Origin of the sequence: Lonepinella sp. BR2474 (genome assembly GCF_051851555.1) — a bacterium.
Classification (GTDB): domain Bacteria; phylum Pseudomonadota; class Gammaproteobacteria; order Enterobacterales; family Pasteurellaceae; genus Lonepinella.
This window is the reverse complement of sequence record NZ_JBPDVH010000010.1, coordinates 1-50,783: the sequence shown is the minus strand read 5'-3', so window position 1 is coordinate 50,783 and position 50,783 is coordinate 1. Positions and strand designations below refer to the sequence as shown.

Below are 50,783 nucleotides of genomic sequence, written 5' to 3'. Positions count from 1 at the left end.
ACTTGTGATTTTTTTAACATACAGGGTGTAAACAAGCATACGACAAAAGAACTACAACGTTTTGAGAAAAATTAGTTGGTTTGAAATATGATAAAAAAGAGCGTTATGCTCTTTTTTTTATGGGTAGCGAAAAACCACAAACAATGGTATGGTAGTCAAAAATTTTGACGATTTGTATGAATAAGGAAATCTCATGGAAATACAGCAAATTATTAAACAAAACCGCTTAGGGTTGTTATTCCAACAAGGATCTTTTGGCCTTGAAAAAGAAAGCCAACGGGTTTACGCCAATGGATCGGTAGTCACAACAGCACACCCCCAAGCCTTTGGCAATCGTACTTATCACCCTTATATTCAAACGGATTTTGCGGAAAGTCAGCTTGAATTGATTACGCCACCCAATAAAAAATTAGAAGATAGCCTGCGCTGGTTATCCGCCATTCACGAAGTGGTATTACGCACGTTGCCCGAAGAGGAATATCTTTTCCCCATGAGCATGCCTGCGAGATTGCCTCCAGAGGATCTAATTAAAGTGGCGCAATTAGAAAACCCTGAAGATGTGGCTTATCGTGAGCATTTGGTGCAATCTTATGGTAAAAATAAGCAAATGGTCAGCGGTATTCACTATAATTTTCAATTAGATGAAGAATTGGTCAAGGCCTTATTTAATGCGCGACATGAGATAAAAAGTGCGGTGGAATTTCAGAATAATTTGTATCTGAAAATTGCCAAAAATTTTCTGCGTTATCAATGGGTGTTGTTATATTTGTTATCGGCAAGCCCTATGGTGGATGATGACTATTTTAGAGATGGAGTGCCAGAAGATTTAAGTCCGATTGTGCGAAGTCTGCGTTCTAGCCAATATGGTTATGTGAATGATCCCGAAGTCAAGGTGTCTTTTGACAGCTTAAATGATTATGTGGAAAGCCTTGAACATTGGGTGAATACGGGCAAGCTGATTGCGGAAAAGGAATTTTATTCTAATGTACGTTTAAAAGGAGCAAATAAAGCTCGAGATTTCTTGCAAACTGGTGTGCGATATTTGGAGTTTCGTTTGTTTGATTTAAATCCGTTCGAACCTTACGGTATTAGCCTAAATGACGCTAAATTTATCCATTATTTTATTTTACTGATGGCATGGCTAGAGGAAACCGCCGATCAAGAGGATGTGGAACTCGGTAAGGAACGTTTATTTGAAGTGGCGTTGGAAGATCCGTTTTCAGTGACCGCTTATGCTGAGGAGGGAGAATTATTACTGATTGCCTTGCTAGAGATGTTAAAAGAGATTGAGGCAGAGCAAACTGCGGTGCAAATTGTGCAAGAAAAATTAACCTTATTTGCACAACCGCATAAAACGCTTTGTGCCAACATGGTGAACGAAATTATTAAAGCGGGTGGCTACCAACAATTGGGGGCGAAACTTGCCCAACAATATAAAGCCCAAGCCTTTGAGCGTTTTTATGCCTTGTCAGCCTTTGATAATATGGAATTATCCACTCAAGCCTTGTTATTTGATTTAATTCAAAAAGGCATTAAAACCGAGATTTTAGACGAAAACGATCAATTTTTATGTTTGCAACACGGCGAGCATATTGAATATGTGAAAAACGGCAACATGACTAGCCACGACAGCTATATTTCGCCATTGATTATGGAAAATAAAGTGGTGACGAAAAAAGTGTTAGCCAAAGCAGGTTTTAATGTACCACAAAGCCTAGAATTTACCAGTGTAGAGCAGGCTGTCGCTAGTTATCCCTTATTTGAAAATCGAGCCGTGGTGATTAAACCGAAATCCACCAACTACGGCTTAGGCATTACCATTTTCCAACAAGGCGTACAGGATCGGGACGACTTTGCGAAAGCCATAGAAATAGCATTTCGTGAAGATAAAGAAGTCATGGTGGAAGATTACCTAAAAGGTACAGAATACCGTTTCTTTGTGTTGGGTGAAGAAACCTTGGCGGTGTTGTTGCGTGTGCCGGCTAATGTGGTTGGTGACGGCGAACGCACCATTGCGGAATTGGTCGCTCATAAAAATAATCATCCATTACGTGGTGATGGCAGCCGTACGCCGTTGAAACGTATTGTTTTGGGTGAAATTGAACAGTTGCAACTGAAAGAGCAAGGCATGGATATTTTAAGCACGCCCGCTAAAGGGCAAATTGTGCAGTTGCGAGCCAACTCTAATATCAGCACGGGCGGCGATAGCATTGATATGACAGACGAAATGCACCCGAGTTACAAGCAATTAGCAGTAGGCATTGCCAAAGCCATGGGGGCAGCCGTTTGTGGGGTGGATTTGATTATCCCTGATTTAACCAAACCTGCCGAACCGACGTTGCAATCTTGGGGCGTGATTGAAGCGAATTTCAATCCTATGATGATGATGCACATTTTCCCTTATCAAGGAAAATCCAGACGGCTGACGCAGAATGTGATTAAAATGCTGTTTCCTGAAGTTTTATAACTGGGTGGGTAGGGGGTAAATCTTAAATTTTGTGATCTTGATTCCAAAATTAACATTGCAATCTTGGAAAGATAAACAACATTGTTTAGTATTTCTTTATTCGTTAATGTAAATAAGGAAATGAAATGATTACGTTGTTGAATTTATTTAAGCTCCCCCTAGAAACAGATACCTTAGAAGCATGGGTAAAGATTATTGAAGATATTGCAAAGGTTGCCATTTTGGCGTTGCCTGTGGTAATATTCGGGCAAGGTGGAATGGTATTTAAAATCTCCAGTTGTATTGGGCTTGCAATGTTAACCTATTTGTTGTTGCTTGCAGGGAGATTGCTCCGTCAATATAAATTGCGTTTATCGGTTGCATAAGGAGAATTATTATGTGGTTAACAATTGGTATTTGGATTCTCGTTTTTATGGCAATGGGATTATGTGCATTTGCAATTTATGCCCTAAAGTCCTTGCCAGAAAAGAAAGGTTAGTTGATAAAACCCTAGCATTAAGCACTCAATCTTGATAGGATCTAGTTCACTAGATCCTATTTTTATATAAAACCATGACCGAAAAATTAACCCAACAATTCACCCTCGCCCCAACGGATAACGCCCGTTTGCAATCCCTTTGTGGTGCTTTTGATGATCATTTAAAGCTGATTGAAAAAGAATTTAATCTTTCTATTGCTCGCCGTGATTTTGATTTTACCATTCAATCCAATGATCAACAGGCAAAACCGCATCACGCCCATTTATTGCAAAGTGCGGTGCGATTAATTCAACATTTATATGTAGAAACCGCACCGATTAAAGGCAAAATTAAAGAGTTAGATTTGGAAGATGTCCATCTTGCGATTCAAGAAAGCCGAATGTTGGCACAAATTGATCCTGATGAACGTGCGGAAAGCAAGGTATATGCCACTACGATCAAAACCAAACGAGGCTTAATTAAACCGCGTGGTAAAAATCAGATTGAGTATTTGCATCATATTTTGACCCATGATATTAGTTTTGGCATTGGACCCGCAGGTACAGGGAAAACCTTTTTAGCTGTAGCGGCTGCGGTGGAAGCCCTTGAACGACAAGAAATTCGCCGTATTTTACTGACTCGCCCAGCCGTAGAAGCAGGGGAAAAATTGGGCTTTTTACCAGGGGATCTTGGTTCTAAAATTGAACCCTATTTACGTCCACTTTATGATGCCTTATACGAAATGCTTGGCTTTGAGCGAGTAGAAAAACTTATGGAACGCAATGTGATAGAAATTGCACCCTTGGCTTATATGCGTGGTCGCACCTTGAACGACAGTTTTATTATTTTAGACGAAAGCCAAAATACCACCGTTGAGCAAATGAAAATGTTTTTAACCCGTATCGGCTTTAATTCCAAAGCGGTGATTACGGGCGATGTGACCCAAGTGGATTTGCCTCGTTCGCAAAAATCAGGCTTAAAACACGCTATTGAAGTGTTATCAGACGTACCTGAATTGAGTTTTAACTATTTTGATAGTCAAGATATTGTGCGACACCCAGTGGTAGCGAAAGTAGTGCAAGCCTATGAAAAATGGGAAGCGGAAGATGAAATTCGTAAGCAAAAAATAGCGGAACAAAAACGCTTGGAACGTGAACGATTAACAGCGAGTGCAGAAAATGAATAATGTGATTGTTGATTTACAAATTGCCACCGAAAACCAACAAAATTTACCTACATTAACACAATTTAGCCACTGGGCAACGCAAGCAGTGCGAGCCGAAAGCCTTGAGCCAGAAATGACAATTCGTATTGTCGATGAAGCGGAAAGTCACGAGCTAAATTTGCGTTATCGTGGCAAAGATCGTCCGACCAATGTTTTATCCTTTCCTTTTGAATGTCCTGATGAAGTGGAATTGCCGTTATTAGGTGATCTGGTGATTTGTCGTCAAGTGGTGGAAAAAGAAGCTGTTGAGCAAGGCAAACCGTTGATCGCACATTGGGCTCATCTGGTCGTACACGGCAGTTTGCATTTATTAGGTTATGACCATATTGAACAAGATGAAGCCGAGGAAATGGAAAGCCTAGAAACGGAAATTATGCTCGGACTAGGTTTTGAAGATCCTTATTCTTATGATGAAGAATAATGTGTGAACGCCAGTTAATTCCTTATTTTGACAAAGAAGAACCGCTTTTCCTATTCCAAAACCGTAGGGGTGGACAGATGTGTCCGCCCGAAAACGTACCATTAATATTAAACTCACAAAATTTTGCCAAAGCCAAAAATCTGCTCGGACAAGAATTTTCTGCGATTTTATTTGATGCCAGAACAACGCTAAATTTAGATGCACTCGCCATTGCGATTGGTACATTGCGAACAGGGGGTACGCTCGTTTTATGGTTAAATCCCAATCAGCATATTGATTTAGATAGTCGCCGCTGGTCTGGGGTGGCAAATGGTATTTTGACCCCAAATTTTAATCAGCATTTTTATTCTTTATTATCATCATTTTTTATTAACCGTAGGGGCGGATCGATGTATCCGCCCGAAAACTACGCTCCGTTTTCAAAGGGCGGATACATCGATCCGCCCCTACATCAAAAACAAAATTCAACAGCAGAACAACAACGGATCATTCAACAAATTCTACATTCATCCGCCGATATAGCCATTCTCACCGCCAAACGAGGTCGGGGAAAATCTGCGTTATTAGGTATGTTAGCTAATCAACTCAACACTCAGAAATGTTGGCTCACCGCCCCGAATAAAAGTGCGGTGCAAACGTTGCAAGATTTTGTTGAACAACCTATAGATTTTATTGCCCCTGATGAATTAACCCAACAAATTCAACAAGAGCCGACACAATTTAAGCAAGATTGGTTGTTAATTGATGAAGCGGCAATGTTGCCGTTGCCCATATTAAACCAATTTATCCGTACCTTTAAACGTATTGTTATTAGCACCACCATTCATAGCTACGAGGGTACGGGACGGGGATTTTTACTCAAATTCTTAACCAATTTACCCCGCACTTTTCAACAGTTTGAATTAACCGAACCTTTGCGTTGGGCAAAGAACGATAAATTAGAAATTTTTATTGATGAATTATTGTTATTGGAAGCCGAAGACCGCCTTGTGCAACCCGATTACGATCCGCAAACTGCGGTGCAAATTCGTCAAGTTTCACAACAAACCATCGTAGAAAAAATAAATGATTTTTATGCTTTATTGACGTTAGCCCATTATCGCACCAGTCCCCTTGATTTACGCCGTTTATTCGATGCTCCGCAACAACGATTTTATCTTGCAGAAAGTGGTTCGTTTTTATTTGGGGGCGTGTGGTTAATGGAAGAGGGTGGCTTGACATCACTGGATTTAATCGAAAAAATCTGTCGGGGGGAACGCCGTCCACAAGGTAACTTGGTGGCTCAAGCGTTAGCTTTTCAAGGGAATTTACCACAGGCTTGTGCCTTAAAATCTTTGCGGATTTCTCGTATTGCCGTACAACCTAACTGGCAAAACCATGGATTAGGGCAAAAGTTAATCAACACCTTAATTCAACAAGCCGAGGTGGATTTTCTTTCTGTTAGCTTTGGCTATACCGCAGAATTGTATGCGTTTTGGCAAAAGTGCGGTTTTATTTTAGTGCAAATCAGTGAGTATCAAGAAGCCAGCAGCGGTTGTTATTCTGTTATTATGCTCTGCCCAATTTCAATAGCAGGGGAAAAATTGGTGGCACAAGCACAACGCCATTTTCAGCGTAATTTTCCATTTTCTTTTCATCCGCTAAAAGCACAATTTCCCTTTCCGTTAGATTGGCAACTCACTGATGAAGATTTTCAGATTTTGCAAAACTTTGCGTTTTTTCACCGCACTTTATTTGCAAGCATTGGCGCAATTCGGCGTTTAATGGCAAAGTCAGATAGGCAATGTTGCCCATTATTAACGGCCTATTGCCAAGGGAAAAATATTGATAAAACGTTAGTCGGTGGTAAGAAACATTGGTTAACACAATGTCGACTAGAAGTAGCAAGCTCACTTGATCAAATTATGTAATAAAATATTGGCTTTAATGTTAAATTATGGTTAAATTCAGTCATGATTAATTGTGATTTATCTAACAAAGAGGGCTATTTATGCAAAATAACCAATATCAACCAAACGTCGGCAAAGGCAAAATGCAGCGTTTCTTAAAAGGTGTCGAGTGGCTAGGTAATCTATTACCACATCCTGTCATGTTGTTTATGTGGATGTGCGTATTGTTATTGATTTTATCAGCGGTGCTATCTTACTTTGATGTTTCTGTGGTGGATCCTCGACCTGAAGGGGCGAAAGGGCGCAGTGCAGATGGGATGATCTATGTGGTCAATTTGCTAAATGGGGAAGGACTTGCTCGCATTGTTGATAATTTAGTGAAGAATTTTACCAACTTTGTGCCTTTAGGAACGGTATTAGTGGCATTATTAGGGGTCGGCATTGCAGAACGCTCTGGTATGATTTCTGCAGGTTTGCGTGGTTTGGTGATTAACGCACCTCGCAAATTAGTCACCTTAGTGGTGGTATTTGCGGGGATCATGTCAAACACTGCCGCAGAGCTTGGCTATGTTGTCTTAATTCCTTTATCCGCTATGATTTTCCATTCACTAGGTCGTCATCCTTTAGCCGGTCTAGCTGCTGCCTTTGCGGGGGTTTCCGGCGGTTACAGTGCGAATCTATTATTAGGTACCGTCGATCCATTATTATCGGGTATTAGCCAAGAGGCGGCTCGGATTATTTCGCCTGATTATGTGGTTGGGGCAGAGGCAAACTGGTATTTCATGTTTGTGAGTACGTTCTTAATTAGTGGATTAGGTTATCTTATTACGGAAAAAATTGTTGAGCCAAGTTTAGGTAAATATAATCCAAATGATGCGGATGACCCTAGCGTATTAGACTCGAAAATTGAGCCATTAACTGCGATTGAGAAAAAAGGTTTGCTTTGGGCAGGGATTAGCATGTTAATTTTTAGTCTATTGCTTGCTTGGACGATTGTGCCTGAAAGCGGTGTGTTGCGTAATCCTAAAACAGGCGGCGTGGCGGGTTCTCCTTTCTTGCATGGTATTGTGGTCTTTATTTTTGTATTCTTTTCCGTACCAGGTTATGTTTATGGACGTATCACCGGTTCCATGAAAAGTAGCAAAGATGCCATTGATGCCATGAGCAAAGCCATGTCATCGCTTTCTATGTATATCGTGTTGGTTTTCTTTGCGGCACAATTTGTGGCATTTTTTAACTGGACCAATTTAGGATCTGTGACGGCAGTAAAAGGGGCGGAGTTCTTACAACATATCGGATTAACTGGCCCATTATTGTTAGTTGGATTTATTTTAGTTTGTGCGTTTATCAATCTGATGCTTGGTTCCGCCTCCGCACAATGGGCTATCACTGCACCGATTTTTGTCCCAATGTTGATGTTAACCGGTTATGCCCCTGAAATGATTCAAGCCGCATATCGTATTGGAGACAGTACCACCAATATCATTACCCCGATGATGAGTTATTTTGGTTTAATTATGGCAATGGCCATTCGCTATAAGAAAGATACAGGTATCGGTACTTTAATGGCGATGATGTTACCTTATTCGATGATTTTCTTAGTGGGTTGGTCATTGCTCTTTTATATCTGGGTGTTCGTATTTGGCTTGCCAGTGGGGCCAGGTGCAGCCACTTTCTATACCCCTTAATTCGTTATACAATAAAAGGCAGTTTTTTCGAACTGTCTTTTTTCATCAAGGTTTCAAAAATAGAGAAGGGAGTCAAATATGACTGAACAAATCAAACCCAAAAGCTGGTTTCGCAAGGCATTAGAGAAATATGATCGTTTTTGTGATGAATTAGGTGTGAATCAAGGCGCTTGTCGTGGTTGTGTGCCTGTGGTGAAATTCGATCCTGAACCAGAACCCAAAAAGAAAACCAAGGAAAAAGTGTGATCTCTGTCACATTTTTAACTGTTTAATCAGCAAAAATGAAAATGTTCATTTACTTTAGTTTAACAACTGCATAAAATTCGCCTTGATTATGTAATCATTTTTTCTTTATAAAGGGGATTTTTCCTATGATATGGTTCTTTTTCTGTGTTGCGGTTTTAGTAACCGGTTATTTTGTGTATGGCAAGATTATTGAAAAAATCTTTGTTATCAATCCAAAACGTACTACGCCTGCGCTTTCCATGAATGATGGCGTGGATTATATGCCAATGTCAAAAACCAAAATTTGGTTAATTCAATTACTTAACATTGCTGGAACTGGCCCGATTTTTGGCCCGATTCTAGGTGCTTTATATGGGCCTGTTGCGATGCTCTGGATTGTGATTGGCTGTATTTTTGCTGGCGCAGTGCATGATTATTTCTGCGGTATGTTAAGTATTCGCCACGGTGGGGCAACAATGCCTTATTTAGCGGGTAAATTCCTTGGCAAACCGGTGAAATTCTTTATTAATGTGATGGCATTAATTTTGTTATTGTTGGTGGGCGTGGTGTTTGTCGCCAGTCCAGCGCAATTATTAAGCACCATCACCTTTGATTTATTCGGTTCCAGTGCGGTAGCCATGAATTTGGGGAATCCAGAAGAAATTCACCATGCGGTTGAAACCGCAAAAGATTTAACTGTCTGGGGTATGGATAAACCAACGGTCGTGACAGTCTGGACCATGCTGATCTTCGCTTACTATATTTTTGCGACCCTATTACCGATTGATAAAATTATTGGCCGAGTTTACCCATTATTTGGGGCGTTATTATTGTTTATGTCCGTGGGCATGATTTACGGTTTAATTACGTCACATTTCAGTGCCACGGATCCGATTGAGTTCTTCCGTGCGGTCAATACAGACGGTGAAGGTTTAACTTGGGCGAAATTCACCCAAAACTTCCAAGTGAAAGGGGACGTGCCTATTTGGCCATTATTATTCTTAACCATCTCTTGTGGAGCATTATCTGGTTTCCATGCCACCCAAACGCCATTAATGGCACGTTGTGCAGAAAATGAATCGGAAGGTCGTTTTATTTTCTACGGTGCCATGATTACCGAGGGTGTGATTGCCTTAGTTTGGTGTATGGTCGGATTGGCATTCTATGAAAATCCGCAAGCCTTACAAGATGCGATTTCTGCCGGTTCACCGTCTAAAGTGGTGTATGACAGTTCGTTACATTTCTTAGGCTTTATCGGTGGTATTTTTGCGGTGTTAGGCGTAGTGGTGTTGCCAATCACTTCAGGAGATACCGCATTCCGTGCTGCACGTTTACAAATTGCTGAAATTTTCAAATTAGAGCAACATTCATTAAGTAAACGCTTATTGATTGCCGTGCCGTTATTTGCCTTAGGTTTTGTGGTGTCTAAAATGGACTTCAGCGTATTGTGGCGTTATTTCACCTGGGCAAACCAAATGACCGCCATGGTGATGTTATGGACCGCTGCAGGTTATTTATATCGTTACAATAAATTCCACTGGGTGGCGTCCATTCCAGCATGGTTTATTAGTACGGTTTGCTTTACCTACTTAGCCTACAACAAAATCGGTTTTGGTTTAGATTATGAATTATCTTGCTATATCGGTTTAGGTCTAACGGTATTCTGTATTGTCTTATTCTTCGCCTTGCTTAAACCATTAGGTGATGGCGATCCTGAGGCTTTAGTCACCGAATAATCAATAAAAATGCCTTTATTTTACACCGCACTTTGGTTGGAGAGAGCCAAAGTGCGGTGTTTTTTGGGAACATTTTGGGCGTGAAGTTGTACTCATTATCGCATTGTGGTAGGATATGACCTATTAAAAGCATATACACAGAGGTTATGCAATGAAAAAATATCAAACTAAAAAACTGGAATCATCTCAGTTAGAAGCATTGCTCAATTTTGTTGATAAAAATACAGATTATACGGAAGTGACGGGTGAGACAAAAGAAGAATTTTTAACTCATTTCTTTGGTTTTAATCCATTGGATGTAGATACAAAAGAGATGGGTTATGAAGAAAGTTACAAAAAGACTGTATGTATCTAAATTTGTTCGAAATAATAAATTTGAGCAGTTGACGCATTTTTTAGGTTATCCTGATTATATTTTTTCTCAACGTAACGAACTCAATTATCAACTCGCCAAGCTGTTAGGAAAATGGCGTGAAGATGGGTTTATTGAGATCGTTGATTCACAAGCCAAAGGCTTTAGAGCTTTTGGTGTCGCCAAAGATTCCAATAAATATCCCAATCAATATCAAGGCATCTACCATACTCGAATTGGCAACAATGGCGAAGATGTTGATCCTATTTTAATATGCCGATTTGAAAATGATCCTGAGCAATTAGGTGAAGTGGTGGTGAAATTTTTAGCCTTATCAAAACACGATAAAATGTTTGATGTAAAAGACAATGATTTATTAAAAAATTTCATTATTTCGTTGATCGAGAAAAATGAGGAATATAGCGGTTAAAAAGGCAGTATCGCAATATTATTTTTTTAAAGTGTGCTGAAAATGCGAAGATTTTTAAAAACGTAGCACATTTAATCGCCGGTAGCCTTGCCTTTATAGCTAAATGATCTAATTTATACAAAATCGAGCTTTCAGAATCCCTACAGTTTACTTATAATTTTCCTCATTTCAATTTCAACGTGATAATTCTATGAACTGGCAATATATCTGGAACGCCGTTCCCCGTTTTATTGATGCCACTTGGCTAACCTTGCATTTATCCCTTTGGGCGATTGTGCTGTCAGTGTTGGTTGGGTTGCTTTGTGCGGTGGTGCTGACCTATAAAATCCGTGGCTTTCAATGGCTAGTCAAAAGCTATATTGAGCTGTCTCGCAACACGCCATTACTTATTCAAGTGTTTTTCCTGTATTTTGGTTTATCCAAATTAGGCATCAAAATGGATGGCTTTACCTGTGGCATTATCGGACTGGCTTTTCTGGGCGGGAGCTATATGGCGGAAGCCATTCGAGGCGGATTAGAGGCGGTGTCCAAAGGGCAAATTGAAAGTGCCTTAAGCATTGGATTGACGCCTTTGCAAGCCTTTCGCTATGTGATTTTCCCGCAAGCCTTTGCTATTGCTACACCGGCTATCGGGGCAAATTGCTTGTTTTTAATGAAAGAAACCTCGGTGATCAGCGCCATTGCGGTGGCAGAACTGATGTTTTTGGCAAAAGATATTATCGGTATGGATTATAAAACTAACGAGGCTTTATTTTTATTGATGGTGTTCTATTTGATAATTTTATTGCCTGTGTCCTTGTATATCCGCTATCTTGAACGCCGCTTACGTCAAGCAAAATATGGAGCGTAGAAAATGGGATTAGCTATTCTTTCTCAAGGCAGTAACCTCGAACGCTTATTCAGTGGCTTGTGGATCACCGCAGAAATTGCGTTTGTTTCAGTGTTCTTTGCTTGTATTTTAGGCGTGTTGTTCGGCGTACTGATGACCAGTAAAAATAAACTGGTGCAGTTTTTGTGTCAGTTGTATTTAGAAGTGGTGCGTATTATCCCCTTGTTAGTATTACTCTTTTTGGTCTATTTTGGTTTTGCGAAATGGTTTAATATCCACTGGAGCGGGGTTTGGGTATGTATTATTGTGTTTATTTTCTGGGGCGCAGCAGAAATGGGTGACTTAGTGCGTGGCGCTTTGACTTCCATTGAAAAACACCAAACCGAATCCGCTTATGCGTTGGGGTTAAATAAATGGCAAACTTTTTACTATATTTTGTTACCGCAAAGTTTAAAACGTGTGACACCAGGGGCCATTAATTTGTTTACTCGCATGGTAAAAACCAGTTCCCTTGCCATGTTAATTGGCGTGTTAGAAGTGATTAAAGTCGGGCAGCAGATCATTGAAACCTCGCTGTTTACTGACCCCTCAGCGGCATTATGGATTTACGGTGTGATTTTCTTTTTATATTTTGCAATTTGTTACCCGTTATCATTATTTTCCAAATATTTAGAAGCAAAATGGAGCAATTAGGATTGAAATTATGGCATTATTAGCGATTCAACAATTAGTTAAAAATTACGGTGAAGTAACCGCACTGCACGGCATTGATTTAGCCGTTGAAAAAGGCGAAGTAGTGGTGATTCTTGGGCCATCAGGTTGTGGTAAAAGTACTTTATTACGTTGCTTAAATGGCTTAGAAGAAATCAAAAGTGGCAACATTATTTTAGAAAATCTCGGTCTTTTGGGGAAAGATATTTCATGGGTCAAAGCACGCCAAAAAATCGGTATGGTGTTCCAAAGTTATGAATTATTTTCCCACATGTCTGTGATCGACAATATTTTACTCGGCCCTATGAAAGTGCAAAAACGCAAACGGGAAGATGTGGAAAAACAAGCGGATGAATTGTTAAAACGCGTGGGGTTATTTGAGCGTAAAAATGCTTTTCCTCGAGAATTATCTGGTGGACAAAAACAGCGAATCGCCATTGTCCGTTCCCTTTGCATGAATCCTGACATTATGCTATTTGACGAAGTCACCGCCGCCCTTGACCCTGAAATGGTGCGTGAAGTGTTGGATGTGATTTTGGGGTTAGCCAAAGACGGCATGACCATGTTAATCGTCACCCACGAAATGAATTTTGCTAAACAGGTGGCCGACCGCATTATTTTTATGGATAAAGGCGAAATTATCGAACAATCCAAACCTGAATTTTTCTTCTCTAACCCAAGCACAGATCGTGCCAAAGCCTTTTTGAATATTCTCAATTATGAGCCAAAAGGGGTGGATTATGAGGAAAATATTTAATCCTGAATGAGAGAGTGCGGTGTAAAACGCAAGATTTTTACACCGCACTTGTTTATTTTATCCGCCACAATCTCGCCACATTTTCCGCCGTGGAAATCAAATTTTCACGCCCTGAATTTAGCGTGTTTTCAAGACTATCCACTTGGCGAATAATCGGGAACACGGCATCAACACCTTGCTCATAAACAACCGGATAATCTTCTCGCAAACTGCCGACAATGGCAATCACAGGTTTGTTAAATTGCTTGGCGGTTCTGGCCACGCCAATCGGGGTTTTACCATGAATGCTTTGTGCATCCATGCGTCCCTCACCCGTGATTACAAGATCGGCCTGTTGTACGGCGTTGCTTAACTGTACGGCCTCTATCACGATTTGTACGCCAGCTTTGAGTTGCACATTAGGGAGCAATAACAACCCTCCACCCATGCCACCTGCGGCGCCCGCACCGGCTTGATCTCGGATATTTAAACCAAGATCCCGTTGTACGATATAGGAAAAATGTAGCAAGGCTTGATCAAGCGTTTGAACCATTTCCGCCGTGGCACCTTTTTGTGGCCCGAATACCGCAGAGGCGCCTTTTTCACCACATAAAGGATTATCTACATCACAGGCCACTTCAAAGGCTACTTGTGATAATTTGGAATTGAGCCGGCTGATATCAATATGCTGAATCCGAGCTAATTGTTCACCCCCCAAGCCAATTTCGTTGCCTTGTGCATCTAAAAATTTAGCCCCTAGGGCTTGCAACATGCCAACGCCACCGTCATTGGTTGCACTGCCACCAATACCTAAAATCACTTTTTTTACACCGCAGTTTAGGGCGGCATTAATCAATTCACCGGTGCCGTAACTAGTGGTGTTGAGCGGATTGCGTTTATCCATTGGCACTAAATGCAAGCCTGATGCAGCGGCCATTTCAATAAATGCCGTTTGTTTATCGCCTGATAAACCCAAAAATGCGGTAACTTGATTGCCTAGGGGAGCGGTCACCTCTACATGAATGCGTTCGCCCAGTGTGGCATCAACTAAGGATTGCACCGTCCCCTCGCCGCCGTCGGCCATGGGGATTTTGCCATATTCGGCTTGTGGAAATACCTTTTTAAAGCCTGTTTCAATAGCCTCCGCCACTTCAAGGGCGGTGAGGCTTTCTTTAAAACTATCAGGGGCAATGACAATTTTCATTTTTTTCTCCTAGAATAGATGAAACACGCCAAAAATCAGGGTTGACACGATTGTCATGATCAAGCCCACCGCCGTTTCATAAGGAATTAATTTCAAGCGTTCTTTCATCTCCATATTGACACTGCCGCCTGTCGCATGGAAGAACGAACCATGTGGCATATGATCGCCGACGGTAGCGCCGACATGAATCATTGCCGCAGCCGCAAGTCCGCTGACCCCCAATTCCATTAAGGGTTGACTAAATACATTCGCCGCAACCACGGTACCCGCCGTGGTTGAGGAAGTGGCCAGTGACATCAGAATACCAGAAATTGGCGCCAGTAAATAAGAGGGAAGTCCCGAGGAGGACAGGGCCTCAATAAGCACATCTTTTAGCGCAGAATGCGACACAATGCCCGCCAAGGTGCCTGTGCCTAATAACATGATCGCAACGGGCGCCATTTTGCTTAATCCACTGATGGCATATTGATTACTGTGTCGACCTTTTCCCATGGCAATGGCGCCGACGATACCACCAAGGGGTAAGGCAATTAAGGGATCTACAACAATACCGAACAGGGGGCGCAAGGCGAGCAGTAAAATTGCACACAAAGGCGCTGTGATGGCTGCAGTAAAAGAGGGGAGGGCGCTAGAATGCAGAATGACTTCCTGTTCACTGACCTTACTCCCTTTGTGGATCAATTTTTTCGCCAAGAAGTAGGTTATCATTAAACCAAATATTGCCGGAATAACACCCGCTGCCATCAACGACGTTAAGGAAATATGGAACACGTCAGAGGCGGCAATGGCATTCGGGTTCGGTGACATAATATTTCCCGCTTTGCCACCGCCAACCATGGCAATTAAAATCGCCATTTTAGACAGATTGCCTCGTTTGGCTAAGGCAAGTGCAATGGGGGAAACAGTGATGACCGCCACATCAATAAACACGCCAACGGCGGTTAAAATTAGCGTAGCCAACGCTAAGGCTAATAAGGCACGAGTTTCGCCGAGCTTTTTGACAATGGTTTCGGCAATGGTGGCTGCTGCGCCAGATTCAATTAACACACCGGCTAACACCCCCGCCGCTAAAATTCGCATTACAGCGGTTGTAATGCCTTGCGCCCCGCCAATCATTAACTCGACTGTCTCTGTCAGATTGGCACCGCCGATTAATCCGCCAATTAAGGCACCGGTTAACATACCGTAGGCAGGGGAGACTTTTTTTAGAATAAGCAAAATCGCAACCGTGAGAGCCACGATAGCGCCTAATGCCGAGATAGTGGTCATGATAGATTCCTTTATTGTATCAAGGTGAGGAGCATAATATAACATAAATTTGGGTGGGAATGATAACCTTGAATTTTATTCCAAAACGCTATATCAAATAATCTTTAATTCTTTCCTTACTGCGCTCAACTTTTTTATAATCCCTTTCACCAAATCACTCTTATAAAGGATCATCATTATGAAAAACGTTAAAAAAATCACCGCACTTTTAGCCACTTTATTGTTAGCCGTGGGCGTCACTGCTTGCGACAATAACAGTAAAGAAACTGCCAAAGCGGAACCGACCAAAGCCTCTGCTGTTGAACGTATTAAGCAAGCGGACAAAGTGCGCATTGGCGTGTTTGGTGACAAACCGCCATTTGGTTATGTGGATCAAAACGGCAAAAACCAAGGTTTTGATGTGGAAATTGCCAAAGATTTAACCAAAGATTTATTGGGCGATGCGAGCAAAGTGGAATTTGTGGTTGTCGAAGCGGCAAACCGTGTGGAATATTTAACCTCTAATAAAGTAGATATTATTTTAGCCAACTTCACTGTGACGCCAGCTCGTCAAGAAGTGGTGGATTTTGCTAAACCTTATATGCAAGTGGCCTTAGGTGTTGCCTCCAAAGATGGCGCAGTGATTACTGACGTGAAAGATCTTGAGGGCAAAACCTTATTAGTAAACAAAGGCACCACCGCAGACGCTTTCTTTACCAAAAACTACCCACAAATCAAATTGTTAAAATTTGAACAAAATACCGAAACTTTCCAAGCCTTAGTGGATGGACGTGGTGATGCCTTAGCGCATGACAACACTTTATTATTTGCTTGGGCGAAAGAAAATCCAGGGTTCACCGTAGGAATTAAATCTTTAGGCGACCAAGACACCATTGCGGGTGCCGTGCGTAAAGAAGACAAAGATTTGCTTGAATGGTTAAGTGCAGAAACCGAAAAATTATCTAAAGACGGTTCATTAAAACGTGCTTATGAGCAAACATTATTACCGGTTTATGGTGATACCATTAGTGAGAAAGATATTTTAGTGGAATATAAATAAAACCATACAAATTGATGAAAAGTGCGTTCTATTTGGAACGCATTTTTTATGCGTGTTCGATAATAGTTTGTTAATTATGTAGAATAAAAATGTTAATAAAATGTTATATTTAGTTAATTTTTACTAAATTATTTTGAAATAAATCAAGTTATTTGAATTTATCGGCGAAATTGGCTTGATTTTAGTCAAAAATAGTTGAAAGAATCAAATTTTTTGATAAAATTCGTGCATCTTTTAGAAATGACATTATTTAAATAAACAGCCAAATGGAGGCACTTTATGATTAAAGGTATTCAAATTACACAAGCAGCGAATGACAATTTATTAAATTCATTCTGGTTATTAGACAGCGACAAAGGTGAAGCCCGTTGTTTATGTGCAAAAGGCGATTTCGCTGAAGACCAAATCGTTGCGATCAACGAATTAGGTAAAATCGAATATCGTGAATTACCGGTTGACGTTGCGCCAACAGTAAAAGTAGAAGGTGGTCAACACTTAAACGTAAACGTGTTACGTCGTGAAACCTTAGAAGATGCAGTGAAACACCCTGAAAAATACCCACAATTAACCATTCGTGTTTCAGGTTATGCCGTACGTTTCAACTCATTAACCCCAGAACAACAACGTGATGTTATCACTCGTACTTTCACTGAAAGCCTATAATTGCTTTTTTTGAAATCACATTTCGCACCCTGATCTTTGGTCAGGGTGTTTTATTTTATAAAAATCAACGAAAAAAAGACCGCACTTCTAGCTTAGTACCGCTATTTCAGGTACAATTCCTCGATTATCTTTTAGGAACTTATTGTTAACTTATTTTATATGCAAAATATTCGTAACTTTTCTATTATCGCTCATATTGACCACGGAAAATCCACGCTTTCTGATCGTTTGATTCAAACTTGTGGGGGCTTGTCCGATCGTGAAATGGAAGCACAGGTGTTGGATTCCATGGATCTGGAACGTGAGCGTGGCATCACGATTAAAGCACAAAGTGTCACCTTAAACTATAAAGCAAAAAATGGTGAAACTTATCAGCTTAACTTTATCGACACACCGGGGCATGTTGACTTTTCCTATGAAGTGTCTCGTTCCTTAGCCGCTTGCGAGGGGGCATTGTTGGTGGTGGACGCAGGACAAGGGGTGGAGGCCCAAACCTTGGCCAACTGCTACACCGCATTGGACATGAATTTGGAAGTGGTGCCGATTTTAAATAAAATCGATTTGCCTGCCGCAGAACCTGAACGTGTCGCCGAAGAAATTGAAGATATTGTGGGGATTGATGCCATTGAGGCCGTACGTTGTTCTGCCAAAACCGGCGTGGGGATTGAAGATGTATTAGAAGAAATCGTGGCAAAAATTCCTGCTCCAGAGGGTGACCCTAATGCACCGTTGCAAGCCTTAATTATTGACTCTTGGTTTGATAACTATTTGGGCGTGGTGTCGTTGGTTCGAGTAAAAAACGGTTCCATTAAAAAAGGCGATAAAATTAAAGTCATGAGTACTGGACAAGCCTATAATGTAGATCGTTTGGGTATCTTCACGCCAAAACAAGTAGATACCACTGAGCTAAAAACCGGCGAAGTGGGTTGGGTGGTGTGTGCCATTAAAGATATTTTAGGCGCACCGGTAGGGGATACTTTAACCCATCAACATCATTCGGCAACGGAAGTCTTACCGGGTTTTAAAAAAGTTAAGCCACAGGTTTATGCTGGGTTATTCCCAATCAGTTCAGACGATTATGAAGCGTTTCGTGATGCCTTGGGCAAATTAAGTCTAAATGATGCCTCCTTGTTCTATGAACCGGAAAATTCCACCGCACTTGGCTTTGGTTTCCGCTGTGGATTCTTGGGCTTGTTGCACATGGAGATCATTCAAGAACGTTTAGAACGAGAATATGATCTGGATTTAATCACCACCGCACCTACCGTCGTATATGAAGTTGAACTCACTAACGGTGATGTTGTCTATATAGACAGTCCTGCGAAATTACCGCCGTTAAGTAACATTGCGGATATTCGTGAGCCGATTGCAGAATGTAATATGTTGGTGCCACAGGATTATTTAGGCAATGTGATCACCTTGTGTATTGAAAAACGTGGGGTGCAAACCAATATGGTGTATCATGGTAATCAAATCGCCTTGACCTATGAAATTCCAATGGGCGAAGTGGTGCTTGATTTCTTTGACCGCTTAAAATCGACCTCACGAGGCTATGCGTCATTGGATTATGGTTTTAAACGTTTCCAATCGGCCAATATGGCACGGGTGGATATTATGATTAATGGCGATCGTGTGGATGCGTTGGCGTTGATCGTTCACAAAGATAATGCCCCATATCGTGGCCGTGAATTAGTGGAAAAAATGAAAGAATTGATTCCACGTCAGCAATTTGATATTGCCATTCAAGCAGCGATTGGTAACCAAATTATTGCACGTTCCACGGTGAAACAATTACGTAAAAACGTCTTAGCAAAATGTTACGGTGGGGACGTGAGCCGTAAGAAAAAACTGTTGCAGAAACAAAAAGAAGGTAAAAAACGCATGAAACAACTCGGCAATGTCGAAGTGCCACAAGAGGCGTTTTTAGCTATTTTACACGTTGGAAAAGATTAAATAAGGAAGACTATGTCAAAACTTTTTCTCCCCATTTTATTAGTTGTGGGCTTTGCGGTTTGGAAAGTGTTAGATTATCTACAATTACCAAACACATTTTCCATTTTATTGATTTTATTCACCGCACTTTCGGGCGTGTTGTGGTGCTATCATCGTTTTTCCGTGTTGCCACGTCGTCGCCGTCAAATTGCACGTACCGAACAACGCACTGGAAAAACCTTAACCGATGAAGAAAAAGCCGTCATTGAACCCATTGGCGAGGGCGAAGAATTTATTTCTTCCTTGTTCCCTGTGTTGGCGTTCGTATTGATTCTGCGTTCTTTTGTGTTTGAACCGTTCCAAATTCCCTCGCAATCCATGGAACCGACTTTACGTGTCGGGGATTTCATTGTGGTGGAAAAATATGCTTACGGCGTGAAAGATCCGGTATTCCAAAATACCTTAATGGAAACAGGCAAAGTACAACGTGGTGATGTGATTGTGTTTAAAGCCCCACCACAACCGAATATTGATTATATTAAGCGTGTGGTGGCCATGGGCGGTGACCGAGTGCTGTATAATGAGCTAGAACGCAAATTGACCATTGTTTATGGCAAAGACGGCAAGGCTTGTGAAGATGAGTGCGAAAGCAAAGAATTCACGTATAGCGAACCGCAACAAAATGATGAATTTAAAGCCATTATTGGTAAAAATCCAGACGGCAGTTTTATTTATGGCCCAAGTATGCTAGAACTCACCGAAACAGGGGATGTGAGCCATCAGATTCATTGGTTCCCCGAGCCGATTTCCGAGGGGTATCGCTATAAAGACTATGTGAAACAAGAATATTATATTACCGAATGGGTCGTGCCAGCAGGGCAATATTTCGTGATGGGCGATAACCGTAATATGAGTGAAGACAGTCGTTTCTGGGGTTTTGTACCAGAGAAAAATATTGTGGGTAAAGCCACTTATATTTGGTTGAGCTTAGATAAAAAACCGAATGAATGGCCGACCGGCATTCGTACTGAACGTTTATTTACGAAAATTAAATAATGAATGATTTAACCCGATTACAAAGCAAGATCGGCTATCAATTTACTGATCTTGCGTTGTTAAAACAAGCCTTAACGCACCGTAGTGCGGCAAAGGTGCATAATGAACGCCTTGAATTTTTGGGCGATGGGATTTTGAATTTAACCATTGCACAAGCCCTTTATCAGCAGTTCCCAAAATGTAACGAGGGCGAACTCAGCCGTATGCGAGCCACCTTAGTGCGAGAACCCACATTGGCCGAGTTAGCTCGCCAGTTTGAGTTGGGGGATTATTTGGTGTTAGGTTCAGGCGAGCTAAAAAGTGGTGGATTTCGTCGAGCCTCTATTTTGGCCGACTGCGTGGAGGCCATTATCGGTGCCATGTCCTTAGACAGTGATTTAGCCCATGCTATGGCGATTATTTGCCAATGGTATCAGCCACTTTTAGCCACCATTAAACCGGGCGAAAATCAGAAAGATCCGAAAACACGCTTACAAGAATATTTGCAAGGCAAAGGATTAAGCCTACCAAGCTACCAAATTATCAAAACCACAGGCGAGGCCCATTGTCAAACTTTCACCGTAGAATGCCATGCGGAAAATTTTGACCACACTTTTATTGGGGTGGCCAATAGTCGTCGCAAAGCGGAACAAGCCGCTGCCGAACAAATTTTAAAAGAACTGGATATAAAATAATGACAGAAGAACAGTTACCCACTGACCTAAACAACGAACAACCTACCGACACCTATTGTGGCTTTATCGCCATTGTGGGTCGCCCGAATGTGGGAAAATCTACCTTATTAAACAAAATATTAGGGCAAAAAGTTTCGATTACTTCACGCAAAGCCCAAACCACTCGCCACCGTATCGTTGGCATTGATACTGACGGTGCCTATCAAGCGGTTTATGTGGATACCCCCGGATTACATATCGAAGAAAAACGAGCCATTAACCGCTTAATGAACCGTGCGGCCAGCAGTGCCATTGGTGATGTGGATTTAATTATTTTTGTGGTGGACGGTACTCATTGGAATGAAGATGATGATATGGTGTTAAACAAATTACGCCAAGTCAAAACGCCAGTGGTGTTAGCTATTAACAAAATTGATAATGTCAAAAATAAAGATGAATTATTGCCATTCATCACCGAATTAAGCAACAAATTTAATTTCAAAGACATTGTGCCGATTTCCGCTCAACGTGGTAATAACGTACATAATTTGAAGAAAATCGTGCGTAATGCGTTGAAAAAGGGCGACCATCATTTCCCCGAAGATTACGTGACTGACCGCTCACAACGTTTTATGGCCTCCGAAATTATCCGTGAAAAACTCATGCGTTTTATGGGCGAAGAATTGCCATATTCGGTGACCGTTGAAATTGAGCAATTTAAACTCAACGAACGGGGTACCTACGAAATCAACGGCTTAATTTTGGTGGAACGTGACGGTCAGAAAAAAATGGTGATTGGTCAAGGCGGACAAAAAATCAAAGTGATCGGCACCGAGGCTCGTCAGGATATGGAACGCTTATTTGACAACAAAGTGCATTTAGAGCTTTGGGTTAAGGTCAAATCAGGTTGGGCAGATGATGAACGTGCCTTGCGTAGTTTGGGGTATATGGAAGAATACTAACGCTGATTACGCATCATCAATTACTGCAAATCCCTTTTGGCATAGTCAAAAGGGATTTTTGTTTTTGGCTAAAATAACGCTAAAAATCACCGCACTATTCCGGCATTTGCCGATAGGCTTTGTGCATTGCCATAATCACTTCACGCACGGCTTTTTTCTGTTCTTGGGGGAGATTGAGAAAAAGGCGAAATAAATAATCTTCATCATAGTTTGAGATAGCTTGGCTTGAGTTGGCTTTATTTTCTTTCTTTTTCTTTGCTTTTTGAGCTTGATAAGCTCTTTCTGTTGAAACTAAATCCGTTAATTCCACGTCTAGCCATTCCGCAAGCGTACAAAGTTTATTGCTATGCGGAATAGACTTGCCTTTGAGCCATTTTCCCACGGCTTGTTGGGTTAAAGGATCACCGTAGTAACGTAAATTAAATTCACGTTCCAAGACAGATGGTTTTGGTTCATAACCTCTTTTTAGTAAAAGTGCGGTTAATTTTTGGGTAAATTCTTCATTCTCATTCATAGAAGTCACTTTACGAACGATCTTAAAACAAAATGAAACTTGATCAAAAGTTGTGAAACTATTAATATAGTTTCACAATAAGTTTCATTGGTTGCCCTAAAAGTTACATTTGCAATGACCCAACAAATCAAATCTAAAAAACGTGTCGCCGATCACGGTGAAGTGTTTACCCGCCCTGAAGAAGTCAATGCCATGATTGATATGGTGGAGCGTCAACTTTCGGCGGTGGTGGACGAAATGCCGATTAAAGCCACATTTTTAGAGCCGGCCTGTGGTGATGGAAATTTTTTAATTGAGATTTTAAAACGCAAGCTCAACACGGTAGCGAAAAATTATCAAAAATCTCCACGGGAATATGAATTCTATCTCATTCTAGCGATCAGCTCATTATATGGCATAGAGCTGTTGCAAGATAACGTGTTGAAATGCCGTCAGCGGTTATTGGATTTTGTCAAAAACGAATATCAATACTTATTCGGTTTGCCGATGACGGTGGAATTAGAAAATGTGGCGAAATTTATTTTAGAGCGAAATATTTTACACGGTGATGCGTTAAAAATGTGTTATGCCGATCAACATAATCAACCGTTGGAAAATCAGTTTTTGCATTTTTCGCAATGGTCAGCCATGGAGTTTCCACGCAAATTTTGCTTAAAACGGGAAGAGTATCAATACACGGATGTCATTCAAATTATTTCCCGCGGGAGTAAAAGAGAATTTAGTCACTACACAACCCTGCCAAAATATAACTCAATTTATTTTATGGAGATTCAAAATGCAACGCCTGAATCTAAATTATAACCCTGATGTGCTTTCTTGTTTGGCGAATTTGTCCAATGATGAAGTGTTTACCTCGCCCGATCTTGCCAACAAAATGCTCGATTTATTGCCGCAAGACGTTTTCAGCGATAAAACCAAAAGGTTTTTAGATCCTGCTTGTAAAACAGGGGTGTTTTTGCGTGAAATAACAAAACGCTTGATCAAAGGCTTAGAACAAGAAATCCCTGATTTACAACAGCGAATTAACCATATTCTTACCCAACAAGTGTTTGGTATTGCGATCACCGAACTCACCGCTTATTTAACTCGCCGTAGTGTTTATTGTGCCAGAAATGCGAACAGCCAAAAATCTATTTGCACGGAATTTGCAAGTCATCAGGGCAATATTTTTTATCAGCCGATTCAACATGTGTGGAAAGATGGCAAATGTGAATTATGTGGTGCCAGTGAAACGGTGTATCAGCGTGAAGAAAGCAAAGAAAGTCACGCTTATGGGTTTATTCATTTAACGATTGACGAGATTTTGGGAAAAAATATGAATTTTGATGTGATTATTGGCAATCCACCGTATCAGTTGAGTGATGGTGGGGCTCAAGCCAGTGCAATGCCAATTTATAATTTATTTGTTGAACAAGCGAAAAAACTTAATCCACATTATTTAGTGATGATCATTCCAGCCCGTTGGTACGCAGGCGGTAAAGGATTGGATAATTTTCGTGATGAAATGTTAAAAGATCATCGTATTAGTGAATTACACGATTTCCCTAATTCATCAGATTGTTTTACGGGCGTGGAGATTAAAGGCGGTGTTTGTTATTTTCTTTGGAATAACAAGAAAAGCAATAATGATTGCCATATTTATACTTATGATAATGGCAAGGTGATTTCTTATATGGAAAGACCGTTAAAAGAAAATGGATTAGATATTTTTATTCGGCATAATAAAGCTGTTGATATTCTTAAAAAAGTAAGAAGATTTGATGAAATAAGTTTTAATACGATTATTAGTTCTGCAAAACCATTTGGATTAAGAACCTTTATTAAAGGAAGAAACGAACCTTATAAAGAGCAATTTAATAATGTCACGCTATTCCAAAATAAAGGCATAGGCTATATCAAGCGAGAAGAAATACCAATTAATCGCCAATGGATCGATCAACATAAAGTAATTGCTCCTTATGCTGTTGGTACAGGCGATGGAAAAACAGACTGGGTAAAACCCATTTATGCAGGGTTAAATACGGCTTGCACGGAAACCTATTTAGTTTTCGGACCTTTTGAAAATAAGGAAATTTGCGAAAATGTAATGAGTTATATTAATACGAGATTTTTGCATTTTATGCTGACCTTAAAAAAGAACACTCAACATACCACTAAAAAAGCCTATGAATTAGTGCCAATGCAAGACTTCACCAAACCTTGGACAGATGCCGAACTTTACCAAAAATATCAATTAACCCAAGACGAAATCGCCTATATTGAATCAATGATCCGCCCAATGGATAAAGGGGAATAAGTATGCGTAGTCAATATTTTGAGTCAAAACAGCCCCGAATTTATGCCTATTCTGATAGCCGTTTTCAAGGCTGTTTAAAAATCGGTTACACTGAACGAGATGTCAATGTGCGAGTTGCAGAGCAATATCCCGTCAAAACCCCAGAACAAAGTTATCGCATTGAATATCAGGCAGAATCAATGCGGGAAGATGGCAGTTTATTTAAAGATTTTGATGTACATCAGTATCTTATCAAAAAGGGGATTGAACGAATTAATGGCGAATGGTTTAAATGTGACGTAGAGGATGTGAAAAGTGCCGTGCTTGCCATTCGTAAACGGATTGAAAATCAAGAAAACCGCACGCTAGATTTTACCATGCGACCGGAACAAAAAAGTGCGGTGGAAAAAACGGTAAATTATTTTCAGCAATGGAAAAAGGATCCCGAAGTCGGCAAAAAAGCACCGCACTTTTTATGGAACGCCAAAATGCGATTTGGTAAAACCTTTGCCACCTATCAACTGGCAAAACAAATGGGTTGGAAACGGATTTTAATTCTCACCTTTAAACCCGCCGTCAAAACAGCGTGGCAAGAGGATTTAGAAAGTCATATTGATTTTCAAGGCTGGAAATTTGTGACCAACGAAGAACAATACCAACAGCATTTCGCCGATCATCATGCGATTTGTTGTTTTGGTTCCTTTCAAGATTATTTAGGCAAAAATAATGCGGGCGGCATTAAATTAAAAAATGAATGGGTACACGCCATTAATTGGGATTGCATTGTGTTTGATGAATATCATTTTGGGGCGTGGCGAGATAAATCCAAAGAATTATTTGAGCAAGAACAACTAGAACAACAAGAACAACAAGATATGGAATTGGATATGCCCGATTTCTTTGATGAAGACATCATTCCCATCACCACCGATCATTATTTATATTTATCTGGTACGCCATTTCGAGCATTAAATTCAGGTGAATTTATTGAAGAACAAATTTTCAACTGGACTTATTCTGATGAACAAAAAGCGAAAATGGAATGGCTTGGCGAAAATAATCCCTATTTAAGTTTGCCACGCATGATCATGCTGACTTATCAACTGCCACCGCATATTCAAGAAATTGCTTTGAAAGGGGAATTTAATGAATTTGATTTAAACGAATTTTTTAAAGCCACAGGCAAAGAAAAAGAGGCGAAATTTAAATATGAAAATTATGTGCAACAATGGCTAGATTTAATTCGGGGACAATTAAAAATCACCACAGAAGACGAGTTAAAGCTAGGGGCAGAAAAACCGCCGTTACCTTTTGCTGATGTGGATTTATTACGCAATTTAAATCATACTTTTTGGTTTCTGCCTGATGTGAGTAGTTGCTATGCCATGGCAAATTTATTGGCTCAACCCCATAATCGGTTTTATCAGGATTACCAAGTGATTGTCACCGCTGGCAAAAAAGCGGGCGTTGGGGCGAATGCCTTAAAACCCGTACGTAAAGCAATGAAAAAAGGCTTAGAAAGCAAAACCATCACGCTGTCTTGTGGCAAACTGACCACAGGTGTTTCGGTGCCAGAATGGACGGGGATTTTTATGCTGCGTAACTTAGTTCGCCCTGAAACCTATTTTCAAGCGGCATTTCGTGTGCAAACCCCGTGGGTGGCTAAAGCACAGGGGGCAGATGAAAGTGTGATTATCAAACAAAATTGCTATATTTTTGATTTCGCCCCTGATCGTGCGTTGCGGCAAATTTCCGAATATTGCAATGAACTCAACACCGAAGAACGCAATCCTGAAAAGAAAATTGCCGAATTTGTTCAATTCCTGCCGATTCTTGCCTATGACGGTTCATCAATGCGTGAGTTGGACGCAGCCAGTGTGTTGGATATGGCAATGAGTGGCACAACCGCAACGTTGCTAGCACGTCGTTGGGAAAGTGCTGTGTTGGTGAATGTGAATAATGAAACCTTAAAACGCTTGCAAGCTCACCCACAAGCTATGCAAGCCCTTGCTAACATTGAGGGTTTCCGTTCATTAAATCAGGATATTGAAACCATTATTAATAAATCGACGGCGGTCAAAAGTGGCAAACAAAAAGCCAATAATGGCAGTTTAACGCCGAAAGAAAAAGATGAATTAAAAGAAAATGAGAAAAAAGAACGCACTTTACGGAAACAATTACAGGAAAAATTAATTAAATTTGCCGCACGGATTCCTGTATTTATGTATTTAACCGAGGAGCGGGAATATGCGTTGAAAGATGTGATTGAAGAAGTGGAACCCGAATTATTTTATAAAGTCACCGGCTTAACGCAAAATGATTTTAGCTTATTGGTGGGGTTAAATTTGTTTAACGAGGGCAAAATGAATGGGGCAGTATTGAGTTTTAAACGCTATGAAGATAGTAGTTTAGGCTATTCTGGTTTAACCAAATATGATGATCTAGAACGTGTTGGGCTTTGGAGTACGACCATGAGTCGGGCGGAATATAATCAATAAAAGAGGATACAAAGTGATTACTTGATGTTGATATTATGGTAATAATTGATAATTATAATCAATTATAGTATATTTATGTTTCCTGATACTTTTATCTCAATGACGGAAAATAATCTGAAAATCAATAGGAAACGTATTATGACACAAGAACAACAAACCTTTTCTGAACGTTTAAAAGCCGCTAACCGTACCACACATGATAGTGTAGATAATCTTGTGATGTCGGTGGAACCGTTTAAGAATAATGAGAATTATGCGAAATTTTTACAATTACAATCCGTGTTCCACAAGATTGTAGATGATATTTATAAAGATCCTGAACTCAATAAGAAAATCCCAGAATTAGAGTATATGGCACGCTATGATAGAGTGTTGAAAGATCTTGCGGTGTTAAAAAGTGAACCTTATGAATTTAAAGGTAATTTACCTCATCCGCAAGGCAATGCTTCAATCGGTTGGTTATATTGTGCCGAGGGATCCAATCTTGGGGCGGCGTTTTTATATAAAGCCGCCGAAAAAAGATTAAGTTTTGATGCCGAAAATGGGGCAAGCCATTTAGCCGGTCATCCTGATGGGCGAGGTAAACATTGGCGTGAATTTAAAGTGTATTTGGATAATTTAGGCCTAGACGCCCAAGCAGAAGATGAGGCCATTCAAGGAGCAAAAGACGCCTTTGCATTCTACAAGGTGATTGTCCGTCAGATTTTTGGTTTACCTGAAAATTATGAGGCACCGAATCAAGGGCCGTTTCATCCTTAATTAAACCCATGAGAAAGGGCAAGTACATAAAAATGTCTTGCCCTTTTTGTGTATCATTCATCAATTAATGATAAAAATTCGCACACATCACTTGTGCCACCGTACCAAGGGTTGATCCATCACGTGGTTTAACTTGATGTTCACGATATTTTTTCGGCGTGAACACCGTTCCCTCACCCCAGAAATCGGAATATAAATGCGATCCTGTGTGTTTCATGGTGTTGGTTTGACAATCTAACACTTTGTGTTGGCGTACTGATTTGGTCATCAGTTTTTTATCTTCAAAAATGCGATGTCCAATGTGTAAATTAATCACCGTGTCGAAATTAATCAGATTATTTTTGCTACTGTCCACCCAAATGGAAGAGGTATCCACATAATATTGCGAATTTTGTGACAAGCGAATAAAACCGACTTCAGTTTTTTGTGGGGTGTCCAGTTGTTCACCGTTAATTAACGCTTGCCGTTCTTCGGAATTGCTACAAGCACTGATGATAAACGCAGTGAGTAATAAAATAACTTTTTTCATATAATCTCCTTAGTGCTAGGTAGTAAGAAATTCAATGCTACTTTTCAGTCTATTATGGCACATTTCCCATAAATGTGGCGTTTTTTTATTTGTTTTCATTGTAGGACAAATCCATATAAATGAAAAGTGCGGTAGAAAATTCGTCGATTTTTCACCGCACTCTAAGCCGAGAGAACAGGCATTTAGCGTTTTAACATCCCCCCTAAACCGCCAAGACCACCCAGTCCTCCCATGCCACCGCCCATTAAGCCTTTCATGCCTTTCATCATTTTTGACATGCCACCACTACGCATTTTTTTCATCATGCGTTGCATATCGTCAAATTGTTTGAGTAATTTATTGACATCTTGCACTTGCGTGCCTGAACCTAACGCAATACGGCGACGGCGTGAGCCTTTGATAATGTCGGGGTTAGCTCGTTCTTTTAAGGTCATGGAATTGATGATCGCCTCCATTTTGATAAACATTCTATCATCTACTTGATTTTTAACATGATCAGGCAAGTTTTTGGCCCCTGGGAGTTTGTCTAACATCGACATCATACCACCCATTTTTTTCATTTCGATCAGTTGCTCACGGAAATCTTCAAGGGTAAATTGATCGCCCTTTTTGAATTTCTTCGCCATTTTTTCGGCTTTTTCTTGGTCAACGGAACGTTGTAAATCTTCGATTAAAGAAAGGACATCACCCATCCCTAAAATGCGTGACGCTACACGTTCTGGATGGAAAGGTTCTAACGCCTCGGTTTTTTCGCCTACCCCTAAGAATTTAATCGGTTTACCTGTAATTTGGCGAATAGATAAGGCTGCACCACCACGAGCATCACCATCTACTTTGGTTAAGATCACCCCTGTGAGTGGCAAGGCTTCATTAAAGGCTTTGGCGGTATTGGCAGCATCTTGCCCAGTCATGGCATCCACGGTAAACAGGGTTTCAATCGGTTCAAGTGCGGTGTGAATTTGCTTAATTTCTTCCATCATCTCGCCGTCAACATGCAAGCGACCTGCCGTATCCACGATTAACACATCATAGAATTTTAATTTCGCATCAGCTTTAGCTGTTTTGGCAATTTCGACTGGATTTTGTTTGACATCAGAGGGGAAGAAATCGACGCCCACAGATTGAGCTAAGGTTTCAAGCTGTTTAATCGCCGCCGGACGATATACGTCAGCTGACACGACTAACACTTTTTTCTTATGGCGTTCTTTTAAAAATTTCGCTAATTTACCGACGGAAGTGGTTTTACCCGCCCCTTGTAAGCCCGCCATTAAAATGACCGCTGGCGGTTGGGTAGCAAGATTTAATTCTTCGTTGGCTTGTCCCATGGCACTTTCTAATTCACTTTGTACGATTTTTAGAAATTCTTGTCCGGGTGTCAGGCTTTTATTGACTTCTTCACCGATAGCACGCTCTTTCACTTTATTGATAAATTCACGCACCACAGGCAAAGCAACGTCCGCCTCGAGTAATGCCATGCGGACTTCACGTAAGGTATCTTTAATATTGTCTTCGGTTAAACGCCCTTTCCCTGTGATATTACGTAGGGTTTTCGACAGGCGGTCGGATAAATTTTCAAACATATTTCGTTCTCTTTTTCACAAAAAATTTACCCGATTATACCTGAATTTCCTTGTTTTCACTAGCAAAGGCAGTCTCTAATTGATATTTCAATTTAGCACGGTTAAAATGAATCATTATTTTGCACAAACAAAGGACGAAATAAATTGACAACACCGCCGTATGCTATTTTTGCCATGCTGTTTTACAGTTTCAATATCTTGCTGATTATGCCGATGTTGCTGAAAATTGATGGGCAAATCAAACCGAAAAGAACGTTGTTTTTATGCACCGCCTTTTTAGCGGTGATTTGTCATTATTTAAGTTTTTCTGAACTATTTACACACTTGACGTTAGGTGCCGATATTTCTTTACTTGAAGTCAGTTCCTTAATGAGTTTTTTTATTGCCTTGTTAAGCACGGTACCCATGCTCTGGAATGTGCGTACCTTGGCATTTGTGTCACCGATTGTGTATGCTTTTGCTTTGATTAATTTGTTAATGACGGAATTTATCCCGAGCCAAATTGTGCATTTACAGGTTAATTTATTGCTCCATATTCTGATTTCCATGTTAGCTTATGCGGTCTGTTTTATCGCTATGTTGTACAGCATGCAAATTGCGTGGTTGGATCGTCATTTAAAACGTAAAAAAGCCTTGCCGTCATCTGATTTACCGCCGTTAATGTTGGTAGAACGCCATTTTTTCCGAGTGATGTTAAGTGGTGAAATTTTATTAACCATTATCTTATGCACTGGCACCTATCATTTATTGCATGCGTTGCAGTTAAGCAATATTCATAAAGCCGTGTTTTCGCTATTTGCTTGGATTGCTTTTGGTATCCCATTGGTTGGGCATTGGAAATGGCATTGGCGTGGAAAAAGAATGATCATTTTTACGATCTCAGGTATGATATTGCTGACGATTGCTTATTTTGGCAGCAAATTTTTCCCAGCATAAGTGAGAAAATTGGAAGTGCGGTATAAAAAAACGAGATTTTTCACCGCACTTATTTGATGAACGAACACAAGGAACAACCTTTGGACAGTATTCCCCTTAGTACCTTATTTATTATTCTTTTCATTTTATTAATCCTTTCAGGGTATTTTTCCAGTTCGGAAACAGGCTTGTTATCCGCCAACCGTTACCGCATGCGTTATTTAGCGGAAAAAGGGCATAAAGGTGCCAAAAAAGCGGAAAATTTGCTGAAAAAAACCGATAAACTCCTTAGCTTGATTTTAATTTGTAATAATCTTGTCAATATTTCCGCCTCCGCCTTAGCCACCATTATTGGTATGCGTCTATATGGTGATGCAGGGGTGGCGATTGCCACGGGAGCGTTGACTTTTGTGATGTTGGTGTTTGCGGAAATCTATCCAAAAACCGTGGCAGCCCTTTATCCGGAAAAAGTCGCCTTTTTATCCAGTCATTTGCTTTCGCCATTAATGAAATTATTTACGCCGTTAGTGTTTTTGATGAATCTGATTATTAAAGCCTTAATTAAGATCACCGGCTTGAAAACAGAGGTCAAAGGCAATCATATTAATGCGGAAGAATTGCGTTCTATTGTGAATGAAAGTGGCAAATTTATTCCCTCTGCCCACCAAGAAATGTTGCTGTCAATTCTCGATTTAGAAGAAGTCTCGGTGGACGATATTATGGTGCCACGCAATGATATTGCAGGGATTGATATTGATGATGATTGGAAGTCCATTATGCGTCAGTTAAATCATGCCGCTCATAGCCGAGTGGTGTTGTATAAAGGCAATATGGACGAAAATGTGCTAGGTATTTTGCGAGTGCGAGAGGCCTACCGCTTGATGTTAGATAAAAACGAATTCACCAAAGAAACCCTAATTCGAGCTGTGGATGAGATTTATTTTATCCCAGAGGGCACCGCATTGACCGCTCAATTATTGAATTTCCGTAATAATAAAGAACGTGTTGGCTTAGTGGTGGATGAATATGGGGACATTAAAGGTTTAGTCACCCTTGAAGATATTTTGGAAGAAATTGTCGGTGAGTTTACCACCTCAACTGCGCCCTCTATTGAAGAAGAAGTCACCGCTCAATCGGATGGATCCATTCTCATTGAGGGATCTACCAATATTCGTGATTTAAATAAATTATTCGATTGGAATTTAGACACCGATGAGGCTCGCACATTTAATGGCTTGATTTTGGAACATTTGGAAGATATTCCCGACGAGGGGGCAGAATTTGAATTGAACGGCCTGAAAGTCACGGTGTTAGAAGTGGCGGATAATATGGTGAAACAGGCGAGGGTTGAAAAACTGACTTAATGCCTATGTAAAAGATAAAATGAAAGCGATGAGGATATACTTGTCGCTTTTTTATTTAAAGAAATAAAGTTGAGCAATCATATGTTTGGTTTAAGGGATAAAATGGAGGCGTGTCCCGGAGTCGAACCGAGCTACATGGATTTGCAATCCAGTGCATAACCGCTTTGCTAACACGCCATAGAAGTGATTTTAGATATAAAAAAACACCTTGCGGTGCTATTTCTTAACCTAGTGTTTAAAATGGTGCCCGAGGCCAGACTTGAACTGGCACGCCCCGAAAGGCGAGGGATTTTAAATCCCTTGCGTCTACCGATTCCGCCACTCGGGCTAAACGCATTTCCTAACTTTTGCTAGGTTTAAATTGGAGCGGGAAACGAGGCTCGAACTCGCGACCCCGACCTTGGCAAGGTCGTGCTCTACCAACTGAGCTATTCCCGCTTTGTTCTCAGCATTACGCTGTCAACGAGGGTGCATTTTACGGAAATCTGTATTGATGTCAACAGGAATTTTGAAATAATCTTGAAAAAACGATTGTTTGCCGAAAAAAAATACAGGCTTGTTAAAAATCAGTCAATTTTAGTAGAAATCGCTCGAAAGATGCACCGAAGAAAATCAAAAAATCTGCTTTAATCACACCGCACTTTATGTCAGAATGTTTGCCATGATTTTTACAACATATTTTAGGTGAATACATGACAACAGACTATGCGTTAGAGACGATTTTGGCACAGGCGGGGAATCGTACGGATCCTCGTACCGGTGCGGTGTCCACACCGATTTTTCTTTCAACGGCTTATGGCCATCATGGCATTGGTGAAAGTACGGGGTTTGATTATACTCGCACCAAAAACCCGACCCGAGTGGTATTAGAAGAAACCATGGCGAAATTAGACGGCGGTGATGCGGGGTTTGCGCTTGCCTCGGGCATGGCGGCGATTCAGGTGTTAATGAGTTTATTTAAGGCGCCGGATGAATGGCTGGTGTCCAGTGATGTGTACGGCGGTACCTATCGGTTATTGGATTTTTGTTATAAAAATAACCATGGCGTGAAACCCGTGTATGTGAATACGGCGGAAGTCAGTGCCATTGAGGCAGCCATTACTCCTCATACCAAAGCCATTTTTGTGGAAACCCCCTCTAATCCATTAATGGAAGAATGCGACGTGGCAGCGATTGCAAAAGTCGCCAAAAAACATAATTTGTTATTAATTGTGGATAATACCTTTTTAACCCCAATGCTTTATCGTCCAATGGAAGATGGAGCGGACGTGACGATTTACAGTGGCACCAAATATATTGCGGGTCATAATGATGTGTTAGCGGGCTTGATTGTGGCAAAAGGTCAGGAATTATGTGACCGTTTGTTCTATATCCAAAATGGGGCAGGCGCTGTGTTGTCGCCGTTTGATTCTTGGTTAACCATTCGTGGCTTGAAAACGCTGTCATTACGTATGCAACGTCATCAGCAAAATGCACGGGAAATTGCCGAATTTTTACGTCAACAACCGCAAATTACCGATGTATTGTATTCTAACAAAGGCGGGATGTTGTCGTTCCGTTTGCAAGATGAAAATTGGGTCAATCCTTTCTTAAAAGCCATGAAATTGATTACCTTTGCGGAAAGTCTTGGCGGAACGGAAAGTTTTATTACTTATCCCGCTACCCAAACCCATATGGATATTCCCGAGGCGGAGCGAATTGCTCGTGGCGTGTGTAATCGCTTATTGCGTTTCTCCGTGGGGCTAGAAGATGTCGAAGATATTAAACAAGATTTGCGTCAAGCATTGGTGGCTTGTTGTAAGTAAGGTTTTACAAATGGAAATGATTGATTAAATAAAGGGTGATAATTTTATAGCTGTGTTATGATATTTTCAGCTTTAGGGTATCGCCCTGAAATGATTTCAAATTTATACTCTTAAAAAAGGAATGAAAAATGGCAGATGTATTACATGTAACCGATGCGTCATTTGAAGCAGATGTGTTAAATTCAGATGTACCTGTATTATTAGATTTTTGGGCGCCTTGGTGTGGTCCTTGTCGTATGGTTGGCCCGATTTTGGAAGATCTTGCTAAAGAATATGGTGATAAAGTCAAAATTGTAAAAATGAACATTGACGATAACCAAGGAACACCAGCACAATTTGGTGTGCGTGGGATTCCAACGTTGCTTTTATTCAAAGAGGGCAAAGTGCTAGCTACGCAAGTGGGTGCGGTGCCAAAAACACAATTAGCCTCATTTGTTAATCAAGCATTATAATCTTGAAAACGCCTAGCGGATGCTAGGCGTTTTTGTTTAGCTGTTCTCTTTTGTTTTTTTCACGCATAATCCCGCATGGCGTTCTTGGTTATCCCATACATGGTTAATCCGCATTTTATTGCCTTTCAATTCAGTGATTTCAATATTCACAGGTTTTCCGTCGTTGGCGTTTTGAGTAAATGTCTGAAAGATTTTTTGTTCAAATTCGTTTAATTCAGGACTGTTTTTGAGCTTTTGTTCCGTTTCTTTGGAATGAATTTTGCCAAAAACATAGTTGGTACTGGTTTCTGACAACATATTTCCTTTCAGTTCCCAATGTCCTGTATGGTGGCTTTCATAAGTAAAAGTTTTTTGGAAATTTATTATCCCGATGCCTAGTGATGTGCCATCCGCTTGAAAATCAAATTGATCCAATGATTCCACGCCTAAATGGGGATAGAAAATTTGACATGTCCATTCGCCGATAATGTCGCTCGGCAAAACAACAGGATTTTCCACCGCACTTGCCAAGGTGGGGAGTGTCAATGAGGAGAGTGTGATTAAGCATAATCCATATAATTTATTGATTTTCATTGGCTTTGTTCTCGTAATTTTTGCAAAATCGTTTTCATATTTTTATCTAACGGGGCGGTTAATTGCAAGGTTTCCCCTGTTTTTGGATGTTCAAAACGAATATTAAAGGCATGTAAAAATAAACGATCTAACCCAAGTGCGGTCATTTCTTCGTCAAATTTTTTATCCCCGTATTTATCATCTAAGGCAATAGGGTGGCCTGCATGCAAGGTATGCACCCGAATTTGATGGGTTCGCCCTGTGACCGGAGAGGCTTTGACTAAGGTCGCATTGGCATAACGTTCTTCAATACTAAAACGGGTTTCACTTGGTTTGCCTTGTTCGCTCACTTTGACAATGCGTTCACCGCTCGCCAATTCATTTTTGAGTAACGGGGCTTGAACCACTTTTACATGGGATTGCCATTGTCCACGCACCAAGGCCAAGTAGTCTTTTTGCACGGTTTTAATGCGTAACTGTTCATGTAAATTGCGTAAGGCAGAGCGTTTTTTTGCCACTAATAAAATCCCCGACGTATCTCGGTCGATACGATGGACTAATTCCAGAAATCTGGCCTCTGGACGCAATGCACGCAAGCCCTCAATCACCCCAAAACTTAAGCCACTGCCGCCATGTACGGCAATGCCTGAGGGTTTATTGATCACCAATAAACAATCGTCCTCAAAAATAATTTGGCTTTCTAATTGCGCCACCTTATTCAGTTTGGTAGAAATCGGCGCTTGAGCTTTTTCTGATACTCGCACAGGCGGCACTCGCACCACATCACCCGCTTGTAATTTATATTCTGGTTTAATGCGCCCCTTATTTACTCGCACTTCGCCTTTTCGCACAATACGATAAATCAGGCTTTTTGGCACACCTTTGAGCTTGGTTAATAAATAGTTGTCGATACGTTGCCCCGCCTCATCAGCCGAAATATCGAGCATTTTGACGGAGGAATTAATAATAGCGTTGGGTTGGTTTGTCATAAAATTGTGTTTTTCAGGAAAAATTAGTCGGATTTTAACATAATTAACAAATAATTAAAATTGCTGAAATACCTTGCTAAAAAGCGGTATTACGTCCATAATAATACAGATTTTGCCTAGGCAAAATTAATGAAGTTTTGTTAATTTATCAATTAATGCGGTTTAGACATAAGACATTAATTTTTAACGAAATATGTGATTATTACGCCGATTTATCCTGTGGTTTTAGACACAAATTTTGGATAACCCAATCAATGCACCCAGTCTTTGACAGTCGAGATGACAGACATAGGACGAAAAACACGAGGTCGATTGCGGAAATTTTTGCTTGAAATTTATTCAAATGAGCAAAGTGCGGTGTGTTTTAATCGAATTTATTAAAATAAAAATGAGAAAATTTTTACAATGAAAAGAATGTTAATCAATGCGACTCAAAAAGAAGAGTTGCGTGTTGCGTTAGTCGATGGACAACGCTTATTTGATTTGGACATTGAAAGTCCAGGTCACGAACAAAAAAAAGCCAATATTTACAAAGGGAAAATTACCCGTGTAGAACCGAGTTTGGAGGCCGCCTTTGTAGATTATGGCGCTGACCGTCACGGTTTCTTACCGTTAAAAGAAATTGCCCGTGAATATTTTCCTGCCGGTTATAGCTATAACGGCCGCCCGAACATCAAGGATGTGATTAAAGAGGGGCAAGAAGTCATTGTGCAAGTGAACAAAGAAGAACGAGGTAATAAAGGCGCCGCCTTAACCACGTTTGTTTCACTGGCCGGTAGTTATTTAGTGATCATGCCAAATAACCCAAGAGCGGGCGGGATTTCTCGCCGTATTGAGGGCGATGAACGCCTTGAATTAAAAGATGCCTTGAGTTCATTGGATGTGCCAGATGGCGTGGGTTTAATTGTGCGTACCGCTGGGGTAGGCAAATCGCCTGAAGAATTACAATGGGACTTGAAAGTCTTGTTGCATCATTGGGATGCTATTCAAACCGTAGCAAAAAGTCGCCCTGCACCGTTTTTAATTCACCAAGAAAGTGATGTGATCGTGCGTGCGATCCGTGATTATTTGCGTCGTGATATCGGCGAAATCTTGGTAGACAGTCCGAAAGTGTTTGAGAAAGCCAAAGCCCATATCAAGCTCGTTCGCCCTGATTTCTTAAATCGCATTAAATTGTACCAAGGCGAAGTGCCGTTATTCAGTCATTATCAAATTGAATCACAAATTGAATCTGCATTCCAACGTGAAGTGCGTTTGCCATCAGGTGGTTCCATCGTAATTGATGCCACTGAGGCCTTGATTGCCATTGATATTAACTCCGCTCGTTCAACTCGTGGCGGCGATATTGAAGAAACCGCTTTAAATACCAACTTAGAGGCAGCGGATGAAATTGCTCGTCAATTACGCTTGCGTGACTTAGGCGGTTTAGTGGTGATTGACTTTATTGATATGACCCCGATTCGTCACCAACGTGAAGTGGAAAATCGCATTCGTGATGCGGTGCGTCAAGATCGTGCTAGAATCCAAATTAGCCGGATTTCTCGTTTTGGCTTGTTGGAAATGTCACGTCAGCGTTTAAGCCCATCTTTAGGTGAATCTTCACATCATATTTGCCCACGTTGCCAAGGCACGGGTAAAGTGCGTGATAATGAAAGTTTATCCCTTTCTATCTTGCGTTTAATCGAAGAAGAGGCCTTAAAAGAAAATTCAAAACAAGTGCAATGTATTGTGCCGGTGGAAATCGCCTCTTATTTATTAAACGAAAAACGTCAAGCGATTCAAAGTATTGAAAAACGTCATGATGTGGATGTGGTGGTAGCACCAAATCAAGCCATGGAAACCCCGCACTTTAAAGTGGTGCGCTCTCGTGATGGCGAAGATGCAGGTATATTAAGTTATAATTTAGCCAAATTATACGAAGATAAAGAAGACATTTATACGCTAGCGGAAACCAGTTCGACGGCGAACAGTACCGACACCTCCGCCAGTGAAAATGTGGCAGAAATGGCAGCCTTGTCTATGACCATTTCAGAGGCTGCGCCGATTGTTGAAACTAAAGCAGAAGTTAAACCATCATTCTTTGCACGTTTGTGGGCAGGTTTCAAAGGGTTATTTAGCAGTGAACCGGCACCAGAAGAAAAACCGGTAAACACTCGCCAACGTCAGCCTCGTAATGATCGTCGTAATAACCGTAAACCACGCAATGAGCGTACGGAACGTAATACAACGACCAAGCCGAATGAAGAGGCGCTAAGCGAAAAAACAACCTCTTCTCGTCCAGAACGCAATAATCGCCGTAACGTCCGTAAAACGCAAGTTGAGGACACGAGCCTTGTAGCGAATAGCGTTGAAAAACAAGCCAATGTGACCATTGCAGAGGCGACAGAAGAAAAAGCCCCTGTTCGTCAACGTCGAGAACGTCGTGATGTGCGTAAACGTGTACGAATTGGTCAAGAGGCAAATGAAACGGTTGTAGAAAATACGCATATTGCGCCATTGGCCGAGCCGATAACGCAACCTGTGGCGGAAAAAGTCACGGAAAGCGTGGTGGAAAGCACCTTGACCTCTGCGCTAGCAACGGAAAACGTAGCAAACGTGACGGAAAATGCTGCACCGCAAAATGAGCGTCGTGAGCGTAACAATAACCGTCGTTTACCTCGTCATTTACGGGTGAACAATCAACGTCGTCGCCGTCAAGAAAATTCCTCACCAATGCCGTTATTTGCTGCGGTGGCCTCGCCAGAATTAGCCAGTGGTAAAGTGTGCATTGATTATAGTGCGGTGCAAAAAGTTAAAGAAAATAATTTCTTATCGGTGGATGAATTGTTACAACAGCAAGGTCAGTCAGCCGTAACTGAGGACGTTGTGCCAGTGATTCCATTAGTGGCTAAGGAAGAAAAAGTCGCCAGCCAGCCTTTAGGTTTTGTGACGCAGCCTGCTAATGAAGCCGTTGAGAAAAAAGTACAGCAATCTTTGGAACGTTTAAATGAAGAACAACGTATCCTAGAAGAACAAGCCGCACAAGCTGAAACAGCGGTAGCTCCAGTAGTTACGGAGCAAGCGGTGAAACCTGTCGAGGTTGTTGAAAAAACGGCTCGTGCTTATCAGTTTACAGGACGACTAGGTACGGTGTCTGCGGTGCAGCATGTGAAAGCCGAGATGACCTTAGCTCAAGCCAGTGCAGAATTAAATCCGGCTTATGAGATTGTGCAATGGAAAGACAGCCGTTATTATTTCCACGGCAAAGGTTCGGCGGGTCATCATTGTGCGGTAAGCCATGTGTTTAGCGAACCAACCAAAGCCGCAGCGGAATAAACATGTAAACAATGAAAATCCGATGATATTCATCGGATTTTTTATGGAAATTCAGTATGCAACAGAATATTTACTCGGTGACACAACTCAATAGCGCAGTGCGAAATAGCCTTGAGGGGCAGTTTGGCGCCATTTGGTTGTCGGGGGAAATTTCCAATTTTACGCAACCCGTCTCGGGGCATTGGTATCTGACCTTAAAAGATGAACATGCGCAAGTACGTTGCGCCATGTGGCGGATGAAAACGCAACGGGTCAATTTTCGACCACAAAATGGCATGCAAGTCTTGGTTCGAGCGGGCGTTAGTTTGTATGAGCCTCGTGGCGATTATCAGTTGATTTTAGAGAGTATGCAACCCGCCGGTGATGGGCTATTACAACAACAGTTTGAACAGTTGAAAATGCAGTTAGCCGCCGAGGGCTTGTTTGCTCAACATTTGAAGAAAAAGCTACCGCACTTTTGTCAGTCGGTGGGCGTGGTGACTTCGGCGACAGGTGCGGCGTTACAAGATATTTTACAAATTTTAAAACGCCGTGATCCCAGTTTATATGTGGTCATTTATCCGACCCAAGTACAAGGCAAAGAGGCCACCGCAGAAATTGTGAAAATGATTGAGCTAGCCAATCAACGCCAAGAAGTGGATGTGCTGATCGTCGGACGGGGTGGCGGTTCATTGGAAGATTTATGGTGTTTTAATACGGAACCCGTGGCACGGGCTATTTTTCACTCTCGCTTGCCGATTATCAGTGCTGTGGGGCATGAAACCGATGTGACGATTGCCGATTTTGTGGCAGATTTGCGTGCGCCGACGCCCTCTGCCGCAGCGGAATTGGTGAGCCGTGATCAGGGGCAATTATTACAGCAATTAACCGATCAGCAGCAACGCTTAGATCGGGCATTGGATCGCTTATTTGAACAAAAATATCAGCAACTGCGCCATTTGCAAATGCGTTTGCAACATCAGCATCCGCAAGCTAGATTAGCCTTGCAACAACAGCAAACGGCACAATTAACCCAACGATTAGCCAGAGCTATGCAACATTGTTTGGGAAAAAAACGGGATAATTTCACCGCACTTTGCCGACGTTTGGATAATAATCCCGTGCCTTATCGCTTGCAAAAGCAACAACAGCATATTCAGCAATTAAATGTGCGGTTAAATTTGGCGTTAAAACATAATTTACGCCAGAAACAGCAGCGTTTAGCCCATTGCTGTGGCAAAATGGACAGTTTGAGTCCGTTGAAAGTGTTGGCACGAGGTTACGCCATTGCAGAAAATGCACAAGGAAAAGCGATTGTGTCCGTGCAACAAGTGGGTATAGGTCAACGCATACAAACCATTGTTTCAGATGGCACCATTTTAAGTGAGATCACACAAGTGACGGTCAAACCAAATGAGGCAAAATAGCTGTCTACTGAACTAATTGAAAAGTTAATAGTCCAAACACGAACAAATTTGAATAAGATAACAGAATGAAAAAATGGAATGGAAAATGAAATGACGGAGAAAGCACTAATTGAAGTGAAACATCTCACGTTTAAACGGGGTGAGCGTACTATTTACGACAATCTCAATTTGCGCTTTGCCGAGGGCAAAATTACGGCCATTATGGGGCCGTCGGGAATTGGTAAAACCACCTTATTAAAGTTAATCGGTGGACAGCTTACCCCTGAGCAAGGCGAGATTTTATTTGACGGTGACGATATTTGTAAAATGTCGAACAGTCAACTCTATAAAGCACGTCAGCGAATGGGCATGCTGTTTCAATCGGGGGCATTGTTTACCGACATGTCAACCTTTGATAACGTGGCTTATCCGATTCGTGAGCATACTCGGTTACCCGAAGAATTAATTCGTAAAATTGTGTTGATGAAATTGGAGTCCGTCGGTTTACGAGGTGCGGCAGAGCTAATGCCGTCAGAACTTTCAGGTGGCATGGCACGTCGTGCAGCATTGGCTCGTACCATTGCTTTGGATCCTGATTTGATTATGTATGATGAACCCTTTACCGGACAAGATCCGATTAGTATGGGCGTGATTATTAGCTTAATCAAACGGCTGAATGAGGCCTTGAATTTGACCTCTATCGTGGTTTCTCATGATGTGCAAGAAGTGTTAAGTATCGCAGATTATGCTTATATTATTGCAGATAAGCGAGTGATTGCGGAAGGCACGCCGGATATTTTATTAAAAAGTACTGATCCACAAGTGGTGCAATTTATCCAAGGGCAAGAAGATGGACCGGTACATTTCCATTTTCCTGCCAATGACAGGGTGGAGGATTTATTTAAATGATCGTGAAATTGATCTCCGCACTGGGTGCCACGGTGATACATTCCGTGCGTGCCTTAGGGCGGTCGGGGTTTATGTTGTGGGGAGCGTTGGTTGGTAAACCACAATTTCGTAAACATGCGCCATTATTAATCAAACAGTTACATGTTCTAGGCGTGCAGTCTTTGCTGATTATTTTGCTCTCGGGCTTTTTTATCGGTATGGTATTGGGCTTGCAAGGCTATGTGGTGTTGGTGGACTTTGCCGCCGAGGCCAATGTGGGACAGTTAGTGGCGTTATCCTTATTGCGTGAATTGGGTCCTGTGGTGACCGCCTTGTTATTTGCAGGGCGAGCGGGTTCTGCTTTAACCGCCGAAATTGGTTTGATGAAAGCCACGGAACAGCTTTCTAGCCTTGAAATGATGGCTGTGGATCCCTTACGTCGTGTGATTGCACCACGTTTTTGGGGCGGCATTATTTCCATGCCAATTTTAGCCGTATTATTCACCGCAGTTGGGGTGATTGGTGGTGCGTTAGTTGGCGTGGATTGGAAAGGTATTGATGACGGCAGTTTTTGGTCAGTCATGCAAAATGCAGTTTCCGTGCAGGATTTGTGGTATGGCTTTATTAAAAGCCTTGTTTTTGCTTTTGCCGTGGTGTGGATTGCATTATTCAATGGTTATGATTGCATCCCGACTTCGGAGGGCATTAGCCAATCTACAACGAAAACGGTAGTGAATGCGTCATTACTGGTATTAGGGTTAGACTTTGTCTTAACGGCCATGATGTTCGGCGGTTAAGGTTAAATTGATTTTTTATTAGGTATACAATTATGCGACAAACAATTAAATATGAATTCTGGGTAGGTTTATTTTTATTACTCGGTATTGGAGCTTTGGTTTTTATGGGCTTAAAAGTGGCCAATGTGCAAGGTTTTGGTGAACAAAAATCTTATCATATCACGGCAACTTTTGATAATATTGGCGGTCTTAAAGTGCGGGCACCATTAAAAGTGGGCGGCGTGGTGATTGGACGAGTGACCAATATTTCACTGGATGATCAAACCTATTTACCGCAAGTGACTATTGCGGTCAATGAGGATTACAATCAGATCCCAGATAACAGTTCATTATCGATTAAAACCTCGGGTTTATTGGGTGAACAATATATTTCCTTAAGTGTCGGATTTGATGATGGTGAAACCCCGATGTTAAAAGAGGGTAGCAAAGTGGCGGATACCAAATCTGCCATGGTATTAGAAGATCTTATCGGCCAATTCTTATACGGCGATAAAGATAAAAAAGAAGAATCCACAGCGGAAACGCCAACGGTTCAATAAATAAGTTTAGGAAAGCAATTTCAATAGGAGTTTTTATGAAAATTCAAATTAAACAATGGTTCTCAAAAATGGTTGTGATTGCAACCGCACTTTTTGCTGTACAGCAAGTGATGGCCGCAGACGGGCCTTATGAATTAACCCAAAAAGCCGCCAATACCTTATTTGCGGATTTAAAAGCAAAAAATGCAGAAATTAAAGCCAATCCCAATGTATTAAAATCCATTGTGCGCCAAGATTTAATGTCTTATGTGCATGTGAACTATGCGGGTTCTTTAGTGTTAGGTCAATATTTTAAATCGACCACACCAGAACAACGTGAAAAATTCTTCGCCGCCTTTGATCAATTTATTGAACAGGCTTATGCGCAAGCCTTGACCTTATACACAGGCCAAGAAATCCAAGTACAACCCGCTCAATTAAATGGTGACAGCCAAGCGAGCGTAAAAGTGAAATTAATTCAAAGCCAACCCGTGAATTTAACGTTCCAATGGCGTAAAAACAGCAAATCTGGTCAATGGCAAGTGTACGACATGGCAGCCGAGGGGGTGAGTATGGTAGAAACCAAAAAACAAGAATGGAGCAATATTTTACGTAAAGACGGTATTGATGCGTTAACCGCTCAAGTATTAAAAGCTGCGTCTGTACCTGTGACGATTAAAAAATAATATTGATTATGCAAGCTGAAAAACTACAATGGTCGGCTGAAAAAAATAATGATAGAATAACGCTCCAACTTGTTGGAGAGTTATCTCGTGATACGTTGTTGCCATTATGGCAACAACGTTTCGCTTTTTTATCAGAAAAGCAACTGGCTGACAACAATATTCAATGGGATCTCGCACTGATTCATCGTATTGACAGTGCGGGATTTGCCTTATTATGTGATTTGATCGCCTATTGTAAAAAAGTGATGTCATCACATAACAACATGACCTTAATCAATGTCCCAGAGCAATTATTGACATTGGCAGATTTATTTAATTTAAATGATTGGCTCAACCCATTGATAACAAAATAATTAATTAGATTGGAAAACTATGGAACCGAAAAAAATTGAAGAGATTTTGAAAGAAAAACTGAATCTTTCTGAAGTCTATGCACAAGGCGAAAATGCCCATTTTGGCGTGATTGTGGTGGATAATGACATTGCCGCATTATCTCGTGTTAAGCAACAACAAACCATTTATGCGCCATTAATGGACTATTTCACCACAGGTGAAATTCATGCGTTAACCATTAAAACGTACACCGTGGAAAAATGGAAACGTGATCGCCTCTTAAACTCAATGAATTAAGGAAAAACTGATGCAAAAATTTCGTGTTTATGGCCAATCTCGTTTAAACGGTAGCGTACAGATTTCAGGTGCGAAAAATGCCGCTTTGCCGATTCTTTTTGCGGCCATTTTGGCTGAAGAACCGGTGAAATTAACCAATGTACCCGAATTAAAAGACGTGGATACCACCTTTAAAATTTTGCGTAAATTAGGGGTGAACGTAGAACGTGATGCAGATAAGGCCGTATTAATTGATGCGAGTCAAATCAATCATTATGTGGCACCATATGAATTGGTGAAAACCATGCGCGCCTCAATTTGGGCATTAGCGCCGTTATTGACGCGTTTTCATGAGGGACAAGTTTCTCTCCCTGGCGGTTGTACCATTGGTGCTAGACCCGTAGATATGCACATTGCAGGGTTAGAAAAAATGGGTGCCAGCATTGAACTTGACGAGGGTTATGTTAAAGCCAGTGTGCGTGGTCGTTTATTCGGTGCCAAAGTTTACATGGATAAAGTCAGCGTGGGAGCAACCTTGTCGGTGATGATGGCGGCAACCTTAGCCACAGGCACCACGGTAATTGAAAATGCTGCACGTGAACCCGAAGTGGTGGATACGGGGGTTTTCCTCAATAAGATGGGGGCCAGAATTACAGGTTTAGGTTCCGATACGATCACCATTGATGGCGTTGAGCGTTTAACCGGTTGTGAACACAGTATTGTGCCAGATCGTATTGAAACCGGTACATTTTTGATCGCTGCTGCCGTGTCGGGAGGCCGTATTCAATGTGTGGGTACCAAAGCCGATACCCTTGAAGCGGTGATTGAAAAATTACGTGAAGCGGGTATGCAAGTGGATGTCACAGAAGATACCATTACTTTAGATAGTTTGGGACAACGTCCAAAAGCGGTGAATATTCGCACTATGCCACACCCCGGTTTTCCAACCGATATGCAAGCGCAATTTACCTTATTAAATGCGGTTGCCGAGGGGACCAGTAAAATTACTGAAACTATTTTTGAAAACCGTTTTATGCACGTGCCAGAATTAATCCGCATGGGGGCAAAAGGCGAAATTGAGGGGAATACTGCCTTAATTCATGGGGTGGAACACCTTTCTGGTGCGCAAGTGATGGCGACTGATTTACGGGCGTCTATCAGTTTAGTATTGGCGGGTTGTATTGCCTCGGGTGAAACCATTGTGGATCGGATTTATCATATCGATCGGGGTTACGAACATATTGAGCAAAAACTACGTGGATTAGGCGCAAAAATTGAGCGTTTTTCTGAAAATTCAGAAGAATAAAGGCAAATAATTTATTGGGTTCAATAAAGTGCGGTGAAAAAACATAAAATTTTTCACCGCACTTATTAATTGCTTGCGTATCATTATTGAACGTTCTAAAATACGCCAGTTTTTTGTACTAAAAATAAACCGAACAAGGATTTCTGTTAATATGCACATTTTTCAATTTCCCGTTCGGGTATATTATGAAGATACCGATGCAGGTGGCGTGGTTTACCATGCTCGTTATCTGCATTTTTACGAACGAGCAAGAACAGAATTTTTACGCTCTTTGCATTTTTCACAGCAACATTTATTAACGGAACAGGGGATTGCTTTTGTAGTCAAATCCATGTCGATTGATTACTTGCTTCCGGCTAAATTAGATGATTCGTTGATGGTGGAAACCAAAATAGAACAAATGAAAGGGGCGACGATTTTTTTCTCGCAATGCCTGAAACGAGAAAATCAAGTATTAAGCGTGGCTACTGTGAAAGTAGCCTGTGTTGATCTAGGCAAAATGAAACCTGTGGCACTTCCAAAGGAAGTCAAAGCCGCATTTAGTCAATAATTTTCGGAGCTATGCAATGACTGCTGAATTGAACTTTTTAGATTTATTTCTAAAGGCGAGTATCGTCGTTCAAATTGTAATTTTTATTTTAATTATGTTCTCGATTGTCTCGTGGGCAATTATTATTCAACGTAGCCGTGTGCTAACTAAAGCATTAAAAGATTCCACGGCCTTTGAAGATCGTTTTTGGTCTGGTGAAGACTTAACTAAACTTTATGATGGTTTAGAAAATCGTCGTGATATGGCCATGACGGGCAGTGAGCAAATTTTTTATGCAGGCTTTAAAGAATTTGCCCGTTTAAAACAGGTGAACCCAGATGCACCAGAGGCGATTATGATGGGTAGCACCCGAGCCATGAATTTAGCCATGAACCGTGAAATTGAAGATCTCGAAACTCGAGTCCCATTTCTAGCCACCGTAGCGTCGGTTAGTCCTTACATTGGTTTATTTGGTACTGTTTGGGGAATTATGCACGCCTTTATGGCGTTAAGTGGTGCCAAACAAGCGACCTTACAAATGGTTGCACCGGGGATCGCTGAGGCCTTGATTGCGACGGCCATTGGTTTATTTGCTGCGATTCCTGCGGTGATGGCTTATAACCGTTTAAGTTTACGTGTCAACAAATTGGAGCAAAATTATGGTAACTTTATTGATGAATTTACCACGATTTTGCAACGCCAAGTATTTGCTAAAAACTAAGCAAAATAAAGAGATTTTACACCGCACTTTTTGAGATTAACAGGTAAAGTGCGGTTGATTTGAATGACGTTTTAGAGGTTTATATGGCTTACCGCCGTCGTAGAGAAAAAGCGATTAAATCTGAAATTAATATTGTGCCATTTTTGGACGTATTATTAGTTTTAGTGTTAATTTTTATGGCTACTGCACCGATTATCAGCCAAAGTGTGCAAGTAGATTTACCCGATGCCGTTGAAACGCAGTCGGTATCCAATGAAGATAAAGTCCCTGTGATTTTAGAGGTTGCGGGTGTGGGGCAATATGCGATTTCCATTGCGGGAGAACGTTCCGAGGGACTGACTGAAGAAATGGTGACGCAAATGACCAAGCAGGAATTTGAGAAAGATCCTAATACCATGTTTTTAATCGGTGGGGCCAATGATGTGCCTTATGAAGAAGTGATTAAAGCATTGAATTTACTTCATTTAGCTGGCATTAAATCGGTTGGTTTAATGACGGATCCCATTTAGGCAGTAGGATAGATTGTGAGAAATAATCGACAAAAGAAAGAAACCAATGCGTTACTGATTTCAGTGATATTGCATAGCATTTTGTTCGGTTTGTTAATTTTGAGTTCACTGGTTTATCATCCGCTTGAAGTGATGGGCGGGGGCGAAGGTGATGGCGATATGATCGGTGCGGTCATGGTCGATACGGGGGCAGCCGCACAGGAATGGGGGCGTATTCAGCAACAGAAAAAAGGGCAGGCAGAAAAAGCCAAGAAAGAACCTGAAGAAGTGATTGAAAAGCCAGAACCTGAACCGAAGCCAGTGGTTGACGAGAAAAAAATTGAGCAAGAGAAACTTGAGCAACAAAAACGTGAGCAACTGAAAGAACAACAAAAAGAACAACAACGCCAAAAACAACTAGAACAGCAAAAGGCTAAACAAGAGGCGTTAGAAAAAGCCAAACAAGAGGCCGAGGCGAAAGCGAAAAAAGAGGCTGAGGCGGTTAAATTGAAAGCCGACGCTGAGGCAAAACGTTTGGCCGCAGCAGCTAAACAGGCGGAAGAAGAGGCCAAAGCGAAAGCCGCTCAAGAGAAAGTAGCGAAAGAGAAAGCCGCACAGGCTGCCAAAGAAAAGGCAGAGAAAGAAAAAGCGGAAAAAGAGGCAAAAGCCAAAGCCGAGAAAGAGGCTAAGGAGAAAGCTGAAAAAGACGCAAAAGCCAAAGCTGAGGCAGAGGCAAAAGCGAAAGCGGATGCGAAAGCCAAAGCAGACGCCAAGGCAAAAGCAGATGCGAAAGCTAAAGCGGACGCAAAAGCCAAGCAAGCCGCATTAGATAATTTCTTGAACGGTGGTGATATCGGTGGTGGCAGCGCCTCAAAAGGGGGCAATGCCAACAAAGGTGGTAGCCAAGGTTCAGGGGCGGCACTCGGTGCAGGTGACGGTGGTAAAGTCGGTGATCAATATGCGGGAGTGATTAAAAAAGAAATCAAGCGTCGCTTTATTAAAGATCCTAGCTTTGCAGGAAAAGTATGTAGTATTAAAATTCAGTTAGCACGTGATGGTACCATATTAGGTTATCAGCGTGTCTCGGGGCCTGATGATATCTGTGCTGCCGCATTAAGCGCAGTTGCAAGAACCAAGAAAGTGCCAGCAGCACCGAGTGACGAAGTTTATAATAAATATAAAAATCCAACGATTGATTTTGACTTAAAATAACGATTTTTAGGAAAGTAACATTAACCAACATTAACCATAAGGTGGGATGATGAAATTAGTAGCTCGCAAATTAATGGCTCAATTATTGAGTGTATTTGCCGTATTCTTTTTCGCATTAAGCACAGCACAAGCTGATGACGAAGTGCGTATTGTGATTGACGAGGGTGTTGAGGGTGCCAGACCGATTGCGGTCGTACCATTCAAAACCAATGGCTCGGTGCCAGAAGATATTGCCAAAATTATTTCTGATGATTTACGTAATAGTGGAAAATTTAACCCTGTTGCCGTGAGCCAAATGCCACAACAACCGGGTTCAGCTTCTGAAGTGACACCTGATGCGTGGGCATCTTTAGGGGTGGATGCTATAGTGGTTGGACAAGTGACAGCCACAGGTGGCGGTTATAATATCGCATATCAGTTAGTGGATACTATTGGTGCGTCAGGTTCAGCGGGTGCAGTATTAGCACAAAACTCTTTCACCGTGACAGCAAAATTCATTCGTTTTGGCGCACACACGGTGAGTGATGAGGTGTTTGAAAAAATCACCGCCATTAAAGGTGCATTTAGAACACGTATTGCTTATGTGGTACAAAAAAATGGTGGTTCACAACCTTATGAAGTGCGTGTAGCAGACTACGATGGTTTCAATCAATTTGTGGTTAACCGTAGTTCAGAGCCGATGATGTCACCGGCATGGTCACCAGACGGTAAACGTTTAGCGTATGTTTCTTTTGAAAACAAAAAATCACAACTTGTGGTACAGGATTTAGGTTCTGGTGCCAGAAAAGTGGTGGCGTCATTCCCAGGACACAATGGCGCCCCTGCATTCTCACCAGACGGTAGTCGTTTAGCTTTTGCCTCTAACCAAGACGGCCAGCTAAACATCTATGTAATGGGTTCGAATGGTGGACAACCTACTAAATTGACGAGCGGTGCAGGCAATAATACAGAGCCGAGCTGGACGCCAGATGGACGTATCTTGTTTACCTCCGACCGAGGCGGTTCGCCTCAAGTTTACTCAATGAGTGCCTCCGGTGGTGGTGCATCATTAGTAGGTTCAGGTGGCAAAAGTTATAGCGGACAAGTCAGTGCTGATGGTAAAACCATGGTTATGATTTCAGGCGATCATGTGATTAAAAAAGACCTTGTAACAGGGAAAATTGATACCTTAAGTTCAACGTTCCTTGATGAAAGTCCAAGTATTTCACCAAATGGAATTATGATTATTTATAGCTCTACCCAAGGCTTAGGAAAGGTGCTACAATTAGTATCTGCAGACGGACGCTTTAAAGCACGGTTGCCAGGAAGTGACGGACAAGTGAAATTTCCTGCTTGGTCACCCTATTTAACAAAGTAACAAAAGTAAAAACTCTAAGGAGAAAACATTAAATGAAATTAGCAAAATTATTGTTAGTTGCCCCAGTATTAGCATTAGCAGCATGTAGCTCATCAAACAACGATGCGAGCGGTATGGCTGGTGCAAACGCAAATGCAGATGCTGCTCAAACTTACGGCGGTTTATCTGTTCAAGATTTACAAACTCGTTATAACACTGTTTATTTCGGATTTGATAGCTATTCAGTTGAAGGTGAATACCAACAACTGTTAGATGCACACGCACAATACTTAAATGCGTCTAAAGCAAACATCACTGTATCTGGTCACGCTGATGAACGTGGTACACCAGAGTACAACATTGCATTAGGTCAACGTCGTGCAGATGCTGTGAAATCTTACTTAGCAGCGAAAGGCGCAAGCGTATCAACAGTTTCTTACGGTGAAGAAAAACCAGCAGTAGCGGGTCACAACGAAGCTGCATACAGCAAAAACCGTCGTGCAGTATTAGAATACTAATTTAAAACGTATTTTATAGTTTGACGAAACAGGCCTTAGTTTATAAGGCCTGTTTTATGTCAGCAGTCCGAAATCGTTTGATTATTCTCAAGTATTTCACTCAGATTGGTGAGTATTCATGCAAACAGATTAAAAATTTAAAATAACTATTGATTATTAAATTTAAATCCGTAATATATGCACTCGTTGTTTGGCATAATTGCCATCAGCTAATCAGTGGGCCGTTAGCTCAGTCGGTAGAGCAGCGGACTTTTAATCCGTTTGTCGAAGGTTCGAATCCTTCACGGCCCACCACTTA

49 protein-coding genes and 4 tRNA genes are annotated in these 50,783 nt (G+C 41.3%); 43 read left to right on the top strand and 10 right to left on the bottom strand.

Features of this window, described 5'->3' with window-relative positions:
- Positions 1 to 193: 193 nt before the first annotated feature.
- From gshAB to ACTG7Q_RS10205, 13 genes are all read left to right on the top strand, one after another.
- Positions 194 to 2,467 carry a bifunctional glutamate--cysteine ligase GshA/glutathione synthetase GshB gene (gene gshAB, locus ACTG7Q_RS10265; RefSeq protein ID WP_439243528.1) on the top strand — a complete coding sequence of 758 codons (2,274 nt, stop codon included), beginning with the start codon at positions 194 to 196 and terminating at the stop codon, positions 2,465 to 2,467.
- 125 nt (positions 2,468 to 2,592) lie between these two features.
- The gene (locus tag ACTG7Q_RS10260) at positions 2,593 to 2,832 is read left to right on the top strand and encodes a hypothetical protein (protein ID WP_439243525.1); all 240 of its coding nucleotides are present in this window, start codon (positions 2,593 to 2,595) and stop codon (positions 2,830 to 2,832) included.
- 187 nt (positions 2,833 to 3,019) lie between these two features.
- Positions 3,020 to 4,111, top strand: a complete 1,092-nt coding sequence (locus ACTG7Q_RS10255; protein ID WP_386689808.1) for a PhoH family protein — start codon at positions 3,020 to 3,022, stop codon at positions 4,109 to 4,111.
- Entirely contained in the window at positions 4,104 to 4,571 is a 468-nt protein-coding gene (gene ybeY, locus ACTG7Q_RS10250) for an rRNA maturation RNase YbeY (protein WP_439243520.1), read from the top strand. Before ACTG7Q_RS10255 ends, ybeY begins: the two co-directional genes overlap by 8 nt.
- Positions 4,572 to 4,648: 77 nt before the next feature.
- A complete protein-coding gene (locus ACTG7Q_RS10245; protein ID WP_439243517.1) occupies positions 4,649 to 6,481 on the top strand; it encodes a tRNA(Met) cytidine acetyltransferase TmcA in 1,833 nt (610 codons plus the stop codon).
- A gap of 80 nt (positions 6,482 to 6,561) precedes the next feature.
- A complete protein-coding gene (locus ACTG7Q_RS10240) occupies positions 6,562 to 8,148 on the top strand; it encodes an AbgT family transporter (protein ID WP_439243514.1) in 1,587 nt (528 codons plus the stop codon).
- Between the two features lie 78 nt (positions 8,149 to 8,226).
- Positions 8,227 to 8,394 (top strand): DUF5363 domain-containing protein, encoded by a 168-nt coding sequence (locus tag ACTG7Q_RS10235; protein ID WP_439243511.1) that lies wholly within the window; start codon positions 8,227 to 8,229, stop codon positions 8,392 to 8,394.
- A gap of 125 nt (positions 8,395 to 8,519) precedes the next feature.
- On the top strand, positions 8,520 to 10,109 hold the full coding sequence (locus tag ACTG7Q_RS10230; protein ID WP_439243508.1) for a carbon starvation CstA family protein: 1,590 nt from the start codon (positions 8,520 to 8,522) through the stop codon (positions 10,107 to 10,109).
- A gap of 151 nt (positions 10,110 to 10,260) precedes the next feature.
- Positions 10,261 to 10,464 (top strand): hypothetical protein, encoded by a 204-nt coding sequence (locus ACTG7Q_RS10225; protein WP_439243506.1) that lies wholly within the window; start codon positions 10,261 to 10,263, stop codon positions 10,462 to 10,464.
- The gene (locus ACTG7Q_RS10220) at positions 10,430 to 10,891 is read left to right on the top strand and encodes a hypothetical protein (protein WP_439243503.1); all 462 of its coding nucleotides are present in this window, start codon (positions 10,430 to 10,432) and stop codon (positions 10,889 to 10,891) included. Before ACTG7Q_RS10225 ends, ACTG7Q_RS10220 begins: the two co-directional genes overlap by 35 nt.
- Before the next feature lie 190 nt (positions 10,892 to 11,081).
- The gene (locus ACTG7Q_RS10215; RefSeq protein ID WP_439243500.1) at positions 11,082 to 11,741 is read left to right on the top strand and encodes an amino acid ABC transporter permease; all 660 of its coding nucleotides are present in this window, start codon (positions 11,082 to 11,084) and stop codon (positions 11,739 to 11,741) included.
- 3 nt (positions 11,742 to 11,744) lie between these two features.
- A complete protein-coding gene (locus ACTG7Q_RS10210; protein ID WP_439243497.1) occupies positions 11,745 to 12,413 on the top strand; it encodes an amino acid ABC transporter permease in 669 nt (222 codons plus the stop codon).
- Positions 12,414 to 12,423: 10 nt separating this feature from the next.
- Complete coding sequence (locus tag ACTG7Q_RS10205; RefSeq protein WP_439243494.1) at positions 12,424 to 13,188, top strand: amino acid ABC transporter ATP-binding protein; 765 nt, start codon at positions 12,424 to 12,426, stop codon at positions 13,186 to 13,188.
- A 52-nt stretch (positions 13,189 to 13,240) separates the two neighbouring features.
- Here the strand turns inward: ACTG7Q_RS10205 and ACTG7Q_RS10200 are convergent, their stop codons facing one another.
- Positions 13,241 to 14,371 (bottom strand): glycerate kinase, encoded by a 1,131-nt coding sequence (locus ACTG7Q_RS10200; RefSeq protein WP_439243491.1) that lies wholly within the window; start codon positions 14,369 to 14,371, stop codon positions 13,241 to 13,243.
- A gap of 9 nt (positions 14,372 to 14,380) precedes the next feature.
- On the bottom strand, positions 14,381 to 15,640 hold the full coding sequence (locus tag ACTG7Q_RS10195; RefSeq protein WP_439243488.1) for a GntP family permease: 1,260 nt from the start codon (positions 15,638 to 15,640) through the stop codon (positions 14,381 to 14,383).
- A 178-nt stretch (positions 15,641 to 15,818) separates the two neighbouring features.
- On the opposite strand from ACTG7Q_RS10195, the gene ACTG7Q_RS10190 reads away from it, so the two are divergent.
- The 6 genes from ACTG7Q_RS10190 to era all read left to right on the top strand — a co-directional run bounded on the left by ACTG7Q_RS10190 (position 15,819) and on the right by era (position 21,945).
- Positions 15,819 to 16,679, top strand: a complete 861-nt coding sequence (locus ACTG7Q_RS10190) for a cysteine ABC transporter substrate-binding protein (RefSeq protein WP_439243485.1) — start codon at positions 15,819 to 15,821, stop codon at positions 16,677 to 16,679.
- A 279-nt stretch (positions 16,680 to 16,958) separates the two neighbouring features.
- Positions 16,959 to 17,342, top strand: a complete 384-nt coding sequence (gene grcA / locus ACTG7Q_RS10185; RefSeq protein ID WP_439243481.1) for an autonomous glycyl radical cofactor GrcA — start codon at positions 16,959 to 16,961, stop codon at positions 17,340 to 17,342.
- 159 nt (positions 17,343 to 17,501) lie between these two features.
- Positions 17,502 to 19,295 carry a translation elongation factor 4 gene (gene lepA / locus ACTG7Q_RS10180; RefSeq protein ID WP_439243478.1) on the top strand — a complete coding sequence of 598 codons (1,794 nt, stop codon included), beginning with the start codon at positions 17,502 to 17,504 and terminating at the stop codon, positions 19,293 to 19,295.
- A 12-nt stretch (positions 19,296 to 19,307) separates the two neighbouring features.
- Positions 19,308 to 20,330, top strand: a complete 1,023-nt coding sequence (gene lepB, locus ACTG7Q_RS10175) for a signal peptidase I (RefSeq protein ID WP_439243475.1) — start codon at positions 19,308 to 19,310, stop codon at positions 20,328 to 20,330.
- Complete coding sequence (rnc, locus tag ACTG7Q_RS10170) at positions 20,330 to 21,004, top strand: ribonuclease III (RefSeq protein ID WP_439243472.1); 675 nt, start codon at positions 20,330 to 20,332, stop codon at positions 21,002 to 21,004. Before lepB ends, rnc begins: the two co-directional genes overlap by 1 nt.
- The gene (gene era / locus ACTG7Q_RS10165) at positions 21,004 to 21,945 is read left to right on the top strand and encodes a GTPase Era (protein WP_439243469.1); all 942 of its coding nucleotides are present in this window, start codon (positions 21,004 to 21,006) and stop codon (positions 21,943 to 21,945) included. Before rnc ends, era begins: the two co-directional genes overlap by 1 nt.
- Before the next feature lie 94 nt (positions 21,946 to 22,039).
- On the opposite strand, the gene ACTG7Q_RS10160 is transcribed toward era, so the two are convergent.
- Positions 22,040 to 22,459, bottom strand: coding sequence for a hypothetical protein (locus ACTG7Q_RS10160; RefSeq protein WP_439243466.1), 420 nt, complete (start codon positions 22,457 to 22,459; stop codon positions 22,040 to 22,042).
- A 114-nt stretch (positions 22,460 to 22,573) separates the two neighbouring features.
- Between ACTG7Q_RS10160 and ACTG7Q_RS10155 the strand changes: the two genes are divergently transcribed.
- The 4 genes from ACTG7Q_RS10155 to ACTG7Q_RS10140 all read left to right on the top strand — a co-directional run bounded on the left by ACTG7Q_RS10155 (position 22,574) and on the right by ACTG7Q_RS10140 (position 27,991).
- Complete coding sequence (locus ACTG7Q_RS10155) at positions 22,574 to 23,260, top strand: hypothetical protein (protein ID WP_439243463.1); 687 nt, start codon at positions 22,574 to 22,576, stop codon at positions 23,258 to 23,260.
- Complete coding sequence (locus tag ACTG7Q_RS10150) at positions 23,235 to 24,755, top strand: Eco57I restriction-modification methylase domain-containing protein (RefSeq protein WP_439243460.1); 1,521 nt, start codon at positions 23,235 to 23,237, stop codon at positions 24,753 to 24,755. Before ACTG7Q_RS10155 ends, ACTG7Q_RS10150 begins: the two co-directional genes overlap by 26 nt.
- 2 nt (positions 24,756 to 24,757) lie before the next feature.
- The gene (locus tag ACTG7Q_RS10145; protein ID WP_439243457.1) at positions 24,758 to 27,232 is read left to right on the top strand and encodes a DEAD/DEAH box helicase; all 2,475 of its coding nucleotides are present in this window, start codon (positions 24,758 to 24,760) and stop codon (positions 27,230 to 27,232) included.
- A 138-nt stretch (positions 27,233 to 27,370) separates the two neighbouring features.
- Entirely contained in the window at positions 27,371 to 27,991 is a 621-nt protein-coding gene (locus tag ACTG7Q_RS10140) for a biliverdin-producing heme oxygenase (RefSeq protein ID WP_439243454.1), read from the top strand.
- Between the two features lie 64 nt (positions 27,992 to 28,055).
- Here ACTG7Q_RS10140 and ACTG7Q_RS10135 read toward each other — a convergent pair whose 3' ends face one another.
- Complete coding sequence (locus tag ACTG7Q_RS10135; protein ID WP_439243451.1) at positions 28,056 to 28,520, bottom strand: surface-adhesin E family protein; 465 nt, start codon at positions 28,518 to 28,520, stop codon at positions 28,056 to 28,058.
- Positions 28,521 to 28,702: 182 nt separating this feature from the next.
- The gene (gene ffh / locus ACTG7Q_RS10130; protein ID WP_439243448.1) at positions 28,703 to 30,100 is read right to left on the bottom strand and encodes a signal recognition particle protein; all 1,398 of its coding nucleotides are present in this window, start codon (positions 30,098 to 30,100) and stop codon (positions 28,703 to 28,705) included.
- A gap of 174 nt (positions 30,101 to 30,274) precedes the next feature.
- On the opposite strand from ffh, the gene ACTG7Q_RS10125 reads away from it, so the two are divergent.
- Positions 30,275 to 31,036 carry a cytochrome C assembly family protein gene (locus ACTG7Q_RS10125; protein ID WP_439243537.1) on the top strand — a complete coding sequence of 254 codons (762 nt, stop codon included), beginning with the start codon at positions 30,275 to 30,277 and terminating at the stop codon, positions 31,034 to 31,036.
- Between the two features lie 80 nt (positions 31,037 to 31,116).
- A complete protein-coding gene (locus ACTG7Q_RS10120; protein WP_439243534.1) occupies positions 31,117 to 32,379 on the top strand; it encodes an HlyC/CorC family transporter in 1,263 nt (420 codons plus the stop codon).
- 103 nt (positions 32,380 to 32,482) lie between these two features.
- On the opposite strand, the gene ACTG7Q_RS10115 is transcribed toward ACTG7Q_RS10120, so the two are convergent.
- From ACTG7Q_RS10115 to ACTG7Q_RS10105, 3 genes are all read right to left on the bottom strand, one after another.
- Positions 32,483 to 32,556: transfer RNA gene (locus tag ACTG7Q_RS10115), tRNA-Cys, on the bottom strand.
- 64 nt (positions 32,557 to 32,620) lie between these two features.
- Positions 32,621 to 32,707: transfer RNA gene (locus ACTG7Q_RS10110), tRNA-Leu, on the bottom strand.
- Between the two features lie 34 nt (positions 32,708 to 32,741).
- Positions 32,742 to 32,817, bottom strand: a tRNA-Gly gene (locus ACTG7Q_RS10105).
- 254 nt (positions 32,818 to 33,071) lie between these two features.
- On the opposite strand from ACTG7Q_RS10105, the gene ACTG7Q_RS10100 reads away from it, so the two are divergent.
- Together ACTG7Q_RS10100 and trxA are read left to right on the top strand one after the other, a co-directional pair.
- The gene (locus tag ACTG7Q_RS10100; RefSeq protein WP_439243445.1) at positions 33,072 to 34,184 is read left to right on the top strand and encodes a methionine biosynthesis PLP-dependent protein; all 1,113 of its coding nucleotides are present in this window, start codon (positions 33,072 to 33,074) and stop codon (positions 34,182 to 34,184) included.
- Positions 34,185 to 34,312: 128 nt separating this feature from the next.
- The gene (trxA, locus tag ACTG7Q_RS10095) at positions 34,313 to 34,636 is read left to right on the top strand and encodes a thioredoxin (RefSeq protein ID WP_439243442.1); all 324 of its coding nucleotides are present in this window, start codon (positions 34,313 to 34,315) and stop codon (positions 34,634 to 34,636) included.
- A gap of 36 nt (positions 34,637 to 34,672) precedes the next feature.
- Here the strand turns inward: trxA and ACTG7Q_RS10090 are convergent, their stop codons facing one another.
- Together ACTG7Q_RS10090 and rluC are read right to left on the bottom strand one after the other, a co-directional pair.
- Entirely contained in the window at positions 34,673 to 35,209 is a 537-nt protein-coding gene (locus tag ACTG7Q_RS10090; protein ID WP_439243439.1) for a hypothetical protein, read from the bottom strand.
- Positions 35,206 to 36,177 (bottom strand): 23S rRNA pseudouridine(955/2504/2580) synthase RluC, encoded by a 972-nt coding sequence (rluC, locus tag ACTG7Q_RS10085; RefSeq protein ID WP_439243436.1) that lies wholly within the window; start codon positions 36,175 to 36,177, stop codon positions 35,206 to 35,208. The genes ACTG7Q_RS10090 and rluC overlap by 4 nt, the downstream gene beginning before the upstream one ends.
- 405 nt (positions 36,178 to 36,582) lie before the next feature.
- Here rluC and rne point away from each other — a divergent pair, with 405 nt between their 5' ends.
- From rne to ACTG7Q_RS10005, 16 genes are all read left to right on the top strand, one after another.
- Positions 36,583 to 39,492, top strand: coding sequence for a ribonuclease E (gene rne, locus ACTG7Q_RS10080; RefSeq protein ID WP_439243433.1), 2,910 nt, complete (start codon positions 36,583 to 36,585; stop codon positions 39,490 to 39,492).
- A 56-nt stretch (positions 39,493 to 39,548) separates the two neighbouring features.
- Positions 39,549 to 40,898 carry an exodeoxyribonuclease VII large subunit gene (xseA, locus tag ACTG7Q_RS10075; RefSeq protein ID WP_439243430.1) on the top strand — a complete coding sequence of 450 codons (1,350 nt, stop codon included), beginning with the start codon at positions 39,549 to 39,551 and terminating at the stop codon, positions 40,896 to 40,898.
- A gap of 90 nt (positions 40,899 to 40,988) precedes the next feature.
- The gene (locus ACTG7Q_RS10070) at positions 40,989 to 41,786 is read left to right on the top strand and encodes an ATP-binding cassette domain-containing protein (RefSeq protein WP_439243427.1); all 798 of its coding nucleotides are present in this window, start codon (positions 40,989 to 40,991) and stop codon (positions 41,784 to 41,786) included.
- Complete coding sequence (mlaE, locus tag ACTG7Q_RS10065; protein ID WP_439243424.1) at positions 41,783 to 42,562, top strand: lipid asymmetry maintenance ABC transporter permease subunit MlaE; 780 nt, start codon at positions 41,783 to 41,785, stop codon at positions 42,560 to 42,562. The genes ACTG7Q_RS10070 and mlaE overlap by 4 nt, the downstream gene beginning before the upstream one ends.
- Positions 42,563 to 42,594: 32 nt before the next feature.
- Complete coding sequence (gene mlaD / locus ACTG7Q_RS10060) at positions 42,595 to 43,101, top strand: outer membrane lipid asymmetry maintenance protein MlaD (protein WP_439243421.1); 507 nt, start codon at positions 42,595 to 42,597, stop codon at positions 43,099 to 43,101.
- A gap of 35 nt (positions 43,102 to 43,136) precedes the next feature.
- Positions 43,137 to 43,766, top strand: coding sequence for a phospholipid-binding protein MlaC (gene mlaC / locus ACTG7Q_RS10055; RefSeq protein ID WP_439243418.1), 630 nt, complete (start codon positions 43,137 to 43,139; stop codon positions 43,764 to 43,766).
- An 8-nt stretch (positions 43,767 to 43,774) separates the two neighbouring features.
- Positions 43,775 to 44,119 (top strand): STAS domain-containing protein, encoded by a 345-nt coding sequence (locus tag ACTG7Q_RS10050; protein WP_439243415.1) that lies wholly within the window; start codon positions 43,775 to 43,777, stop codon positions 44,117 to 44,119.
- Between the two features lie 19 nt (positions 44,120 to 44,138).
- Positions 44,139 to 44,396: a BolA family protein gene (locus ACTG7Q_RS10045; RefSeq protein ID WP_439243412.1), complete on the top strand. Its 258-nt coding sequence runs from the start codon at positions 44,139 to 44,141 to the stop codon at positions 44,394 to 44,396.
- A 10-nt stretch (positions 44,397 to 44,406) separates the two neighbouring features.
- A complete protein-coding gene (gene murA / locus ACTG7Q_RS10040) occupies positions 44,407 to 45,681 on the top strand; it encodes a UDP-N-acetylglucosamine 1-carboxyvinyltransferase (RefSeq protein WP_439243409.1) in 1,275 nt (424 codons plus the stop codon).
- Between the two features lie 151 nt (positions 45,682 to 45,832).
- A complete protein-coding gene (gene ybgC, locus ACTG7Q_RS10035; protein WP_439243406.1) occupies positions 45,833 to 46,231 on the top strand; it encodes a tol-pal system-associated acyl-CoA thioesterase in 399 nt (132 codons plus the stop codon).
- 16 nt (positions 46,232 to 46,247) lie between these two features.
- Complete coding sequence (tolQ, locus tag ACTG7Q_RS10030) at positions 46,248 to 46,931, top strand: protein TolQ (protein WP_439243404.1); 684 nt, start codon at positions 46,248 to 46,250, stop codon at positions 46,929 to 46,931.
- An 83-nt stretch (positions 46,932 to 47,014) separates the two neighbouring features.
- A complete protein-coding gene (gene tolR, locus ACTG7Q_RS10025; RefSeq protein WP_439243402.1) occupies positions 47,015 to 47,440 on the top strand; it encodes a colicin uptake protein TolR in 426 nt (141 codons plus the stop codon).
- Between the two features lie 15 nt (positions 47,441 to 47,455).
- Complete coding sequence (gene tolA / locus ACTG7Q_RS10020) at positions 47,456 to 48,631, top strand: cell envelope integrity protein TolA (protein WP_439243400.1); 1,176 nt, start codon at positions 47,456 to 47,458, stop codon at positions 48,629 to 48,631.
- 73 nt (positions 48,632 to 48,704) lie between these two features.
- Positions 48,705 to 49,988 (top strand): Tol-Pal system beta propeller repeat protein TolB, encoded by a 1,284-nt coding sequence (gene tolB / locus ACTG7Q_RS10015; RefSeq protein ID WP_439243531.1) that lies wholly within the window; start codon positions 48,705 to 48,707, stop codon positions 49,986 to 49,988.
- Between the two features lie 32 nt (positions 49,989 to 50,020).
- Positions 50,021 to 50,485, top strand: a complete 465-nt coding sequence (pal, locus tag ACTG7Q_RS10010) for a peptidoglycan-associated lipoprotein Pal (protein ID WP_439243398.1) — start codon at positions 50,021 to 50,023, stop codon at positions 50,483 to 50,485.
- A gap of 218 nt (positions 50,486 to 50,703) precedes the next feature.
- Positions 50,704 to 50,779: transfer RNA gene (locus ACTG7Q_RS10005), tRNA-Lys, on the top strand.
- Positions 50,780 to 50,783 lie beyond the last annotated feature (4 nt).

Excerpts from the sequence above, each read along its gene's own strand:
- gshAB (WP_439243528.1), top strand. The coding sequence starts at position 194 with ATGGAAATACAGCAAATTATTAAACAAAACCGCTTAGGGTTGTTATTC.
- ACTG7Q_RS10260 (WP_439243525.1), top strand. The coding sequence starts at position 2,593 with ATGATTACGTTGTTGAATTTATTTAAGCTCCCCCTAGAAACAGATACC.
- ACTG7Q_RS10255 (WP_386689808.1), top strand. The coding sequence starts at position 3,020 with ATGACCGAAAAATTAACCCAACAATTCACCCTCGCCCCAACGGATAAC.
- ybeY (WP_439243520.1), top strand. The coding sequence starts at position 4,104 with ATGAATAATGTGATTGTTGATTTACAAATTGCCACCGAAAACCAACAA.
- ACTG7Q_RS10245 (WP_439243517.1), top strand. The coding sequence starts at position 4,649 with ATGTGTCCGCCCGAAAACGTACCATTAATATTAAACTCACAAAATTTT.
- ACTG7Q_RS10240 (WP_439243514.1), top strand. The coding sequence starts at position 6,562 with ATGCAAAATAACCAATATCAACCAAACGTCGGCAAAGGCAAAATGCAG.
- ACTG7Q_RS10235 (WP_439243511.1), top strand. The coding sequence starts at position 8,227 with ATGACTGAACAAATCAAACCCAAAAGCTGGTTTCGCAAGGCATTAGAG.
- ACTG7Q_RS10230 (WP_439243508.1), top strand. The coding sequence starts at position 8,520 with ATGATATGGTTCTTTTTCTGTGTTGCGGTTTTAGTAACCGGTTATTTT.
- ACTG7Q_RS10225 (WP_439243506.1), top strand. The coding sequence starts at position 10,261 with ATGAAAAAATATCAAACTAAAAAACTGGAATCATCTCAGTTAGAAGCA.
- ACTG7Q_RS10220 (WP_439243503.1), top strand. The coding sequence starts at position 10,430 with ATGAAGAAAGTTACAAAAAGACTGTATGTATCTAAATTTGTTCGAAAT.
- ACTG7Q_RS10215 (WP_439243500.1), top strand. The coding sequence starts at position 11,082 with ATGAACTGGCAATATATCTGGAACGCCGTTCCCCGTTTTATTGATGCC.
- ACTG7Q_RS10210 (WP_439243497.1), top strand. The coding sequence starts at position 11,745 with ATGGGATTAGCTATTCTTTCTCAAGGCAGTAACCTCGAACGCTTATTC.
- ACTG7Q_RS10205 (WP_439243494.1), top strand. The coding sequence starts at position 12,424 with ATGGCATTATTAGCGATTCAACAATTAGTTAAAAATTACGGTGAAGTA.
- ACTG7Q_RS10200 (WP_439243491.1), bottom strand. The coding sequence starts at position 14,371 with ATGAAAATTGTCATTGCCCCTGATAGTTTTAAAGAAAGCCTCACCGCC.
- ACTG7Q_RS10195 (WP_439243488.1), bottom strand. The coding sequence starts at position 15,640 with ATGACCACTATCTCGGCATTAGGCGCTATCGTGGCTCTCACGGTTGCG.
- ACTG7Q_RS10190 (WP_439243485.1), top strand. The coding sequence starts at position 15,819 with ATGAAAAACGTTAAAAAAATCACCGCACTTTTAGCCACTTTATTGTTA.
- grcA (WP_439243481.1), top strand. The coding sequence starts at position 16,959 with ATGATTAAAGGTATTCAAATTACACAAGCAGCGAATGACAATTTATTA.
- lepA (WP_439243478.1), top strand. The coding sequence starts at position 17,502 with ATGCAAAATATTCGTAACTTTTCTATTATCGCTCATATTGACCACGGA.
- lepB (WP_439243475.1), top strand. The coding sequence starts at position 19,308 with ATGTCAAAACTTTTTCTCCCCATTTTATTAGTTGTGGGCTTTGCGGTT.
- rnc (WP_439243472.1), top strand. The coding sequence starts at position 20,330 with ATGAATGATTTAACCCGATTACAAAGCAAGATCGGCTATCAATTTACT.
- era (WP_439243469.1), top strand. The coding sequence starts at position 21,004 with ATGACAGAAGAACAGTTACCCACTGACCTAAACAACGAACAACCTACC.
- ACTG7Q_RS10160 (WP_439243466.1), bottom strand. The coding sequence starts at position 22,459 with ATGAATGAGAATGAAGAATTTACCCAAAAATTAACCGCACTTTTACTA.
- ACTG7Q_RS10155 (WP_439243463.1), top strand. The coding sequence starts at position 22,574 with ATGACCCAACAAATCAAATCTAAAAAACGTGTCGCCGATCACGGTGAA.
- ACTG7Q_RS10150 (WP_439243460.1), top strand. The coding sequence starts at position 23,235 with ATGCAACGCCTGAATCTAAATTATAACCCTGATGTGCTTTCTTGTTTG.
- ACTG7Q_RS10145 (WP_439243457.1), top strand. The coding sequence starts at position 24,758 with ATGCGTAGTCAATATTTTGAGTCAAAACAGCCCCGAATTTATGCCTAT.
- ACTG7Q_RS10140 (WP_439243454.1), top strand. The coding sequence starts at position 27,371 with ATGACACAAGAACAACAAACCTTTTCTGAACGTTTAAAAGCCGCTAAC.
- ACTG7Q_RS10135 (WP_439243451.1), bottom strand. The coding sequence starts at position 28,520 with ATGAAAAAAGTTATTTTATTACTCACTGCGTTTATCATCAGTGCTTGT.
- ffh (WP_439243448.1), bottom strand. The coding sequence starts at position 30,100 with ATGTTTGAAAATTTATCCGACCGCCTGTCGAAAACCCTACGTAATATC.
- ACTG7Q_RS10125 (WP_439243537.1), top strand. The coding sequence starts at position 30,275 with ATGCTGTTTTACAGTTTCAATATCTTGCTGATTATGCCGATGTTGCTG.
- ACTG7Q_RS10100 (WP_439243445.1), top strand. The coding sequence starts at position 33,072 with ATGACAACAGACTATGCGTTAGAGACGATTTTGGCACAGGCGGGGAAT.
- trxA (WP_439243442.1), top strand. The coding sequence starts at position 34,313 with ATGGCAGATGTATTACATGTAACCGATGCGTCATTTGAAGCAGATGTG.
- ACTG7Q_RS10090 (WP_439243439.1), bottom strand. The coding sequence starts at position 35,209 with ATGAAAATCAATAAATTATATGGATTATGCTTAATCACACTCTCCTCA.
- rluC (WP_439243436.1), bottom strand. The coding sequence starts at position 36,177 with ATGACAAACCAACCCAACGCTATTATTAATTCCTCCGTCAAAATGCTC.
- rne (WP_439243433.1), top strand. The coding sequence starts at position 36,583 with ATGAAAAGAATGTTAATCAATGCGACTCAAAAAGAAGAGTTGCGTGTT.
- xseA (WP_439243430.1), top strand. The coding sequence starts at position 39,549 with ATGCAACAGAATATTTACTCGGTGACACAACTCAATAGCGCAGTGCGA.
- ACTG7Q_RS10070 (WP_439243427.1), top strand. The coding sequence starts at position 40,989 with ATGACGGAGAAAGCACTAATTGAAGTGAAACATCTCACGTTTAAACGG.
- mlaE (WP_439243424.1), top strand. The coding sequence starts at position 41,783 with ATGATCGTGAAATTGATCTCCGCACTGGGTGCCACGGTGATACATTCC.
- mlaD (WP_439243421.1), top strand. The coding sequence starts at position 42,595 with ATGCGACAAACAATTAAATATGAATTCTGGGTAGGTTTATTTTTATTA.
- mlaC (WP_439243418.1), top strand. The coding sequence starts at position 43,137 with ATGAAAATTCAAATTAAACAATGGTTCTCAAAAATGGTTGTGATTGCA.
- ACTG7Q_RS10050 (WP_439243415.1), top strand. The coding sequence starts at position 43,775 with ATGCAAGCTGAAAAACTACAATGGTCGGCTGAAAAAAATAATGATAGA.
- ACTG7Q_RS10045 (WP_439243412.1), top strand. The coding sequence starts at position 44,139 with ATGGAACCGAAAAAAATTGAAGAGATTTTGAAAGAAAAACTGAATCTT.
- murA (WP_439243409.1), top strand. The coding sequence starts at position 44,407 with ATGCAAAAATTTCGTGTTTATGGCCAATCTCGTTTAAACGGTAGCGTA.
- ybgC (WP_439243406.1), top strand. The coding sequence starts at position 45,833 with ATGCACATTTTTCAATTTCCCGTTCGGGTATATTATGAAGATACCGAT.
- tolQ (WP_439243404.1), top strand. The coding sequence starts at position 46,248 with ATGACTGCTGAATTGAACTTTTTAGATTTATTTCTAAAGGCGAGTATC.
- tolR (WP_439243402.1), top strand. The coding sequence starts at position 47,015 with ATGGCTTACCGCCGTCGTAGAGAAAAAGCGATTAAATCTGAAATTAAT.
- tolB (WP_439243531.1), top strand. The coding sequence starts at position 48,705 with ATGGCTCAATTATTGAGTGTATTTGCCGTATTCTTTTTCGCATTAAGC.
- pal (WP_439243398.1), top strand. The coding sequence starts at position 50,021 with ATGAAATTAGCAAAATTATTGTTAGTTGCCCCAGTATTAGCATTAGCA.